Here is a 56,748-nt window from a genome sequence, read left to right on the forward strand (position 1 = left end):
GACTTCCTCGATGAGAACAGCGATTCGATCGCCGCGTTCCGTGCACGGCAGGAGAAGGCTTTCGCCATCGAACGCAAGGCCTGGGAGGACGCCGGCGAGTTCGACCGCGCGGAGAAGGCAGTCGCCGTCGCGCCGCCTTCCGAGGAAGTGGTGGTTCCCGCCGGCGGAACCCTGGTGAGCTCGCCGTTCGCGGCGAGCGTCTGGAAGGTGGACGTGGCACCTGGCGACAAAGTGGTGGCGGGCCAGCCGCTGGTCTCCATCGAAGCCATGAAAATGGAAACCGTGCTCACCGCACCCAGCGACGGGATTGTGCACCGGGTGCTGCCCAGCGCAGGGTCCCAGGTGGTGGCAGGCGAACCGCTGGTGGTCCTCGAAGCGGCGGAACTGAACGAAAAAGAGCTCGTTCTCGAAGGGAGCGCGGCATGAGCGGCATCGGCGGATCAGCCAGCGCCCGGGTGACGGCGGCTCTCGCCGCGATCGACGCCGTCGACCGTCCCGAAATCTGGATCCACGTCCGGGGCCGTGAGGACCTGCTGGCCGAGGCCGCCCGCATCGACGCCGACGCGGCGTCCGGCAGCGGACTTCCCCTGGCCGGGCTCCTGCTGGCGGTCAAGAACAACGTGGACGTCGCCGGAGTCAGCACGACGGCGGCGTGCCCCGGTTTCGGCTACGAGCCCGCCGAAGATGCCGTGGCAGTGGCGCGGCTGCGTGCCGCCGGCGCCCTGGTGCTGGGCTCAACGAACCTGGACCAGTTCGCCACCGGGCTCGTGGGAACCCGCAGCCCGTACGGCGCGGTCCGCGATGCGCGGCGGCCGGACCGGATCTCGGGCGGCTCCAGTTCAGGCTCTGCCGTGGCCGTGGCCCTGGGGCTTGTAGACATCGCCATCGGAACGGACACCGCCGGCTCCGGCCGGGTTCCGGCGGGGCTGCAGGGAATCGTGGGCATCAAGCCCACCCTTAACGTGGTGTCCACGGCGGGAATGGTGCCCGCTTGCCGGTCCTGGGACACCGCCACCATCCTGGCCCGCGACCTGGAGACCGCGGAACTGGCCATGGGGATCATGGCCGGAGAATCGCGGGCGTGGCCTGCAGACGTAAGGCTGGCGGCGCCGTCGCGGCCGCGGGTGGCCTACCCGGCGTCGCTCCCGGCGCTCCCGGAGGAATGGGCTGCCGAGTTTGGCGCACAGATCGAACGGCTGCGCTCCACCGGTGTGGACGCCGAGCCGATCGAACTGGACGTCTTCCTGCAGGCGGCCCGGCTGCTGTACGACGGCGCGCTCGTGGCCGAGCGCCACGCCGCCGTCGGGTCGTTCATTGAGGCCGCGGTGGCAGGTGACGAGTCCGGAAGCGGCACCGCCGCCGGGCTGGACCCGACGGTCACCGGCATCATCACTGCGGCAGGCCGCGTAGCCGCGCATCAGTACGTCAGCGACACAGCGGCGCTGGAGGAGCTGAGGCGCGAAGCCCTGTCCCGGCTCGAGGGGTTCGATGCCCTGATCGTGCCCACCACTCCCTTCCACCCGACATTGGCTGAGGTGGCCGCGGACCCGGTGGGGGTCAACTCGCGGATGGGTACGTACACCAACTTCTGCAACCTCTTCGATATGTGCGCCGTCGCAGTGCCTGCCGGCACCGTCGCGGACGCCGGAGGCGACGGTGTCGCGCAGTTCGGGCTCACCGTTGTGGGGAGGACGTTCGACGACGGCGTGGTGGCCGATATCGCCCGCAGGATCGAGGCGACGCCGGACCTCCCGTCACTGTTTGCGTCCGGGGCCGCACTTAGCCGTGCCGACGGGGAGCGGCTGCCGTGGCCCGTAGCCGCCGGCGCGCAGGCCGTGCCGCTCGTCGTGGTGGGCGCCCACCGCAAGGGGCAGCCGCTGGTGGACGAACTGGAACGGCGGGGCGCCTTCTGGGACGGTCCGGTTACCCTGGCAGCGCGGTACCGGATGGTGGCGCTGGACACTCAGCCGCCGAAGCCCGGCGTCGTTCGTTCCGACGACGGCGCGGAACTGGCCGCGGAACGGTGGCTGCTGTCCGAGGCCGCTCTGGGATCGTTCCTCGCGGAACTTCCGGAACCCATGCTGCTGGGATCGGTCCGGCTCACTGACGGGTCAACGGCCGTGGGTTTCGCTTGCGACGCTGAGGCGGCGTCCCGGGGCAGGGACATCACGCATTTCGGGGACTGGCTGGTGGCTCAAGATGCGGCCGAGCATTCCGCGGACACAGCCGGCCAGGGCATCTGGAGGCAGACCGGCGAGGCTTTGCTGACAGGTCTGCAGCGCGGCCGGGGGTAGTTCAGCCGCCCAGCACCACGTTGACCGGCGGCTCCCCCGCCAGCATCAGGTCGATCTGCCGCTGCAGCAGCCGGCCCATGCGCGGGCGCATCGCGGAGCTTGCTCCGCCGACGTGCGGGGTGATGATGACGCCGGGCGCGCCCCACAGCGGGTGCTGCGGCAGCGGCTCGGGGTCCGTGACGTCCAGCGCGGCGCGGATCCGTCCCGACGCAGTGTGGCGGACCAAGGCTTCGGTGTCCGCCACCGGCCCGCGGGCCACGTTGACCAGCAGCGCGCCGTCGGGCATTGCCGCCAGGAACGCGTCGTCGATCAGGTGCGTGGTGGCGTCGCTGAGCGGGACGCCGACCACCACAATGTCGTGCTCCGGCAGCAGTTGCGGCAGTTCGGCGATCCCGTGGATCACGCCGTTTTCATCGGTCCGCGGCCGGCTGGCCACCCTGGTGACGCTGGTTTCGAACGGGATGAGCCGCTGCTCAATCGCTTTGCCCACGCCGCCGTAGCCCACGATGAGAACGCGCCGGTCGGCCAGGCTGGCGGTGGGCCGGCCTTCCCAGATGCCTTCCTGCTGGTTGCGCATCAGCCGCGGAAACTCCCGCTGGCTGGCCAGGATCATGGCGAGGACCAGCTCCGCGGTGGAGGTTTCGTGCACGCCGGCCGCGTTGGCGAAGACCCGGCCGGCCGGGAGCGAGTCCGCCACGCCGTCGTACCCGATCGACTGGCTCTGCACCAGGGCGGTGTCCACGGCTTCAAGGTTCCGGAGGACGCCCGTTCCGCCCATGTACGGCGGGACCACGATGTCGATCTGCGCCTGCGGCGGTTCGCCCGAGAAGTCCCACTCCAGCACGGTGACCTCCGGGTGTGGCGTCAGGTATTCGCGAAGTACGGCATCGGGCAGGCTGACAGTGATCTTCCGGGTCATGATTCTCCAACAGCTCCGTCGGCTCGGGGCAGGCCGGTGCCGGTGCAGCGCGGCCTGCCGGGAGGGGTTCTTTTGCTGCCAGCCTAGTGGAGGGACAGGTCCAGGAGCGTTGCGGGGCACTTTGCGTCGGTGTAGCTTGGCCGGATGCTGAGCATTGGCTCGATCGTGATCCGCGTTGATGACCTCGAGGCCCAGATGGCCTTTTGGCAGGCCGCCCTGGGCTTCGAACCCCGGCATGAGCCCGAGGACGACTTCGTGATCCTGCAGCCGCCGGGCGGTGTGGGCACCTGCGTCTCGCTGGACCGCGTGCCGTCCTCGGTCCACATTCCGCCGCGCATCCACCTGGACCTCTACACCGAGGACCAGAGCGGCGAAGTGCAGCGGCTCCTGGGCCTGGGCGCCACCCGCGTTGAGTGGAGCAAAAGGCCCGCGGACGCGGACTACGTGATCATGGCCGATCCGGAGGGCAACCGCTTCTGCGTCATCGATACCGACGGCCGCGGCGCGAGCTGACCGGCGGATCCGACGGGGCCGCGGTCCGGAGCCACGACGCGAGGGCTCCGGAGCGGCAACCACCACACACAGAACCGCCCAAAAGCGCACACGAATCTGACAAATTCGTTGACACGCCCTGTCATCGCTGTTAGAAATGATCGGAAAGCGATTTCCGGCTCGCGCTTATCCACCACCGTCACTCCAGCGCGGCAGGCATTCAGTCGATTAATTGAAACGATACAAGAACGACAACCCGAATGAAGGTTCGCGACTTCGCGCCTTTAAAAGGAGACGGACGATGACGACCGAAGCAATACTCAACTGGCTCGACGGCGATGCTCCCGCGGAGCTCTCCGGCGGCACCACCTGGGGCATGCCCTTCGCCCGGGGTTCGCTGGCCGGCGTCGGCGGACTCTCCGTCTCGGACGCCGAAGGCCGGCCGGTCGCCTCGCAGGCCTGGCCGCTGGCAACGTGGCCGGACGGCTCGCTGAAGTGGGCCGGCGTTGCCCTGCCGGCCACCGACACGGCCTCCGCGCACTACCGGGTGACGTCCGGCGGCGGCGCCTCGCCGGAGGCCGGGCCATCACCGGAGGCTGCACCTGCCGAGGAGATCGCCGTGACGGAAACCGAGGACTCCATCACCATCTCCACCGGCACGCTGGACATGGTCATCAACCGAAGCGGCTCATCCCTGTTCACCACCCTCTCCCGCGGCGGCACCGTGGTGGCCCGCGATGGCAAACTGGTCAGCCTGCTCCAGGACGGTGTCCCGGACGGCCCCGGCAGCGTCAGCCGGGAGGCGTTCACCGGTGAGGTGACCGCCGTCGTGCTTGAACAAAGCGGTCCGGTTCGCGCTGTGGTGCGGCTGGAAGGCTCGCACCGCCCGGACAGCCACAGCGGTGACGGGCGCAACTGGCTGCCGTTCGTGGTCCGGTTCTACTTCCACGCCGGAGCCCGCAGCGTGCGGATGGTGCACTCCTTCATCTGGGACGGCGATGCCGAGCGTGACTTCCTGGCCGGCCTCGGCGTCCGGTTCACGGTGCCGCTCGAGGGCCAGCTGCACGACAGGCATGTGCGCATCGCCGGGGCCGACGGCGGTTTCCTCACCGAGGCGGTGCGCGGCCTGACGGGCCTGCGCCGCGACCCCGGCGAGGCCGTCCGCCGCGCCCAGATAGCGGGACAAGCAACGCCACCGCTGGCGGAGTGGAGCGAACTGGTGTCCAAGCGGCTGCACCTGATCCCGGCCTGGAACGACTACACCCTGACCCAGTTGAGCGCGGACGGCTTCGGGCTCCGCAAGCGGACCGGCGACGGCCACGGCTGGGTGGGAATTTCCGGCGGCACGCGGGCTGCGGGCTTCTGCTCACTCAGCACTCCCAGCGGCGGCTTTGGCATCGGCGTCCGCAACTTCTGGCAGTCCCACCCGGGCCAGCTGGACATCCGCGGCGCCGCCACCGCCGAGGCAGAGGTGACGGCGTGGCTGTACTCCCCCGAGGCCCAGCCCATGGATCTGCGGTTCTACCATGACGGACTGGGTCAGGACACGTTCGAGGAACAGCTCGAGGGCCTGGAAATCACCTACGAGGACTACGAACCGGGATTCGGCACTCCCCGCGGCATCGCCCGCACCCACGAGCTGACGCTGTTCGCGTACGACTCCACTCCGGACACCCGCGCCCTCGCCGCCGACGTGGAGGCCTCCTCCACGCCGCCCCTGCTGCAGGCCGCCCCGGAGTACCTGCACTCGGCCGGCGTGTTCGGCGACTGGTCCCCCGTGGACCGCAGCACGCCGGAGCGGGCCGGGCTGGAGGACAAGCTGGACTTCCTCTTCGACTTCTACACCGGCCAGGTGGAGCAGCGCCGCTGGTACGGGTTCTGGAACTACGGCGACGTGATGCACACCTACGACGCCGACCGGCACGTCTGGCGCTACGACGTGGGCGGGTACGCCTGGGACAACTCGGAGCTCTCCCCCGACCTGTGGCTCTGGTACATGTACCTGCGGTCCGGGCGGGCGGACGTGTTCCGTTTTGCCGAGGCCATGACCCGCCACACCGGCGAAGTGGACGTCTACCACCTGGGCGAGTGGCGCGGCCTGGGCTCCCGGCACAACGTCCAGCACTGGGGCTGCAGCGCCAAGCAGCTGCGGATCAGCACGCCCGCCTACCGCCGGTTCTATTACTACCTGACGGCCGACGAACGCACCGGCGACCTGCTCTCCGAACTCGTGGACAGCGACCAGAACTTCCTGGGCCTGGACCCCACCCGCAAGGTGCGCCCGGACATCGCCACGTACCGGCCGGACCGCAGCGCGCTGGCCGTGGGCCTGGGAACGGACTGGGGATCGCTGGCCGCCACCTGGCTGACCGACTGGGAACGCACCGGCAACCCGCGCTCACGGGACCGCCTGCTGGGCACGATGGCGGACATCGGCGCCCTGAAATACGGCTTCCTCACGGGCGAAGCGCTGTACGACCTGGATAAGGGAAGGTTCGACGCCGGCCGCGAAGTCATCAGCGTCTCGCACCTGAGCGCCGTGTTTGGGCTAGTGGAAATCTGCAGCGAACTGGTCAGCCTGGTGCCGGATGCCGCGTTTGAACGCGCGTGGCTGCAGTACTGCCGGCTGTTCCTGGCCCCGGAAGAGGAGCAGGCCGCCGAGGTGGGCTGGCCGCTGGACGGCATCCACCTGACCCAGGCCCACAGCCGGCTCTCCGCCTACGCGGCCGCGCGGCTGGGTGACGCTGAGCTGGCCGCACAGGCCTGGGACAGCTTCGCGGAGGGCGGCGAAAACCTCAACCACCAGGAGGCATTCACGCTGCGGAAAATCCAACCGCCGTACGTCCTGACTCCCGTGGACGAGGCCCTGACAGTGTCCACCAACGACGCCGCGCAGTTCGGCCTGGCGGTGATCCAGAACCTTGCCCTGATCGGCGGACACCTCCCGGCGCTCCAGCAGGTGCGCTAGGCGGCGGCCCAGGGCTGGGTTTCGGTCCGGATGCTCTCCCCTGATTCCACGGACTGCTGGATGGTGAGGGCAAGGTACTGGTCCTGGCAGGCTTCCGCGAGGCTGTACACCTCCGGACCGCCGTGAACGTGGTCGGCCATACCCCGCAGCAGCGCGGCGACGGAAAGTTCGTCGTCGGCGAGCCGGGCGGGCAGGAACGGGTTCCGGTAGAGCCAGTTCCCGCACTCCACCAGGCCGCGGAGAAACATGCCTTCGTGGTTGCCCGCCTGGCCGGCACCGATGCGCCTGATTTCGCTGCGCATGGGCGTGCGGAAGTCCTCCACATAGCGCAGGTCGGTGTCGCGGAGTTCACCGCGGTCGCCCCGGACCAGCACATGCGGCGAGCGGATCCAGGAGCGGTACTGATCCGTGGTGAAGTCGAAGACGCCCAGCCTGCCGCCGAAGTCCAGCCGCGCGGACACGTGGGCCTCGTCGATCAGCCGGTCTTCTTGCGGGTCCCCGGAGCGGTCGGGTCCGGCCTGCATCCGCGAGCGGAACTCGTGGGCGGTTACCTCGGCGTTTTCGAACCCGATCCCCAGCAGCCGCCTGAGGACGCTGACCCCGTGGTATCCGTGGCAGACCGAGGCAAAGGCCTCCGTGACGCTGCCCAGCCGGCCTGAGCGGGCGACTGCGATCTGCGCCGAGAGCAGCGGTTCCAAGTGGTATTGCTCGGCAACCTGGATCCGCGCCCCGTCCTCCACCAGCCGGTACAGGGACAGGAGCCCCGCGAGGTCCGGCGCCGGCGGGGTTTCCGTCAGCACGGGAAGACCGTGCGAGGCGGCATCAGAGATTACTCCGGGCGCCGCGCCGGCATTGACGGATACAACCGCGAAGTCGGGCGCGGCCTCGTCAAGGAGGGCCGCCAGGGTGGGATACGCCGGGACGCCCCACTCCGCCTCCACCGCTGCCCGGCTTTCCTCCCGCCGGGCCACCACGCCACAGACCCGGAAGAGGTGCGGAAGCGCCTGGGCCACACGGAGGAAGAAGCCTGCCCGGTACCCGCCGCCAATGACGGCAAAGTCCGTTGGCGGTGTGGCGTTCCCGCCGCCCGGAAAGGTGGCATGCTCTTCGCGAGAAAGCGGTTTCATGCGTTCAGTCTGCCCGTCCTGCGGCGGTCAAGCCAGCCCGTTCCGCAGGGCGGGACGACGGCGGCGCGCCAGTGCCGCTGTCGTCCGCTCAGTTCCCGCCGGCCGGGACGTCGCCTTCGGGTCAGTCGCCGCCTGCGGGGTCAGCCGCCGTCGGACTGTTCAACGGCTGAGGCGCCGTCCCCCGAGCCGGCGTCGGACCCGGCCACCACCACGATCGCGCCGACCAGCAGAGCCGCGTTGGCCCAAAATATCCCCAGCACGCCCAGCGGCGCTGCGGCGGCGCCCATCGCGACCGGCAGCGAGATCTGCGCGAACCGGTTGACGGTCAGCCGGAGGCCAAGGGCTGCCCCGTGGTGGGACGCGTGCGTCAGCGAGGTGACCCATGCCATGGTGAGGGGCTGGGGTATGCCCAGCCCCAGGCCGAGGCCCACCATCACGGCAACGGCGCCGTAAAGTCCGGTCAGGGGCAGGGCGAGCAGTCCCACGGCTGCCGCCGCAATGGAAACGATCAGCAGCGCTTTCCGCCCGAACCGGGCAATGAGCCGCATGAGCCCCAGCCTGCTGAGGACGGAGACGGCGGCCCGGAGTGCCAGCAGGAGTCCCACCGCGGTGGCGCTGATGTTTTGTTCCGTGGCCCAGACCGGCACAAAGGCGTACATCAGATCCACGGTGACCAGCACGGCACCGCTGACCGCGAGGGACCGCCACATTCCGGGAGTCTTCAGGACCCCGCCGATCTTTGCCGGCTGGCTGTTAACAGTGTGTCGTTTCCGGCGGAGTGCGCCGTCGGTGCGCCGCAGGAAGAAGTAGGCAGGGGCGCCGAGCATGGTGAAGCCGAGGCACACCAGCAGGCCCAGGTTGGTGTCCGGTGCAGCCCCGCCGCCGGCCCCGAGCGATGCGGCCACCGTCACGGCGGGTGGTCCGATCAGCTGGCCGATCGAGGCAGCCGCCGTCAGCGTCCCGAACGCGCCTTCCGTCGAGCCCTTGGCGCTCACGTGCGCCACGAACGTCTGCTGCCCCACCATCACCAGGAGGTTCCCTAAGCCGATGAACGCGCTTGCCACCAGGAGGAACGGCAGCCCCGGCACGGCAAAAAGCACGGCTGTGCCGGCTGCTGCAGAGATCAGGCCGATGAGCGCCATGCCGGTTCCGCCTCGACGATCGGAAATCCGGCCCGCCGGCAACGCCGCGAGGAGGGCGGGCAGGGCGAACGTGGAGGCGAGCAGCCCCAGGAACACGGGATCGGCGCCGAGGGCAAGGGCCCGGTAGCCGATCATCAAGCGGACGCCCACCCACGCAGCCTGCGAAAGGACGGCCTGGGCACTCAGTGCACTCCGCCATGCCATCGCGCTCACGCCGGAAGGGGGATTTCGGCCGTGCCGCCGAACAACCGGGTCAGGTCATCGATGCCGTCCCGGGCGGCCTTGTACCTGACAGGATCCAGGTGGAACACGGCCAGCTGGAGTGCATAGGCCAGTGCTACGGGAACCAGTTGGGTGCGGTACTCGGGGTCGTCACCCAGCCTGGCGGTGATGACGTGGTCCGGGCTGGGACGGAACCGGTACCCGGGCAGGTCGGTGATCACAATGCTTTTCCCTCCCCTGCGGGCAGCCTCGGAGTTCAGTGCGGCGAGCTGCCGGGGAGCCTCCCGCAGGGCAAAGGAAATCAGTGTGCTGTGTTCGTCAAAACTGACGAAGCGTTCCGCCAGGTCCTTGGGGGTCGGGCTCAGCGCCACCGCGGTAAGCCCGAGCCGCCTCAGGCGCCGCGCCAGCAGCTCGAGGGTGGACCTCTCGTCAGGGTTGGAGAACAGGTAGACAGTCCTCGTCGCGTGCAGTATCCGCGCGGCCGTTTCCAGGTCCGCCTGCGGCACGAACTGGGGCAACCGCTCCAGGGCCCTGATCTCATCGGCGATGAAGGCTGCGAGATCATGCCCGGACTCACCGCGCATGATTGTCCCGCCGGCCTGGAGCGCTTCCTCATCGCGTCGCATATCGCCGCGCAGCTCCGGATAGCCGCGGTATCCGAGTTTCTTCGCCAGCCGCACCACAGTGGACTCATGCGTCTTGGCGCGCTCGGCCACCTCGGCGGCCGTAATACCGGACATCCCGTCCCCCAGCAGCACGTTCATGACGCGCTCTTCCGACGTGCTGAGCCGGACCGTGCTGCTGGCTATTACCGCCTTGAAACCCATGCTTGTTACCGTCTCACGAACATGCAATCTTGCGCAAGACTGCATGTCCGGGGGGCACTACCGCGCCGCCGCCGGTGCGGTGACGGCTGACTCAGCACCGGCAGGCTCGACGGCGGCATCCGCCGCAGGTGCCCCACCCGCCGTCGTACTCTCCGCCGTCGCGCCTTCCTCCAATTCCCCTCGGAACGCGCGGAGCATGGCTTCCCGGTCGAACTGGCCTTCCCATTTGGCCACCACGAACGTGGCCACGCAGTTCCCCAGCAGATTCACGGAGACGCGCATGGAATCCATGAGGCGGTCGGCGCCCAGGAGCAGGGCCACGCCGGCCACCGGGAAGATGCCCAGGGCGGCCGCGGTGGCCGAGAGTGCCAGGAAGGCCGAGCCGGGGACGCCGGCCATGCCCTTGGAGGTCAGCATCAGGATGCCCAGGGCCGCGAGCTGCTGGCCCAGGTCGAGGTTGTGCCCGAAGGCCTGGGCCAGGAACAGCAGGGAGATGGACAGGTACAGCGCGGCGCCGTCCAGGTTAAAGGAGTAGCCGGTGGGCACCACCAGTCCCGTAGTGGCCCGGGAGCAGCCGGCGTTGGTCAGCTTGGTCATGATGCGCGGCAGCACCGACTCGGTGGACGCCGTGCCCAGCGCCAGCAGGAATTCCTCGCGGCTGTACTTGATGAACTGCCACAGCGGCACCCGCGGATACACCCAGGCCACCACGAACAGCAGCCCGATGAAAATAATGGCAGCGCCGTAGCAGGCCGCGATCAGTAGCGCGTAGGTGCTCAGCGAGCCGAGGCCGTACTGGCCGATGATGAACGCCATGGCGCCGAACGCACCCACCGGGGCTACGCGCATCACCCAGCCCATGATCTTGAAGAACAGCTCCAGGACCGTTTCCAGGAGCGTCACCACGGGCAGGCAGCGTTCCCTGCCCACCACTACGATGGCCGCGCCGAAGAATACGGAGAAGCAGAGCACCTGCAACAGGCTGTTGGAGGCGAAGGCGCCCACCACGCTGGTGGGAATGATGCCCAGCAGGAACGCGCCGGCATCCTTGGGCGGGGCCGTGCCGGTCTTGGCGTTGAGGGCGTCCTGGGACAGCGTGTTCGGGTCGATGTTCAGGCCGGCGCCGGGCTGGACTATGTTGCCCACCACCAGGCCGAACACCAGGGCGAAGAGCGTGGCGCCGGTGAAGTACAGCAGCGCCTTCACGCCCACCCGGCCCACGGCCTTGACGTCGCCCACGGCCGAAATGCCCGTGACAATCACCAGGAAGATCAGCGGGGCGATGATCATCTTGATCAGCTGGATGAAACCGTCGCCCAATGGCCGCAGGGCCGAGCCGAGGTCGGGCCAGAAATGGCCGATCCCGATGCCCAGGAACACGGCCACGACGATCTGGACGAAGAGCGACTTATAGAGCGGCTTCTTCAGCGGTGCGCTGCTTGCGTCGGGCACCAGGGGCGAGGGGAGGTTCATCAGGGCTGCCAATCAACGGGGAAAAGACGCGCTCGACGCCTTCAGGTCATAGGCAACGCTAGGGACCCCGTGTTTCGGGAATGCTAAATCCATACTGCGGAATTGTTTAACCGCAGAATGGAATCTGCTGGCGGTGCTGGCGGTGCCGCCCTACACCTGGTCATCCCAGGTGCCGGCGCCCTCGGCTGCATCCTCCGGTTTGCGTTCCGCGTCCGGCTCGCCGCTGCCGACGTACGACGCCGGAACGGTGCCTGCCGCCTGCGTCTGCTGCTCCTCGCGGATGTTCTTCGCCGTGCCGGCACCCGGATGGGGCTGCTGCTGGTCAACGGCGTCGGGATCGCCGGGGCCGATGAGGTTTGCGGGGTCGGTTGCGGCTTCCTGGGGGTCGGTCATGATGGCGCCTTTCGTTTATGGTTTGGGCTGGGTGTGGACGTCCGTTGTCAACGTCCGGTCGGCACTGCAAGCCTATGGTTCCACGTCGCGCAGTGGCGAGGTTTCCGGATGCGAAATATCCGGAATAAATCCGAGTTTCCCTAGTAAAAACGCGGGAAAAAAGGGGCGCAAGGGCACTGGCGCTTGGCGGAAAGCGGGCGCACGATTGTACTACCGGGCCACGAATTCACGTGAGAACAGCCCGGAGTCAAGCCCCCGCAGAGACCGGGTGTGCTGTTTGAAACCGGATGGAACTGGTTGCCGCTTCACAGGGGAGTGATATCGCGGCTGGCCAGTCCTGCCCGAAAATGATCACTCGCATCCTTATGTAGGAGCAAAAGAAATGTCCACAACTACCCCGACAAAATCCCGTCCCTTCGGAACCCGATTCGCATTGATTTCGGCTGTTTCGCTGGGTCTTATTGGCGGACCTGTTGCACTGGCTGTGCCGGCTGACGCATCGACGTCGCTGCGCGGTTGTACCGTGAACCCGTTGAAGCCAACGGACGCCGGCAGGAACGTCGCGGAATTTAAGATCAGGATCGATTGCAACGGCAACAAGACCGTGGATGTTCGCCAGAAGCGCTTTGAAAAAGACCGCCACGGGCGGGACGACAAGCTCGGCAACACCACTGAATGGAAGAAGCTGGAGTTCGATCGGCATGATGGCCGCATCACCCTCAGCAAGAAGGCCGATGTCGACAAGGACAAGGGCAAGGACCGCGTTTACCAGGAAGTCTCCTTCCGGGTGAAGAGCGGCAACAACTGGTCAGACTGGACCAAGTGGGAAAGGAGCGACGTCGCTACCATCCGCTGACCGATCCGTCGTCTGAACCTCACGGAGCCAGGGGCGCCATGCCCCTGGCTCTTCCATTCCAATTCGATCCGCTCCAATCAGAGGAGACACCGTGAGCAGAGGAGACGCCGTGAGCAGAGGAGACGCCGTGAGCAGTACGGTGGAAAAGCACATTGTGGTGAACGTGCCGGTCAGCGAGGCCTACACGCAATGGATCAAATTCGAGGACTTTCCACGCTTTATGGACGGAGTGCAGAGCGTCACCCGGCTCAGTGACGACCGCCTGAAATGGGTAGCCCGCATTGCAGGAGTCCACCGGGAATGGGAAGCCAAGATCCTGGAGCAGGTCCCCGACCGCCGGGTTGCCTGGGCGGCCACCGCGGGCGCCACCAACTCCGGTGCCGTGGACTTTAGCGACGCCGGAAGCGGCAGGACCTCGCTCAAGCTCACCCTGGAGTACCAGCCCGCGGGCGCTGTCGAGAAGGTGGGCAACCTGCTCCACATAGTGGGCCGCCAGGCGGAGCACGACCTCAAGAAGTTCAAGCAGTTCATCGAGCATGAAGGCCACGCGACAGGCGCCCGGCGCGCTCCGGTTCCCGACGCCGCCCAGGCCAGCGCGAACCCGGAGTACAACCGGTTCGCCCATCCCTTCGACCAGACCAACGGGCTGGTGGACTTCGAAGGTGAGTCCGACGAGACAGCCGAAGGTGAGAATTACAGCGCCGCCGAACGCCTGCGGGAACAGCACCGCCACGACGGCCATCTCCCGCCCATGGGAGGCGGCCTGGGCCAGCACTGACCCCGCGCAAAGCGCCGCCCGCATCGGGGAGATGCGGGCGGCGCCTTTGTTTCGTCGTCGGCCGTCCTAGTCGGCCGTCTTGTCGGTCGTGTTACTTGTCGGTTCCGACGTACGTGACGGACGGCATCGCCGGAGTTTCCATTCCCTCGCCAATGAAGAAGCTCGGGTGCGGGGGCTGGTTGTAGGCCACGTTTTCACGAGCCACGCCGGTGCGGTACATCGGATCGTGCATCAGGGTGCGGAGCCGCACGTCGGTGGGCGACGTGGTGGTGTAGATCCGCAGTTCGGTGCTGTCGGTGGACGGGAAGGCCAGCTCCTCGCGCCAGTCACCCAGCAGGTCAGCCTGCAGGGACGGGTTGCCCTTGGTGGTGTTGTTGCTCCGCGCACCCGTGGCGGTCAGGAGCCGGTCACTTGTCTCGGTCTCCCAGTTCCACTTGGAGATGGTGGGCACGCCGACGGACGTGGCGGCGTCATAATCGTGGTCCACGATTTCGCGCAGCAGGTCGCCGTCCCACCAGGCCAGGAAGTTCGCGGCCGGGATGTTCTCCGCAATCAGTTCACCCTTCGCGGACATCAGCTGCCCCACCGGCGAGTTCCAGGCGGCGCTGCCGCCGATGGCCCAGCCTTCAGCGCCGGCATAGCGGGGATCAATATCCCCCGCGGCGCCGCGCCCGGTGTCCTTGATGGCCGGAATGCTCCAGAGGACTTCACCCGTGGCTGCGTCACGGAAAGTGGCACCCCGGTTCCCGCTCTGGCTCATGCTTTCGTGGACGGCGAAGGTTTCCAGGCCGGGCCGTGACGGGTCCAGGTCGCCTGTGTGGATGGCGTCGCCGTGGCCCAGCTTGGTGTTGTAGAGCGGCTGGCCGTTGTCATCGATGGTCATGGAGCCGAAGACGAACTCGTCCTTGCCGTCCTGGTCCACGTCAGCCACGGACAGGTTGTGGTTGCCCTGGCCCTTGTATTCGGCGCCGGCGACGTCGGAATCGAACTTCCAGCGCTGTACCAGCTTGCCGTTCACAAGGTCATAGGTGACCAGGACTGTCCGGGTGTAGTAGCCGCGGCTGAACATCATGGAGGGGTGCTCGCCGTCCAGGTACGCCACTGCGCCGAGGAAACGGTCCACGCGGTTGCCGTAGCCGTCGCCCCACGCTGCCACCGAACCGCGCGGCGGGTCGTAGTTGACGGTGTCCATGATGGTTCCGCTGGCGCCGTTGAAGACGGTCAGGAATTCCGGGCCAGCGAGGACATACCCGGCGGTGTTGCGGTAGTCCGCGGACGGGTCGCCGATCACGGTGCCGGCACCGTCCGTAGTGCCGTCCGCGGTCTTCATCGACAACTCGGCCTTGCCGTCGCCGTCGAAATCGTAGGCCAGCAGCTGGGTGTAGTGGGCGCCCGCGCGGATGTTGTGGCCCATATCGATGCGCCACAGCCTGGTGCCGTCCATCTTGTAAGCGTCCACGTAGACGTTGCCGGTGTAGCCGGACTGCGAGTTGTCCTTGGCGTTGGACGGCGCCCACGTCTGGATGATTTCGTACTTGCCGTCCCCATCGAGGTCGGCCACGCTGGCGTCGTTGGCGGAGTAGGTATAGGGCTTGCCGTCCTTGGTGACGCCGGCGGCCGGCTTGTCCAGCTTGATGGCCAGGTAGTTCTGCGCCATCGGCGTGAACTCCTCGGTGAGCTGGTTCTGCCCGTCGCCGTTGCCCACTCCCTTGATGACGTACTTGGAGGAGGCGGTCCCCTCCGGATCGACGTACATGGTGGAGTTCCGGATGGGATCCACCGTGAGCTGCACGCCGTCGCGGATCACATGGAAGCCGATGCTGTCCCGGTCCAGGCCCAGCATCCGCCAGCTGAGCGTGACGCCCTGATCGGTGAGGACCGCCACGGGCGCACGGTCCAGGTTTTCCACCTGGCGTTTGAGTGCGGACTTGCCTGACTGGACCGGGAGCTGGGCCTTCTGGCCGGGGCTCGCCTGGGTTGGATCGGCCTGGGTCGGATCAGCCTGCGCCAGCGGGACGCCGGTGAAGGCGAGGGCGGCGGCTGCCAGGGTCGCAGCAGCAACCGGCGCCGCCTTACGGAACCGCCCTGCCTTGTTGGTAAGGGAACATTTCGCGGGGTATGCCAAAGAACATCTCCTTTGATGCTGACGGCAGCTGAGTCTGCCGCCAATGGGTTTTTGTATCGTTTCACTTTTTCTCCCGGCCCGGCCCCGTGAAGTTTTACGAGGGATTCGGGCGGGAAAGAAAGCGCTTTCCGCCCCTTAGGTTTATCAGGACGTGACTGGATCGGTCAAGGACTTGACGATGCAAAGTGGGAGAAAATGTTCCGTTTCGTTTGCTTGGCCGCCGGCGACGGCTGGAGCCAGTGACCGGCTCGGGCGCCGACGCACCGGACCTGCTCGACTAAGCAAGTCGGCTCGCGCGCAGTCAGATGTCCCCGGCTGCGGCCTCAAGCAGCGGAAGGGTCCGCAGCGGCATGACCTCCACCAGGGACATCGCCGTGCTGGTGCGCATGACGCCGTCAATGCTGAGCATCCTGTTGGTCAGTCGATGAAGGTCCGCCGGGTCACGCGCCGCCACTTTTGCGAGCAGGTCCGCGTCCCCGGTGGTCGCGTGCATCTCGATGATTTCCGGAATGACGCGGAGCGCAGCCACGGCCTCTTCACTTGCCCACTGGCTGATGGCAATGGAGATGAAGGCTATGAGGGGAAGGCCCAGGGCATCCGTGCGCACACGCTGGCTGAAGGGGCCCAGGCTGCCGTCGCCCAGCAGGCGCCGCAGCCGGGCGTGGACGGTATTCCGTGCGACGCCCAACTGCCGCGACAAGGACAGGACAGTTCCCTGGGGATCCTGGTCGAGGGCGAGAAGTATCCTGGCATCCAAAGAGTCAATGCGGTGCATATTGAGCATTTTGTCATACCGGTCTCATCTGGAGGCCGGATCTGTCCCGCCAACATGTGCTCTGTTGCGCATAGTGATTCCGGTGCCGAAAGATGCTTACATGACCAGCACCCTTCACCCGCCAGCGGAGCCAATCCTTCGCGACGCCGTCGCCAAGCTGCCCACCTACGTTGCCGGCCGGAGCGCCGAATCCGCTCTGACCGCTACCCTGGCATCGAACGAAAGTCATTTCACCCCGCTTCCTTCCGTAGTGGACGTGATAGCGGCTGAGGGCGCCCGGATCCACAAGTACCCCAGCATGGGCTCAGCCGAAGCGAGGGAAGCCATTGCCCGGCATTTTTCGGTGTCCGCCGAAGAAGTCGCCGTGGGGCCGGGAAGCTCAGGCGTGCTGCAGCAGATCATCGCGGCAGTCTGCGACCACGGCGACGAGGTGGTCTTCGCCTGGCGGTCCTTTGAGGCCTACCCCATCCTGATCAGCGTGGCCGGCGCCAGGCCGGTGGCGGTCCCGCTGCTGGCCAACGAACACCACGACCTCGCGGCGATGGCTGACGCCGTCACCGACCGGACGCGCATCGTCATCCTGTGCTCGCCCAACAATCCCACCGGCGTCTCGATCGGTTCCGCGGAGATGGAAGACTTCCTCGCCAAGGTCCCTCCGCATGTCCTGGTGGTGATCGACGAGGCATACATCGAATACCAGAGGAGCGCAGACGGCCTGGATTCCCTGGACCTCTTCCGCCGGTATCCGAACATCTGTATCCTGCGCACATTCTCCAAGGCTTACGGCCTTGCCGGCCTTCGCGTTGGATATGCCATTGCCAGGCCCGCCCTGGCCGAGGGGCTTCGCCGGACGGCAATCCCTTTCGGGGTCAACAGGATGGCCCAGCGGGCGGCGGTCGCGTCCCTGGCTGCCGAAACGGAAATCCGGACCCGCACCAACGCGGTGGCGGAGGAGCGCGGCCGGGTGATTTCGTCGCTTCGCGGCTTTGGCTGGCAGGTCCCCGACAGCGAGGCGAATTTCTACTGGCTCAGGGTGCCGGACCAGCTGCGGGAGCAGATCCTCGCTGCCCTGTCAGAAGCGGACATCCTGGCCAGGGGCTATCCGGGTGACGGGGTGCGCGTCAGCCTCGCTGACCGGGAAACCAACAACCGCGTGCTCGCGGTTCTTTCCGACCGCCGCCGGTTCGGTGCACAGTGACCACTCATACAGCCCCTGCCCCGCCGGCAAAGAACGCGGCCGCACCGGCCGCGCCGACACCGGCCGCAGTGAAGCACTCAGCCGCCGAGGACATCCTGGGAATACTCACGGGGACCTTTGCCGCGTCCCTGGGTTTGTTCCTCCTCAAATCCAGCGAGGCTGTTACCGGCGGGACGGCCGGCCTTGCGCTTCTGGTCAGCTATTCCATTCCGCTTCCATTCGGCGTGATCTTCATGGCTGTCAACCTGCCGTTCTTCGCGCTGGCCGTTTGGAAGAAGGGCTGGAACTTCGCCCTCAGGACAGTGGCCGCCGTCGCCGTCGTGTCGGTATTGTCGTCGGTGCATCCGGCCGCTCTCGGGGCGGTACAGATCGACCCCCTCTATGCCGTGTTCGGCGGAAACCTGCTGGCCGGCGTGGGCCTGCTCATCCTGTTCCGGCATAAGTCCAGCCTGGGCGGCTTCAACATCCTCGCCCTGGTCCTCCAGGAGCGCCTGAACTGGCGCGCCGGATACGTCCAGATGGTCCTGGACGTGGCGATAGTGCTGGCCGCCTTCGCCTTCGTCAGTCCGCTGATGGTCCTTTTGTCGGCGGCCGGGGCAATCCTCCTCAACTTTGTCCTTGCGCTGAACCATCGCCCGGGCCGGTACCTCGGCGAGTGATTAGTTAGACGGCGAAGGGCTCTCCGGGGACTCGGATTCGGTCGGAGTCACGGTGACTGTCGCCGTCGTCGTTTCCGTAACACTTGGCGTTGAGGTTCCGGTGACGGTCGACGTCGAGCTTCCGGTCGGCGTCGGGGTTGTCGTTCCGGAAGAACCGCCCTCCGCCTTGGCCAGGACTTCGTTGACCAGATCTTCCAGCTCTTTCTGGTCGGCGTCGCCTAGGTTGGCGCCGCCCTTGGTGGCCACCACCAGGAGGCGGCCCTGCGCCGCGGAAACCTGCATCAGCATGTCGGACGCGTTGCCGCCGCGGGTGCTGACGGTCGCGAAGGTCTCCTCGCCGTCGGTGTCGGCCTTCAACTCCTTGCTGGCCACGTCATAGCGCTGTCCCAGCACTGAGAGCGTGAATTTGGCGCACTGGTCCATCTTGCTGCTGACCTGATCGAGCAGGCCGGCGGCGTCGGGCCCTTCGCTTCCCGACTGGGCGGACAGCGTGCGCGGTTGCGAACCCTCAGAGAGGGCAATGGCCACGTCACCGCTCTCAACCTTGTCCAGCAGCCCGGCCGTGGCGATCCCCTTGCAGTCCTGCGGGTCGGTAGTGGCGGCGCTCATCAGCAGGTTTGCGATGTTGCTGCCTTGCTCCACCTGCTCCTTGGAGTAGAGCTTGAGCTCATTGCCGTCTTTGTCGGTCCTGCCCGAGATCAGGTTCCGGAGTTCGTCTTCGCTATAGACTTTGTCCTGCGCCGCGCTGGTTGTTGCGCTGGCACTCGGTGTGGGGCTTTGCCCTCCGCCGCCTGTACATCCGGCCAAGGCAAGCATCGCCGCGGCCGCAACGCCAAGAACTGGAAATTTCTTCATGGGAACCACCTCTTCAGATAGCAAGCATGCTTACGTTCCCTAGGGTACTCCTTTACGGGCGCCATGGACCTGGAGCCAATTCTTCCTACAATTTAAGTGGCGGAAATTGCGGCAACCAGTCGCATGGGCCGCACCACAAGGAGGACCGCAATGGGTTTGGGTGACAGGATCCACAACGCCGCGGAGCGACTTCACGGCAAGGGAAAGAAAGCCGCCGGCGAGGCCAGCGGCAACCGCCGGATGAGGGCCGAAGGCAAGGGCCAGGCGATCAGGGCCGACCTCAAACAGGCTGGCGAAAAATTCAGGCACGCCTTCAAGAGGCACTAAGAAACAAACCGGTGAAGCGGGCGGCTCCGACAGGAACCGCCCGCTTTTCGGCGTTCCGCCCATTGGCTGGTGGACAGGGTCTACGGGCGGCTTATGTCAGGCTCCTTCGGTGGCGGCAAGCGACATGGGGCCAACAACGGTAAGCGTGCTCTTGTTACCGGCAGACTCTTCGACCGCAGCCAAGACGCGCTGGATCTGGAGCCCGTCTTCGAACGACGGCGACGGCGCCTCGCCTTCGCGGATTGCAGCGAGGAAGTCGCGGATCTGGTGCGTGAAGGTGTGTTCCCAGCCGATCACGTGGCCTTGGGGCCACCAGGCAGCCAGGTACGGGTGCTCGGGTTCGTTGACCAGGATGCGCCGGAATCCCTGTTCCCGGACGGGGACGGTGGCGTCCAGGAAATTCAGTTCATTCAGGTTCTCGAGGTCAAACGTCAGCGACCCGCGTGAGCCGTAGATTTCGAGCGTGAGGGAATTCTTCCGGCCGGTGGCAACCCGGGATGCCTCGACCGAGGCGCTGATATTCCCCGTCATTCCAAGGGTGGCCCAGGCGGCGTCGTCCACCGTGACCTCTTCCAGACCCGCGGGACCGGGACGCTCGGCAACAAAAGTCCTCAGCGTTCCAGTCACCTCAGTGACAGTTTGACCGGTGAGGTGCTGAATCTGGTCGACGGCGTGGGAGGCGATGTCGCCCAGGGCGCCGGATCCGGCAGTTTCCTTCGTCAGCCGCCAGGTCATGGGGGCTTCGGCGTTGGAGAGCCAGTCCTGCAGGTAGGCGGCCCGGATGTGCCGGACAGTGCCGAGGCGGCCCTCCGCAATCAGCTCCCGGGCCAGCGCCAGCGCGGGGACGCGGCGGTAATTGAAGCCGATCATCGACTGCACGCCCCGGGAACGGGCCGCCGCAGCAGCCGCCGCCATTAGCTCAGCCTCACCCACAGTGTTGGCCAGCGGCTTTTCGACGAGGACGTGTTTGCCCGCCTCGAGCGCGGCCATGGCGATCTCCGCATGCATCCAGCCCGGGGCGCAGACGTCCACGATGTCGATGTCATCCCGTTCAATGACAGCGCGCCAGTCCGTGGCGGACTCGGCCCAGCCGTACTTCGCGGCGGCGGCCGCGACCTGCCCCGCGTCCCGGCCTACGAGCACTTTCTGCTCGAAGGCCGGGACATCGAAGAAACTGGCCACGTTCCGCCACGCATTCGAATGGGCCTTCCCCATGAAGGCATAGCCAATGGCGGCCACGCCGAGCGGGCGCGAAACTGGCGAGGAAGGCATTCGGTCGGACGGGTGTGCAGGGCTGGACATGTTCTCGTTCCTGATGGTTAGGAGGGTGGCTTGTGCGGATTCACGGAAGGAGGCGCCTAGGCCTCCTCGAACCAGCCCCGGGCAGGGTTGGAGACCTCAGGTGCCTCCCGGAACTGCTCCGGCTGGGCCACCCATCCAACGCCGTTGGCGATGACCTTCTGGATCTGCGGCTGGTGGTACACCGGGTACTCCTGGTCGCCGGGGCTGAAGTAGAAGATTCTGCCCTTTCCCCTGGAGAACGTCACGCCGGAGCGGAACACCTCGCCGCCTGCGAAGGAGCTGATGAAGATCAGGTCATCGGGCTCCGGAATGTCGAACAGTTCCCCGTACATTTCCTGCTCAGGGATGACGATGGGGCTTTCGATGCCGGCCGCGATCGGGTGTGAGGGCTTGACCGTCCACACGAGTTCGCGTTCGCCCTCGTTGCGCCATTTCAGTGAGCAGGTGGTGCCCAGCAGTCTGGTGAAGATCTTGGCAAAGTGCCCGGAGTGCAGCACCACCAGGCCCATGCCTCCCAGTACGTGGCGCTGCACGCGTTCCACCACTTCGTCGCTGACTTCGTGATGCGCTATGTGGCCCCACCACAGCAATACGTCGGTCTGTTCGAGAACTTCCTCGGAGAGTCCGTGCTCGGGGTCGGCCAGGGTGGCTGTGGAGATTTCGGAGTCCGGGTATGAGGCCCGGAGCCCGGCAGCAATGGCGCCGTGGATGCCTTCCGGGTACATCCCGGCCATGGTCTCCGGCTCGTTGCGGGCCTCGTGGACGGCCTCGTTCCAGACGACGATCTTCAATTTCTTATCGGACATATCAGAGCACCACTTCCCGGTGTTCGAGGGCGGACTTGTAGCAGGCATCGAGTACCAGGGCACGGCTCAGAGCAAGTGACCCGTCATGGCTTCCCCAGACGGTCTCCCCACCGCGCACGGCGGCAATGAAGTCGTCGACGACGGCCTGGTGCGCGCGGCCGGGTTCGGCCACCACCTCGAAGTCGGCGTTCTCGCCGTCCTTCTCCGCGAAGACCCGCACATCCGCCACGGGATTCTCGGAAGCGCCGACAGCGCGCAGTTCCGCTCCGCCGTCGGTGCCGTAAACGGTGAAGTCCATCAGGTCCCGCTCGTCACGGTAGCTGGCCCATCCGGCTTCCAGGATGAGGGTCCCGCCACCTTCCAGACGGATGAACGCGGACGCGAAGTCTTCCACCTCGAACTTGTGGCTTGACTTCATCGCGGTGTAGCGGGTGTTGCCACCCAGGCCGCGCGGGCCGAGTTCGGAATGGGTCGAGGCGGAGACCGCCAGGACTTTCGGTTCGCCCAGGAGGTGCAGGGCATAGTCCAGTACGTGGACGCCGATGTCTGCCAGCGGACCACCGCCGGCGAGTTCCGGGTTGGTGAACCAGCTTCCGAGCATCGGAATGCCTTGGCGGCGGAGCCAGGATGCCTTTGCGTAATACGGGCGGCCCAGGGTGCCGGCGTCGATCACTTCCTTGAGGGCCTGGATGTCACCGCGGCGGCGGTGGTTGAACGCGACGTCAAGGACCCGGCCGGCCTTGCGGGCAGCATCCACCATCGCCTGGCCCTCTGCGCCGTTGCGGGCCAACGGCTTTTCGCTCAGCACGTGCAATCCGCGTTCCAGGGCCGCAATGGAGATCGGGGCGTGCAGGAACGTGGGGACGGCGACGCTGACGGCGTCGAGGCCTTCAAGCTCGATCATGTCTTCCCAGCGGGCGAAGGCGTGAGGAATGCTGTATTCCTCCTTCATCCGGGCAAGGAGGTCTTGTTCCATGCCGGCGACGGCGACAATTTGGACGCCGTCGATATGGCTGTATGCCTTGAGGTGCTGCTGGCCGGCCCAACCGATGCCCACAACTCCCACCTTGAGGATTGCGGACGGGGCCTGCTGCTGAATGCTCACGTTGTTCCTGTTCTCTTTATGGTTCTCGTTGGAGTCTGTTGGGTGGGGCTGGATTCAGGGGCGGCGGGCTTAGCCTTTGACGGCGCCGGCCGTCATGCCCGAAACGATGCGCTTCTGGCACACGAGTACGAGGATGACCAGCGGGACCGTGATGATCACCGACGCCGCGCTGATGGTGCCCAGTGGTTGGTCGAACTCGCTGGTTCCGCTGAAGAACGCAATCGCTACCGGGACCGGACGGGCCTCCGGCGAGGTGGTCAGAGTGACGGCAAGGAGGAATTCGTTCCAGACCGAGATGAACACCAGGATCGCTGTCGTGGCAAGGCCCGGGACCGCCAAAGGCAGGATGACCTTGCGGAAGGCGGTGAACGGCGTGGCGCCATCCATGTACGCCGACTCCTCAAGCTCACGCGGGATCTCTTTGAAGAAGGAGGTCAGCGTGTAGATCGCCAGCGGCAACGCGAAAGTCAGCTTCGGGATGATGAGGCCAAGAAGCGTGTCGTACAGGCCGATTTCCCGCCAGATGGAGAACAACGGGGCCGCGATGGCGATGGCCGGGAAGGTGGTTACCGAAAGGATGAGCGTGAGGATCATCGCCTTGCGGCGCATCTTGAGCCTGGCCAACGCGTAGGCGGCGAAGGATGCGAATACCAGCGCCACCGTGGTGGTGACGACGGCGATGATCACCGAATTGCGCAAGGCCAGGAGGAACTCGGGGTTCTGGAATACCACCAGATAGTTCTCCAAGGTGGGCTGGCTCGGGAAGAGTTCACCTTTGGACAGGCTCGCTCCCTTCTTGAGCGAGGTGTTGACCAGCCAGTAGAACGGTATGAGCGAGAAGCCCATGACGGCAACGACGAAGACCCAGACGAGCGGGTGCAGCTTCGCTTCGCCGCGGAGCCGACGCTTCGGCGCCCTGGGGCGCGCGGCGGGTTCCGCCGTCGGGCGTTCCGCAGTCAGCGTGCTCATTGTTCCTCCTTGGCGGCTTCGCGGATGTTGCCGCCGGCGAAGCGGATGTAGATGACGGAGACCACCATGACGGTCAGGAAGGTCAGGATGGACAGCGCCGACCCTTCGCCCACCAGCCGGTTCTCGCGCAGTTGGGTGTAGGCCAGCATCGACATTGACTCTGTGCCGTTGGCGCCGCGGGTGAGCACGAACGGCAAGTCGAAGACGCGCAGGGCATCCATGGTGCGGAAGATCGCTGCAAGGACGATGGCGGGACGAAGGAGCGGCAGGGTGATGTGCACAAACGTCTGCCACTTGCTGGCACCGTCGAGTTCCGCCGCCTCATAGGTCTCAGCGGAGATGACCTGCAGGCCGGCCAGGATGATGAGTGCAGCGAACGGCGTGGTCTTCCAGACGTCGGCCAAGACGATCACGGCCATGGCGTATCCATGTTCTCCGAGCCAGACGACGTCGCCGCCGGGCAGCCCAAGGGCTGAGAGAACGTTGGTCACCAGACCCATGTTGGGCTGGAACATCGTCTGCCAGGTGATGGCACTGACGACAGTGACGATCGCGTACGGCAGCAGAACCACGGTGCGCAGGACTGCGCGGCCCTTGAACGCGAGGTTGAGAAGCAACGCCATGCCGGTTCCCAGCACCAGCTCCAGGGAGACCGAGAGGGCTGCGAAGAGGAACGTCTGGCCGAAGGCCGCCCACCATTCGGGGCTACTCAAAGCCGCGACGTAGTTCTCCAGGCCTACGAAGCGGGAGAGGCCGGCAGTGCGGACGCTGTACTGGTTCAGCGAGAGCCAGATCGCGTAGCCGATGGGCACAGCCGCCACCAGGGCCATGAGTGCCAGCGACGGGGCGGTCATGCGGACCGCGAGCCGCCGCTCTGCCTGGTCGCGGCCGTTCACGGTGCGACCAGGCGAAAGTGCCTTGGTTGCCATGGTCAGAAGCTCGCCTTGGCGGTGTTGATTTCCTCGGCCATGCTCTTTACGGCGTCCTCAGCGGAGGCAGTACCGGAAAGAACGGCATAGACGTTCTTATAGATCGCCTGGGAGATCTGCGGGTAGACCGGGGAGACCGGGCGGGGCTTGGCACCTTTGACAGATGCGAGCAGCTCGGTGGCGAACGGCATCTTCTGGAGAACCGCCGCATCAGAGTAGGCCGCTTCATTAACCGGGGCCTGGGAGTAGTCCATGGCCACGTGCTTCTGCCACTCCGGCGTGGTGGCAAAGTCGATGAACGCCACCGCCCCGGCCTGGTTCGTGGAGTGGGCCGAGATAGCCAGGTTCCAGCCACCCAGCACGCCGGACGCCTTGCCGCCTTCCCACGCCGGCAACGGCGCTACGCCAAAGCTGCCCGCCAGCGGTGTGGCATTGAGCAGGCGGTACACGTGCGGCCAGTTGCGCTGGTAGCCGAAGTTGCCGGACTCGTAGGCGAGGCGGGCGGGGTCTTCGTTGTACGTCAGGACGGCGCGGTCCGCCGAGCCATCCTTGAGGCCGTTGCTCATGAACTCGAGAACTTCGCGGGTTTCGGGGGAGTCGATCGTCACCTCGCCCTTGTCATTGAGCACTTCGCCGCCGGCGCTGTACAGCATTTCAAGGAAGTTCACCGTCAGGCCCTCGTACTGCTTCCCTTGGTAGACGTACCCGTTGCCGGGAGCCTTGGCTGCTTCTGCGTAAAGCTGCTGCCAGGTCTCGGGCTTTGCCACCTTGTCCTTCTGGTAGTACACCAATCCCGCGTTGGTGAAGAACGGCGAGGCCCAGTACTTGTCCTCGTACTTCGTGGTCTCCACCGTGGAAGGGATGAGCCGGTCTTTGCTGGACTCTACGAGCTTGGTCTGGTCCAGCAGCCAGCCTTGGGAGGCGAACTCGGAGGTCCAGATGACGTCCGTGAGGAAGATATCGCATTCCGTGGACTTGCCTTCGAGCCGCTGCACGGTCTGAGTGCGGGCTTCATCCGTGGTGGCTCCGATCTCGGTGTACCTGGCCGTGACCTTGCCGTTCGCCTTGGTGAACTGCTCAGCCGTGCCCTTGTAGATGCCGGAGGCGTCCTTGCCCCCGCAGACGTTGATGCTGCCGCTGGCATTGGCGCCCGACGCCGGATCGGCAGCCGCCGCATTTGCCGCACCCTGGGGTGCCGCGCCGCCGCCGCAACCGCTGATCAGGAGGCCCGCGGCCATGGCCGCGGCGGCGGCAATGATGATCCGCGGCCGCCGCGGGGAACCTGCGCGCAGTTCGGTCATGCGCGCAGAGCTCTGGGATGTTGCGGTGTCCTCCTGGAGCGGAGAAGCAGGTCGAATCAAGTCCACAAGTGGCTCCTTTGGGGGTCTGTGGGCAGTGGGAAGCTGAGTTGGGCGGCAGCGACGGAAACTGCCGCCCACCCATGGCTTCTTTGCCGGATGCTTCGTTGCATACAACTTTGGAATCGATTCCAAAGTTAGGAAAAATAGTGGCTTTTCGTCTGTGGAATCGATTCCAAAGTAGTGTGACAGGGACCACGTCAGGCTGTCAACCCTGCTTCTCAGCCCCTGGTGGAGTCCCGTATCACGAGTTCGTAAGGCAGGAAGGTTCGGCCGCGGCGATGTGCGCCCGGTACCGTCATCCGATCCAGGAGCTCCGCAAATGCCACCCGGCCCATTTCATAGGCCGGCTGCCGGACAGTGGTCAGTTCCGGGACGCACATTTCCGCCTGGGCCGAGTCATCAAAACCTGCCACGGCGATGTCGTCAGGCACCCGCAACCCGGCGTCGGTGAGCTCTCGGACGCACCCCGCCGCCACGATGTCGGTGCCGCAAAAAACTGCGTCAGGAAGATGCCCCGCCTCCAGCAGCTTCCGGGCCAGGGTGCGCCCGGAGTGGAAGCCGAAACTACCTTCCCCGAACAGCACTTGGTCCGGAGCCAAGCCCGCATCGGTGACAGCCTGCCGAAACCCCGCCTCGCGGAGTCGGCCAGAGCGGGCACCCCTGTGCCCGATCATGGCCAGCCTTCGGCCGCCAGTGTCAATCAGATGGCGCGTGATGTCGTACGCGGCCTGGCGGTCGTCGATGGACACGCCGAATGCCGCCTCGGCGTCGACGATCTCGCAGACCTGGACAACACTCAATTGTTCGGCCACCGCACCGACCTCTTCATCCGACATCGTCGGCGAAAACAGGACCAATCCGTCCACGGAGCCGTTCCGCAGCATGTCCACCAATTGCTGTTCGCGCTCCGGGTCTCCGGCCGTCGCCGCGATGAGGCTGACGTAGCCGGAGTCCGCCGCGGCGTCGCCCACACCCCGGAAGACTTCACTGATCACCAATGAGTCCAGGTTCTTGGCGAGGGCCAAGACCCGCATTGTCCGGTCCCGGCGAAGGTCCCGGGCCGAGGCAAGCGGCCGATAGCTCAGCTGGCGGATTGCCTCGTTGACCTTTTCCTTGCTCGACTCGCTGACAGCCGGACTTCCGTTCAGGACGCGGGACACCGTCCCTACAGACACTCCCGCTGTTCTGGCGACGTCCTGGACTGTCGCTCGCGCCATTCGATTGTCCTTCCGCGACCAGTGACGCTGGTCCTTGCCGCCACACCACTGCCGTGCCTCACCGGCGTTCCTCAGCATAGCCGCAGGGCGAGGCCCCCTTGACTCCCACCCCAGCCTTCCCTAAACTTTTCATAAAGCAGAATCTAAATTCCACAAAGCGGAAAGCGACGAGGCGAACCGGCCTCGACGCAAGGCACAGAGGAAGATAGATCAAAGCCCCTCCCCCGGAAGGACACCTACGATGACGTACACAGTGAACTGCTCTATCCTGCTGACCGAACTGCCGCTCCTGGAGCGCCCGGCCGCGGCGAAGGCCGCCGGCTTTGACGCCGTCGAATTCTGGTGGCCTTTCGAAACCTCCGTCCCCGCCGACGCCCAGGTCACCGAGTTCGCGAACGCCATCAAGGACGCCGGCGTGCAGCTCACCGGCCTGAACTTCAACGCCGGCAACATGCCCGGCGGCGACCGCGGCCTGGTCTCCTGGCCGGCACGCTCCACCGAATTCCAGGACAACATCGACGTCGTCGCCGGCATCGGCGAACGCCTCGGGTGCAAGGCGTTCAACGCCCTCTACGGCAACCGCGTTGACGGCGAATCCGCCGACAAGCAGGACGCCATCGGCGCCGAAAACCTCGCGGCGGCGGCAGCCGGCGTGGCCCGCATCGGCGGCACCGTCCTCCTGGAACCGGTCAGCGGCGCCCCCAGGTACCCGCTCCTCAAGGCCCAGGACGCCCTCAACGTCATTGCCCGGGTAAAGGAGGAATCCGGCGCTGAGAACATCAAGCTCCTCGCCGACTTCTACCACCTGGCCGTCAATGGAGACGACGTCGCCGCCGTCATCGAAAAGCACGCGAAGGACTTCGGCCACATCCAGATCGCCGACAACCCCGGCCGCGGGGCTCCCGGAACCGGTGAGCTTCCCCTCGGCGAGTGGATCGCCCGCAGCCGCGAACTCGGCTACGAGGGCTACATCGGACTCGAATACAAGGAACCGAAGGAAACGGCCTTCAGCTGGGCCATCCGCCAGCGCGTCTCGCAGTAATCCCCTAGCCCAACTAAGTAGCAGCAGATGTCGTTTAGAGCCCTCAAAACGACATCAACTGCGACCTAGTTGGGTCCGGATTCCCCCACACAGACTTTCAGAAAGAGAACCATCATGAGCAACGTTGCAGTTATCGGACTCGGAATCATGGGCCTGCCCATGGCCATCAACCTGGTCAAGGCCGGCCACACCGTCACCGGCTTCAACCGCAGCCAGGACAAGATCGACAAGCTTGTCTCCGAAGGCGGCAAGGGCGCCACGAGCATCGCGGACGCCGTCAAGGACGCCGACGTCGTCATCACCATGGTCCCCGACTCCCCCGACGTTGAAGGCGTAGTCAGCGGCAAGGACGGCGTCTTCGCCAACGCGAAGAAGGGCGCCCTCTGGATCGACGCATCCAGCATCCGCCCGGACGTCGCGGTCCGCCTCGCGGCAGACGCCAAGGCAGCCGGCATCCGCGCCCTCGACGCCCCGGTCTCCGGCGGCGAACAGGGTGCCATCGACGCCGCGCTCTCCATTATGGTGGGCGGCGAAACGGCCGACTTCGAGGCAGCGCAGGACGTCCTCAACGCCGTCGGCAAGACCATCGTCCACGTCGGTCCCGCAGGCTCGGGCCAGACCGTCAAGGCCGCCAACCAGCTGATCGTCGCCGTCAACATCGAGGTCCTCGGCGAGGCCATCGCCTTCCTCGAGGCCTACGGCGTGGACACCGACGCAGCCCTCAAGGTCCTCGGCGGCGGCCTCGCCGGTTCCAAGGTCCTCGACCAGAAGGGCCAGAAGATGTTGGACCGCAACTTCGACCCCGGCTTCCGTCTGGCCCTCCACCACAAGGACCTCGGCATCGTCACGTCCGCGGCCCGCGAAGCCAACGTGGCCCTCCCGCTCGGCGCCGTCGTCGCACAGCTCGTCGCCGCCACCGTCAACCAGGGCGACGGCGGACTCGACCACTCGGGCCTCTTCAAGCAGGTCCTCCAGCTCAGCGGCCGGAAGTAAACCCACCCTCCGCCCTCCCTCCCGAGTTTTTGTCCAGATAATCGGCCCAACTAGCCCTTTACCTCCCGGTATCTGGACAAAAACTCACTTCAGCACACCCAAAATCAGCCCGCAGAGGGCACCCCCAAGACTTCCCCTAGGAGTACACAATGACCAAGATGCGCACCGTAGATGCTGCCGTCGCGATCCTGGAAAAGGAGGGCGCCACCGAGGCGTTCGGCCTGCCAGGCGCGGCGATCAACCCCTTCTACTCGGCCATGCGTGCCCACGGCGGCATCCGCCACACGCTGGCCCGCCACGTTGAAGGCGCCAGCCACATGGCGGACGGCTACTCCCGCGCCGCCGACGGCAACATCGGCATCTGCATCGGCACCTCCGGCCCTGCCGGCACGGACATGATCACCGGCCTGTACGCAGCCTGGGCCGATTCCATCCCCATGCTCTGCATCACCGGCCAGGCCCCCGTTGCCAAGCTGCACAAGGAAGACTTCCAGGCCGTGGACATCGAGTCCATCGCCAAGCCCGTCACCAAGATGGCCATGACCATCCTGGAACCCGGCCAGGTACCCGGCGCCTTCCAGAAGGCCTTCCAGCTGATGCGCTCCGGCCGCCCCGGCCCGGTTTTGCTGGACCTGCCGATCGACGTGCAGATGGCCGAGATCGAATTCGACATCGACACCTACGAGCCCCTGCCCGTTGAGAAGCCCAAGGCCAGCCGCAAGCAGCTGGAAAAGGCCCTGGACATGCTGACCGCAGGCGAGCGCCCGCTGATCGTGGCCGGCGGCGGCATCATCAACGCCGGCGCCTCCGCGCAACTGGTGGAACTGGCCGAGATCCTGAACGTTCCCGTCATCCCCACCCTGATGGGCTGGGGCGCCATCTCCGACGACCACCCGCTGATGGCCGGCATGGTGGGCCTGCAGACCTCGCACCGCTACGGCAACGAGAACTACCTGCGCAGCGACTTCGTGATCGGCATCGGCAACCGCTGGGCCAACCGCCACACCGGCGGGCTGGAGACCTACACGGCCGGCCGCACGTTCGTGCACATCGACATCGAGCCCACGCAGATCGGCCGCGTGTTCTCCCCGGACTTCGGCATCGCGTCCGACGCCGGCGCCGCCCTGGAAGGCCTGGTTGAACTGGCACGCGAACGCCAGGCAGCCGGGTCCCTGCCGGACTACTCCGGCTGGGCCGCCGAATGCCAGGAGCGCAAAGCCACCCTGCACCGCAAGACGCACTTCGAGAACATCCCCATCAAGCCGCAGCGCGTGTACGAGGAGATGAACAAGTCGTTCGGCAAGGACACCACCTACGTGTCCACCATCGGCCTGTCCCAGATCGCCGGCGCCCAGATGCTGCACGTGTTCGGCCCGCGCAAGTGGATCAACGCCGGCCAGGCCGGCCCCCTGGGCTGGACCGCTCCGGCCGCCCTGGGCGTGGTCCGCGGCAAGCCGGACGAGACCGTTGTTGCCCTGTCCGGTGACTACGACTTCCAGTTCATGATCGAGGAACTGGCCGTGGGCGCGCAGTTCAACCTGCCGTACATCCACGTGGTGGTGAACAACTCCTACCTGGGCCTGATCCGCCAGTCCCAGCGCGGCTTCAACATGGAACAGAACGTGTCCCTGGCGTTCGAGAACATCAACAGCCCGGAGACAAACGGCTACGGCGTGGACCACGTCAAGGTGGCCGAGGGCCTGGGCTGCAAGGCCGTCCGCGTGGAGGACCCCAACGACCTGGGTGCCGCCTTCGACAAGGCCAAGGCGCTGGCCGGCGAGTTCAAGGTTCCCGTGGTGGTTGAAGTGATCCTGGAAAAGATCACCAACATCTCCATGGGCGTGGAAATCAACGCAGTGAACGAGTTCGAGGAACTGGCCGAGACCAGCGCCGACGCCCCCACTGCCATCCTGGCGATGCAGGCCTAATCATGCGGATCGTGATCGCACCGGACAAGTTCAAGGGCTCGCTGTCCGCCCCGGAGGTGGCCCGCCACCTGGATGCCGGGCTGCAGTCGGCAACCGGCCACAACCTTGACGTCCTCCGGATTCCGGTGGCCGACGGCGGCGAGGGCACCCTCGATGCCGCCGTCGGCTCCGGCTTTACCCGCCGGAGCGCCCTGGTCAGCGGTCCCACCGGGCAGCCGCTCCGGGCGGACTTTGCGGTCCGCGGCCGCGAGGCGGTCATCGAAATGGCCGCCGCGTCGGGCCTCGCTGTCCTCCCCGTTGAAAGCGGATCATCTGGCCGGCCGGATTCGGCCAGCGCCAGGGGCGCCACCAGCCTGGGCACCGGCGAACTGATTCGGGCCGCGCTCGACGCCGGATGCCGGCAGATCATTCTGGGCGTCGGCGGAAGCGCCAACACCGACGGCGGCGCCGGCGTCCTGCAGGGACTCGGCGCGCAGCTCCTCGACGCCGACGGCAACGAACTGCCGCCCGGCGGCGCGGCCCTCGCCAGGCTGGACCGGATCGACTTCTCCGGATTCGATTCCCGGCTGGACGAGGCGCGCTTCATCCTGGCCAGCGACGTGGACAACCCGCTGCTTGGAGCCGAAGGTGCACCGGCAATCTTCGGCCCGCAGAAGGGTGCCACCCCGGAGGACGTGGCAATCCTCGACGCCGCCCTGGCGCACTTTGTGGATGTGCTCTCCGCCGAAATAGGCCCCCGCGCGCTGAAGGCCGCGGACGCACCGGGCGCCGGAGCTGCGGGCGGCGTAGGCTACGCAGCCATCGCGGTCCTGGCCGCGACGCGCAGGCCCGGCATCGACGTCGTGCTTGAATTCACGGGGCTGGCCGAGCGGCTGGCCGGCGCCGACCTGGTGATCACCGGCGAAGGCAGCCTGGACGAACAGAGCCTGCTCGGCAAGACGCCCATGGGCGTGGCCCGAGCGGCGGCCCGGGCCGGTGTTCCGGTGGTGGCCGTCTGCGGACGGACCACGCTGACGCCGGAACAGCAGAAGGATTCCGGATTCCGGCAGGTCTACCCGCTGACCTCGCTGGAGGCCAAGGTAGAAATATGTATAGCCGAAGCAGGACCCCTGCTTGAACAATTGGGAAAGCACATCGGCGCGGAACTGGCGGACCTGACCCGGGCCGCCACCACCGCTGATTCCACCACGCCGACGACCAGCGCCCGCACTAAGGAGCCCCTCAATGTCTGAAGAAAGCTTTGACCTCGTTATCCGGGGGCAGCGCATCCTCACCACCGCCGGGATCGCGCCCCGTGAAGTAGGCGTGCGCGGCGGCAAGATCGTGGCCATCGAACCGCTCGGCAACGGCCTGACCGGCGCCGAAGTGATCGAGCTTGCCGACGACGAAACCCTGATCCCCGGCCTGGTGGACACCCACGTCCACGTCAACGAGCCCGGCCGCACCGAGTGGGAGGGCTTCGCCTCCGCCACCCGTGCCGCCGCCGCCGGCGGCGTCACCACCATCATCGACATGCCGTTGAACTCCATCCCGCCCACCACCACCGTGGAAGGCCTCAAGCTCAAGCGCGAGGTGGCCGAGGACCAGGCGTTCGTGGACGTCGGATTCTGGGGCGGCGCGGTGCCCGGCAACAAGGCGGACCTGCGCCCGCTGCACGACGAGGGCGTATTCGGCTTCAAGTGCTTCCTGCTGCACTCCGGCGTGGACGAGTTCCCGCACCTGGAGGCGGACGAGATGGAAGAGGACATGGCCGAGCTCAAGTCCTTCGACTCACTCATGATCGTCCATGCCGAGGACTCGCACGCCATTGACCGTGCACCGCATCCGGGCGGCGACCACTACTCCACCTTCCTGGCGTCCCGCCCCCGCGGCGCCGAGAACAAGGCCATCGCCGAGGTGATCGAGCGGGCCCGCTGGACCGGCGCCCGCGCCCACATCCTCCACCTCTCCTCCTCCGATGCACTGCCGATGATCGCCAGCGCCAAGCGCGACGGCGTGCACCTCACCGCGGAGACCTGCCCGCACTACCTCACGCTCATGGCCGAGGAAATCCCCGACGGCGCCACCGCCTACAAGTGCTGCCCGCCCATCCGCGAGGCCTCCAACCGCGAGCTGCTGTGGAAGGGCCTGGAGGACGGCACCATCGACTGCATCGTGTCCGACCACTCGCCGTCGACGCTTGACCTGAAGGACCTGGAAAACGGCGACTTCGCCGTGGCCTGGGGCGGCGTCTCCTCGCTGCAGCTGGGCCTGTCACTGATCTGGAGTGAGGCCCGGCACCGCGGCATCCCGCTGGAGCAGGTTGTTTCCTGGATGGCCGAGAAGCCGGCCGCCCTGGCACGCCTGTCCAACAAAGGCCAGCTGGCGCTCGGGTTTGACGCGGACTTCTCGGTCTTCGCCCCGGATGAAGCCTTCGTGGTGGATGTTTCCAAGCTCAAGCACAAGAACCCCATCACGCCCTACGACGGCAAGGCACTCTCCGGCGTAGTCCGGAAGACGTTCCTGCGCGGACATGAAATCGACGGCCAGACCCCCGGCGGCAAGCTCATCCGCCGCGGCGGCGTCTGAGGCACCACGCCATGGCTGTCCAGGTACATTCCCCGCGCGGCATATGTGCTGCGGGTCCGATGCTGGCAGGTCCGGGGCGGGCCGGTTCGGCGCAGCCGGGTCCGCAACCGGGTCCGCAGCTGAAGGCCCATGGCCTGGCCGTCTGGGTCACCCCGGACGGCGACCAGGGCATTGATGACGCCGTGATGGCGCGCGCCGCGGAACTGTTGCTGGCACGTGCCCTGAAGATTGCTCCGGAGGCGGAAGTCCACGTTTGGCCTGCCGCCGGAGCTGCAACGTCCGCTGCCGAGGCTGGCCTGCCGGGGGGACCGCACGGGCCAGCCGGCAGCGGAACCCGGGTGCCGTCGTCGTCCGTTCCGGAGGACTCCCCGGAGGACGACGACGGCGCAACTCCCCGCCCGCCGTCGGCCGGTCCCGCGAGCCTTGTGTCCGTGGACCTCGCCGCCAGCGAGGTCCGGCTGGACGGCAAGCAGGTGGCGCTCACCGGCGTCGAGTTCAAACTGCTGCGCTACCTCGTGGAAAACTGCTCGCGGACCGTCAGCCGGGAGGAACTGCGGCTGTTCCTGGAATCGTTCGATTCCCCCGCGGCGGCCTCGCGCTCCATCGATGTGTACGTGGGCCGGGTGCGGCGGAAGCTGCGCCGCGGCCGGCACGCGATCGCCACAGTGCGCGGCGGCGGCTACCAGTTCATCCCGGGCCCCCACACCAAAGTGCGCGGACCGGCGGAATACTGCATCTGAACCAGTGGTTGTGCAAGTACAGCCGTCTGGCGCACCCGTTGAGGACGCAGCTCTTTTGTCAGTAAACAGACTCCCGAAGGATCACCATGAGCCCCACCCTGACCACCAAGCTCCAGCCCGGAACCCAGGCACCGGACTTCACCCTGCCGGACGCCGAAGGCAAGCCGACGTCCCTGGCCGACTACCGCGGCAAGAACGTCATTGTGTACTTCTACCCGGAAGCCGCCACCCCCGGCTGCACCACCGAAGCCTGCGACTTCCGCGACAGCCTTGAGTCCCTGCAAGGCTCCGGCTACGAGGTCCTGGGCGTCTCCCCCGACGCCCCCGAAAAGCTGGCCCACTTCACCGGCGACTTCGCGCTGACCTTCCCGCTCCTAGCCGACGAGGACCACGCCGTGGCACTGGCCTACGGCGCCTGGGGCGAAAAGCTGCGCGACGGCGAAGTGACTGAAGGAATCGTCCGCTCCACCGTGGTGCTCGATCCCGAAGGCAAAGTGAAGCTGGCCCAGTACCAGGTCAAGGCCCAGGGCCACGTGGCGGCGCTGAAGGAAACCCTGGGCGTCTAAGGACGCTCTCTCACTACCGGCCTGCTTTAACCCGACGCTCTCACTTGGCGCAACAAAGGCCGGAATGCTCTCTCACGCCGTGAGAGAGCATTCCGGTTTTTTCTGTAACTAGTGAGAGTGTCCCTATGTTTTTTGTCAAGCTGCTGCGGGTGATTTTGCCTGGTAGAGGGAGCCGTCGCGGAGCATGGCGTAGAGGGTGTCGCAGCGGCGTCGGGCAAGGGCGATGAGGGCTTGGTTGTGGCGTTTGCCTTCGGCTCGTTTGCGGTCGTAGTAGGCGCGGGAGAGCGGGTCTTTGAGGGCTGCGAATGCGGAGAGGTAGAGGGTGCGTTTGAGGACTTTGTTGCCTCTTCGGGAGGCGCGGTCGCCTCGGATGGAGGACCCGGAGCGCCATGTCACCGGAGTCAGGCCGGCGTAGGAGGCCAGGTGCCCGGCGGTGGGGAAGTCTTTGCCGGCGACTTCGGTGAGGATCCGTGCTGCGGTCCTGATGCCGACGGCCGGCAAAGACATCAGGACCTGGTGAAGAGGGTGGGCCTCCACGAGGTCTTCGACCTGGGTGTAGACGGTGGCGCGGCCTTCGTGGATCCTGGCGAGCATGCCGGCCAGTTCAGGCAGGACGATGGTTGCGGCGTTCGTGCCGATAACGGTCACGCTCTGTTGGCCCAGGGCCTCGATGATGTCATCGGCGAGGCGTTCGCCCATCCGGGGCGCGAGCTTGGTCAGCCGGTTCCCGATCCGGCGCCGTCCGGCGTGGCGAAGCGCTTCGGGTGTGGGCCAGGTCCGCAGCAGATCCAGGACCGCGGGGTGGTCCAGCCGGGGTCCCAGGACGCGTTCGAGTGCCGGGTGGATCTGCGTCAGCAGGCCACGGATCCGGTTCGAGGTGGCGGTGGCCTGTTTGGCCAGGTCATCATCGAAACCGCAGAGCATGGTCAGCTCGGCGGTCTGCTCGTCTGCGAGCTGGACCGAGCGCAGAGTATGGGGCATGGTGCGGGCGGCGTCGGCGATGATAAACGCATCCCGCGCGTCCGTTTTTGCTTCCCCGGGGTGCAGGTCCGCGATCCGGCGCATCGCCAAACCCGGAAGGTAGCCGATCAGCGTCCCTGCGGCCTGGGCCACGGCAACCGGGAGCGCGCCGATCGTCGCGGGCTGGTCGACCACCACGAGGATTCGGCCGTGGTGTTCAAGCTCGGCCAGGATCTCCCGGATCCGGGTCTCGTCGTTGGGCAGGGCCCGGTCCAGCAACTTCTTCCCGGTCCGGTCCAAGGCAACAGCATGATGCTCGCCCTTGCCGACATCCAATCCGATGAACACTTCAACGTTTTCGTGGTTCCTGATCACCTGGCGCACCTCCCGGTCCTGGACACTGACTTTCGTGCCAGCCTGACCCTCGGTGTCAGAGCCCCGCACCCACGTTACGCACGACGTTCCCAAACTGTCCTGCCCCTATTAGCGGTCACCCTGCCACCCGCCCGGACCCCGGTGACAACACTCTCAGGATCATCCAACGACAGAGCGTGATAATCATGCCGGGGCCGGTCAGGCAAGCACACCCACATCCTGCAACAGAACTGGGCTACGAAAAAGGTAACGAGCGTCCGGGTGGTTGGAGACGCCGGTGGTTGGGTTAGAGTCGGCTAGAGGCGGGCCCGGTCGGATATCAGTGCTGACTGACGCACCTGCGCCGGGGTGAACCGGGCGCCGGCGTCGGGGAATCCGGGGACCTCAATCCGTGCGTGGCTGTGGACGTCGGTGACGGTGTCCCGGGTGTGCTGGGCGATCTTGGCCATCGTGGTCACCCACATCCCGTCCATGTCCTTGACCTGGCTGATCAGCTGTTCCAGGGCCACCGCCTTGGAGGGCCGGCCGGAGATGAACGGATGGTTGGTGAGCACGAAGCAGCTCCCGGCGGCGTGATGCGCTTCCGCTTCCAGCGTCCACATCTCCAGGACCTTGGCGGGGCTTTCGATGACGCCGCTGCCGGTAACTCCCGGATAGAAGGCGTACTGCTCCCAATCGTCCAGCGCCCAGTCGACCGGAATCTCCACCAGGTCCCTGGAGTCACCCTCGGCGACGCTGAAGCGGTACGGTGCGTCGCCGTCGAGCAGGCTGGAATCGTACAGGAAGCCGCGGTCCGCAAGGAGCGCCGGCGAGTGCCAGTTCAGCTCCCACCACGGGGCGCGGTAGCCGACCGGCCGCACGCCGGCTACCTTGGCCAGTGCCTCCAGCCCGCGGTCGATGTAGCGTGCCTCGGTGACGGCGTCGATGCCCTGCATGGGTTCGTGCAGGTAGCCGTGGTGGGCAATCTCGTGGCCGGCATCCACAATCCGGCGCACCACGTCGGGGTAGCTTTCAGCGGTGAATCCGGGGATGAAGAACGTGGCCTGGATGTCCTGGCGCTGCAGGATCTGAAGCAGCCGGGGCACAGCAACCTTCGGTCCGTATGACTGGTGGGTCATGAGCGACATCCGGCGCGTGCTGGTGGGATCGTGGGCGATGGTGCAGGACTCCGCGTCCACATCGAAGGTGAAGGACGCGGCCGCCCGGTACCCTTCGGGCCAGGTGATGGGGTGGGCGGAGTCCGGGAAGGCGGGGAATTCCATGGTCCGAATCCTTTCTACAGCGAAACTGCGGTTGACGGGCGGGCTGCGGCGTCCGGGACTGTGGTCTCCGGGGCGGTTACCCGGACCGGCTCAAAGGCGGCACCGGCCAGAAACTTGCGGTGGACCCGCGGGCCAAGAACCGCGTAGCACGCAGCGCTGCTGAGGCCGCCGGCGAGCCAGGACAGATCCCAGCCGCCCAGGGCCACGGCGATGGGGCCCTGCATTGCGGGGACAAGCCCGTACATAAACAGCCAGGTGGAGAAGATGCCGACGAGAAGGGACACGATGCCGGCCCAGTTGACGCAGGGAAGGCGCTTGGTGCCCACACCGTCGAACAGCCGTGCGGCTTCGCCGGGCCACTTCTTCTCGATCCAGAAGAAGTGCACCAGCATCACGCCGCCCCAAGCAGCCACCCATGCCACCAGGCCGATCAGCCAGGCGTCCAGCACGGCGGCGAAGTCCTCCTGGAAGATGAAGAAGATGACGGCGATCAGCGAGAAGACGCCGACGAAAAGGTTGAGCTTGCGGCGGCTGATGGTGATGTCGAGTGCCTGCGTCGCAACGGAGAAGGTGTAGATGTTCAGGATGTTCGTGGCGATGGGTCCGTGCAGGACCATCAGCAGCACCGGAAGTGCCAGGACTCCGAAGTTCTGGACGATGAGTTTGCCGGGATCGATCTCGCCGCTGTTCGTGGCGAGGCTGGCGCCCAGAATTCCGAGCCAGACGACGGGGATGAACTGGCCCAGGACCGAGGCGAGGTAGACCTTGCGCTTCGGAACTTCGGTGCTGACGAAGCGTGAGTAGTCGGCGGCGTAGGTGAACCAGGTGATGCCCCAGCCGATGCCGATGGCCGTCATGACGGCGCTCATCGCGGCGATCCGGTCCGAGCCTTCGAGGATGTTGCCGGCAGGGCCGGCGTAGGTCCAGTTGATCTTCATGCCGAACCAGGCGACGGCGGACATAACCGCCAGGATGATGATGGTGGGCGGGACGGTCCACTTTTCAAACGCCGCAATGGCCTTGTAGCCGAACCAGGCGATGGCTACCTGCGCAGCCATGATGGTGGTGGCGACGCCGATCTTCCAGGCGTAGTTGTGGGCGGTCGGGTCAACCCAGCCGAGGGTGCCGAACAGCGCCATGACCAGATCCAGGATGATCCAGGTGTTCACCGCGCACCACCCGATGACCAGTAGCGCCTGGATGGCGGCCGGCAGGTAGTTTCCGCGCCGGCCGAATGCCGCGCGGGCCAGCACCATGCCGGTGGCACCCGTCTTCTGGCCGAGCAGCACGAAGCAGCCGAACAGGAGCATGCCGATCAGGTTCCCCAAAACCAGAACGGTAACGGTGTCGGCAAAGCCAAGTCCGAGGTGGATGCCCAGGGCGCCGAGCACCCAGTTGATGGGCGCAAGGTTTGCCCCGGCCCAGATCCAGAACTGTCCGGAAACCTTCCGGGTCCGCTGTGACTCGGGGATGGGCTGGAGCCAGGCTTCGACGTCTTCGCCGGCTGCGGGCACGTGGCCGGCCGGGGCTGCAGTGGAGTTGTTTTGCATGTGGGGCCTCCGTGGGAGAAAGGGGATACAGCCAGAGTATGTGCCGCAGACCACACACAACAAGATACGATATGTACATCAAAAGACCCATTTGCGTGACGGAGCGTAATGCCAATAAAGCTCAGTGAAATCCTGAACCATGCCACCCTCACCGCCGCCGATCCCGTGATCCGCGCCGGTGCTGGCGCTGTGGCGGGTACGCAGCTGCGGTGGGTGCACTCCAGTGAAGTCTTGGACATTGCGCCGTTACTTAGCGGCGGTGAGCTGCTTCTTACAGGCGGCGATGCACTGGTTACTGCCTCGGATGCCCGCCGGGTTGAGTACGTTCGTCAGCTCTCAGAGCGCGGGGTCGGTGCGCTGGCAGTGGAAACGGGCCAGCGGCTCGCCTCACTGCCGTCGTCGATGATCCAGGCGGCCGAAACCGCCGGGCTTCCCCTTATTGAATTCCGCAAGGTGGTGCCGTTCGTGGGCATCATGCAGGCGATTAACTCGATGCTCGTCAGTGAATCGGTGGCCCATCTGCGCCGCGCTGATGAGGCCAGCCACGCCATGGCCGTTGAGCTGGCCCACGGGAGCAGCCTGGACCAGATCCTTGCCGTGCTGGCCGGAATCATTGATGCGACGCTGGAGCTCTCGTCCGTGTCCGGTGTGACGCTGGGCAACGCCGGCCCGGATGGCGCCGGGACACGTCCGGCGGGCAGCGCCGATTCCCAGCCGGCAGAGGTCCCCGAGTCCGGCACCGGCTCCTCCGCAGAGCCCGGACGCGCGGCAGGGCCGGGTGCCGACGGCACGCTGATCACCATTGATGTGCCGGTCCGTGGCGTGCCCTCCGCGAGGCTGCAGATCAACGTACCGGCCGGCGGCGACGTCAACCTGGCGCGCGTGGCCGGCGGGCGATGCGTGGACATCCTGTCGCTCGCGCTGCTGCAGCGGATGCCGCCAGGGCTGAAAGAAGTGGCCGGAACCGCGCTGCTACGGGCTGTAAGTTCCGGCAGCCAGCCGTGGCGGCTTCAGCAGCTCTCCCCCGCCGCCGGGATCCCGCCCTCTGCGACGGTGGTCGCCGTCGTCGTCCGGTCGTCCACCTCTCAGCAGCTGAGGGCAGCCATGGACAATATCCTCAAGCGCACGGCGCAGCAGAGCGCCAGCTATGTGGACAATGCCGAGCTCCTGGCGCTTGCTGCCCTCCCTTTTGACGGGGCGGCGGCCGCACGGGCCGGACTCGTGGCGGCCCTCAGGGAGCTCCCGGTTGAGGCGGGAACCATGACGGCGGTGGGTCCCCTGGCGGCAGGGATCGAACACGCGCCGTGGTCGCTGTCGGAGGCGAAGAGCGCCCTGGATCTCGCCGTCAATGGCTCGCTTCGGTCGGCGGCCCGGCCGGCATCGGACACCGAAGGCGTGGTGATCGACGTCGAAAACCTGGCGGTGGAGCGCCTGGCGGTGCAGCATTTGGACCCGGGCACGCGGCAGGATTTCGTCCGCCAGCAGCTGGGTCCCGTGCTGGATCACGACGCCCGGCGCAATTCCCAGCTGCTCGCAACGCTGGCCATCTGGCTGGACTCCGGCTGCAACACGGCGCAGGCCGCCAGGGAGCTGCACGTCGAGCGGCAGTCAATGCATCACCGGCTGCAGCGGATTTTTGAGTTGTGCGGCGGGGATCCGCGTGGGACCGGCCGGCTCGCTGCGCTGCACCTCGCCACCCGGCTGGCGGCGTTGTAGCACCCGTCACCGGGCCCAGCCACCAGGACGCTCTCTCACTTAACGCAAGAAAAACCGGGACGCTCTCACTTTCCCTAAGAAAGTGAGAGAGCGTCCCGGTCAAACCCACCGAAAGTGAGAGAGCGTCCTAGCGGAGCACCACGGTCCTGTTGCCGCGCAGGATGACCCGGCCCTCGCAGTGCCAGCGCACCGCGTTGGACAACGCCTTGCACTCGGTGTCGCGGCCGGCGGCCACCAGGTCTTCCGGGCCGTAGGTGTGGTCCACTTCCACCACCTGCTGGGCGATGATGGGTCCCTCGTCCAGCTCACCGTTGACGTAGTGCGCCGTGGCACCCACCGTTTTCACGCCGCGGGCATAGGCCTGGTGGTACGGCTTGGCGCCCTTGAAGCTGGGCAGGAACGAGTGGTGGATGTTGATGGCACGCCCGTCCAGCTTGCGGGTGAGGCCGTCGCTGAGGACCTGCATGTAGCGGGCCAGCACGACGAGTTCCACGTCGTACTCGTCCACCAGTTCCAGCAGCCGCGCCTCGGCCTCGGGCTTGGTGGCGGCCGTGACGGGCACGTGGAAGAACGGGATGCCGTGCCATTCCACCAGCGCCTGGTGGTCGGTGTGGTTGGACACCACGGCCACCACGTCCACCGGCAGCTCGCCGATCCTGGCGCGGAACAGCAGGTCGTTGAGGCAGTGCCCGAACTTGGACACCATGATCAGCACGCGGCGCTTGGAACCGTGCGGCTCCAGCCGCCAGGTCATCCCGAAGCGGTCGGCCACCGGGCCAAAAGCGGCCCGCAGGGTATCCGCGGTGGAGGCATCGCCGTCGGACGCAAAGTGCACCCGCATAAAGAAGTGCCCTTCGGAGCGTTCGCCGAACTGCTGGTTGTCGATGATGTCGCAGCCGTGTTCCAGCAGGAAGCCGGAGACGGCGTGGACGATGCCCGGCGACTCGTTGCAGTCGAGCGTCAAGACGTGCTCCACGGTGGTCGCGGGCTGGCCCGCGAGGGACGGAAGGGAAGAAGTTTCAGTCTCAATGGCAGTCATGGCTCAGCACTCGATCACATTCACGGCGAGGCCCCCGCGGGAGGTCTCCTTGTACTTGGTTTTCATGTCCGCTCCTGTCTCGCGCATGGTCTTAATGGCTTTATCCAGCGATACCTTGTGGCTGCCGTCGCCGTGGAGGGCAAGCCTGGCGGCGTTGATGGCCTTCACGCTGGCAATGGCGTTCCGTTCGATGCAGGGGATCTGCACCAGGCCGCCCACGGGGTCGCAGGTCAGCCCGAGGTTGTGTTCAATGCCTACCTCGGCGGCGTTTTCCACCTGTTCGGGCGTGCCGCCGAGCACCTCGCAGAGTCCGGCGGCCGCCATGGAGCAGGCCGAGCCCACTTCGCCCTGGCAGCCCACTTCGGCGCCGGAGATGGAGGCGTTGATCTTGAAAAGAATCCCGACGGCGGCCGCGGCCAGCAGGAAGCGGACCACACCGTCGTCGTCGGCTCCGGGAACAAACTTGACGTAGTAGTGCAGCACCGCCGGCACAATCCCGGCCGCGCCGTTGGTGGGGGCGGTGACGATCCGCCCGCCGGCGGCGTTTTCCTCGTTCACGGCCAGCGCGAAGAGGTTCACCCACTCCATGGCCCGGAGGGGGTCCGTCACGCCGGTGTCCGCGGTCAGGGTTTTGAATAACGACGGCGCCCGGCGCCTGACGTTCAGCCCGCCGGGAAGGATCCCTTCCGCGGCGCAGCCGTTGTCCACGCATTCGCGCATAACGGCCCAGAGTTTCAGCAGCTCGTCTCGGAGCTCCGCTTCGCTGCGCCACACGAGTTCGTTGGCGAGCATGACGTCGGAGATGGACATCCCTTCGCGGCGGCAGATCTCGAGGAGTTCGTCGGCCGTGGTGAAGGGGTACGGCAGCGGGGTGTCGTCCGCCACTACTTTGTCTCCTGCGTCGGCGTCGCCGTCAACCACGAAGCCGCCGCCAATGGAATAGAAGCTCCGTTCGCTGAGCACGGCACCGGTGTGGTCCAGCGCCCGGAACGTCATGCCGTTGGGGTGGGCGGGCAGGGACTTGCGGCGGTGCAGCACCACGTCCTCGTCCCAGTTGAAGTCCACCCGGTGGTCGCCGCCGATCCGGAGTTCGGCGTCGAGCGCGGCTGCCGCCACCTGGTCGTCCGCGGTGGAGGTGTCCACCGTTTCCGGGTCCAGGCCCTGGAGCCCGAGCACCACTGCCTTGTCGGAGCCGTGGCCCCTGCCGGTGGCGCCGAGCGATCCGAACAGTTCGGCCTGGACCCGCGCGGTGGCGCTCAGATGGCCGTCACCTTTGAGCCCGTCCGCGAACAGTTTCGCCGCCCGCATCGGGCCGACCGTGTGTGACGACGACGGCCCGATGCCAACGGAGAAGAGGTCCAGGGCGCTCAGCGCCATCAGGGCACCTCGGGGGAAGCGTATTCCCTCATGGCGTCCAGGAGCCACCGGCCCAGGAAGTCCGCAAACGAAGCCCGCGGGAAAAGCCGGAAGCTCTCGTCCCCGGTCTTCAGCAGGATCACCGGGATGTTGCCCACCTCGGTGGTGAGGGCCGTTCCCGGGGTGAAGCTGCGGGGGTGCAGGTCCAGGGCGCAGCCCTTCTCCAGGACGGCGCGGGCGCGCGGGCCGGAGAGTTCGAACGTGGTGCGGTTGGCGGAAAGGTCCACCACCTGGCCCGGGGCGTCGGCCAGGGCGGCCGTGAGGGATCCGATCAGGTCCCCGCCGAGGGAATCGTGGGCTTCCTCCGGCGCCACCACCAGGAACTCGGACGGCGCCAGCCAGAGGACACTGACGCTGTCCGTGCCGCTGACTTCGCCGCACCGTGCCGGCAGGCCGCCGGCGACGGCTGCGATCCGTGAGCCCTGTTCGGAGCGGGGGTCAACTCGGACCCCTGCCATGGTCTGGAACGGGCCCTCCTTCAGGACCACCGTGCCCTGGACGGAGCCGGTCTCCAGCGCGGCGGTCAGGTGGGAAGCCGGGCTGCGGCGGATGTCCCGGAGTCCATTGATGCCTTCGAGTGCTGCTGTGTTAGCCATCTTTGCGGGTCCCTTCGGGGTCAAAAAGTACGGTTTCTGCGACAACGACATCAACCAGCTGGTCGCCGGCTGCGGCCACGAGGGTCTCGCCGATGCGGTTGCGGCCATTCTTGATCAGGGCCAGGCCAAACGACCTGCCCAGTGCGGCGCTGTGGTAGCTCGAGGTCACGAAGCCCTGCATGGGGACGGGACCGTAGGCGGGGTTGACGGTGATGCCCTTCTCCACGAGCTGGGTGCCTTCCGGCAGCCGCAGCGTTCCGTCCACGGGAAGGACGCTGACCAGGTGCTTGCGGTCCTCGCGCTTGGCATCGGCCCGGGCGTAGGAACGCTTGCCGATGAACTCCTTGGCCTTGGAGACCACCCATTCCATTCCCGCATCCTGCGGGGTGACGGTGCCGTCGGTGTCCTGGCCGACGATGGGGTAGCCCTTTTCGGCGCGCAGCACGTGCATGGTTTCGGTGCCGTACGGGGTGATGTTGAATTCGGCCCCGGCGGCGGCCACGGCTTCCCAGGTGTTCAGCCCGTACCAGGACGGCACGTTGATTTCGTAGGCCAGTTCGCCGGAGAAGGAGATCCGGCAGATCCGGGCCTGCACGCCGGAGGCGAGGGTGGTTTCGCGGAACGTCATGAACGGGAAGGCTTCCGCCTCCAGCCCGCCGCCGGCGGCGAGTTCCGGTGCCAGCTTGGCGATCACCGCGCGGGATTTGGGCCCGACGACGGCAATGGTGCTCCACTGTTCGGTCACCGAGGTGCAGTGCACGTCCAGCTCAGGCCATTCGGTCTGCAGCCATTCCTCCAGCCAGTCCAGCACCTTCGCGGCACCGCCGGTGGTGGTGGTCATGAAGAACCGGTCCTCGTCGAGGCGCAGGGTCACGCCGTCGTCGAAAATCATGCCGTCCGCCATGCACATCACGCCGTAGCGGGCGGAACCCGGGGCGAGCTTCTTGAACGCGTTGGTGTAGATCCGGTTGAGGAACTCACCGGCGTCCTTGCCGCGGATTTCGATCTTGCCGAGAGTGGTGGCGTCCATGAAGCCCACGGATTCGCGGACGGCGGCGCACTCGCGCAGCACGGCGGTGTCCATGTCCTCCCCGGCCTGCGGGTAGTACCAGGGCCGCTTCCACTGCCCCACGTCCTCGAACAGGGCGCCCTGTGCCACGTGCCACGGGTGGATCGAGGTGACCCGGGCGGGGTCGAACAGTTCGCCGCGCTGGCGTCCGGCCAGTGCTGCGAAGGCCACGGGGGTGAACGGAGCGCGGTAGGTGGTGGTGCCGATGTCCCCAATGCCACGGGATGCTTCGCCGGCGGTGCGGAGTGCGGCGGCGATGACGCCGATGGCGTTGACGCCGGAGGTCTTGCCCTGGTCGTTGGCGGTGCTGATGGAGGTGTAGCGCTTGATGTGCTCCACGGACCGCATTCCGGCGCCGGTGGACCGCAGCACGTCAGCCACGGACTGGTCCCGCTGGAAGTCAACGAAGTGGTGGTGCCAGTCGTCGGGGGTGCCGGCCTGGCCCGGTACCAGCCACAGCTGGCGGGTGGGAGCGGATGCCTTCGGCTCGCCGATCACTGACGGCTTGGTTTCCGACGCGAAGCCGGCTGCGATGGCGGCTGCCGCACCGGCGGAGATGCCTTCGGCGAGGCAGTCCTCGAGCTCGAAGCTGCCGCGGCCGGAGCCGATGGTCTGCTGGTTCGGAACCACGGTGCTCGGCACGAAGGCCGCGAGCTCGTCGTCCCAGCGCAGCTTGCCCTGGCGCTGGGAGTGGAGGTGGACCAGCGGGCTCCAGCCGCCGGAGACTGCCAGCAGGTCGCAGGCGATCTCTTCGATGCCCGAGGTGAGTTCGCCGTCGTCGTTGATGCTGCGGACGGTCACGCCCTCCAGCCGGCCGTCGCCGGACTCGGAAGCGGCGGTGTTGGCCACCGCGCTGCCGATCAGCACCCGGGTGCCGGATTCGACGGCGGCGGCAGCCACCGGCGTGAGGCGGGGACGGGCGTCGACGACGGCGGCCACCTTGACGCCGGCGGCGCGGAGGTCCGAAGCCAGGGCGTAGGCGCTGTCGTTGGTGGTGCTGATGACGACGCGCTGCCCGGCGGCCACGGCGTAGCGGTTCAGGTAGCTGCGGACGGCCGAGGCGAGCATGATGCCCGGGCGGTCGTTGTTCTCGAACACCAGCGGGCGTTCGTGGGCGCCGGGAGCTACGACCACCTGATTGGCACGGATGTGCCAAATCCGCTGCCGGGACACGCCGGCGGCGGCAGGGCTGGACAGGTGGTCGGTGCGGTTCTGGACCGCGACGACATAGTTGGCATCGTAGGCACCGAAGGCCGTGGTGCGGTTGAGGACGGTGCATTCGGCGGCTGAGACGAGCTCGGCTTCCACGTCAGCCACCCATTCCAGGGCCGGCTTGCCTTCGATGGCCTCGGCGAGGTCAGGTGCGGTGGATCCGGACAGGAGCGTGCCGCCCAGCTCGGGCTGGTCGTCCAGCAGCATCACGCGGGCGCCGGTGCGGACGGCCTCGCGGGCCGCGGCCAGGCCGGCGGGGCCTCCGCCGATCACCAGAACGTCGGTGTGCACGAACTTCTTGTCGTACTCGGCACGGTCTTCCTCGGGGTCGAGGCGGCCCAGGCCGTTGAGCAGGTCAGCCTTCAGGCCGTCCACCAGGGTGACGGTGGTGGCGGGGAGCATGGACTCTGCCACGTGGCCCGGGAACCGTGCTTCGACCCGGACCAGCGCGTTGGATTCCTCCACGCCGGCAGACATGATGCCGCGGGGGCGGTCCTCGTAGAGGGAGTTGCCGGCGGCGATCCGGCCGTTGGCGAGCAGGGCCGAGGCGAGCGTGTCGCCGGGGTGGCCGGTGAATTCCTCGCCGTCCACGGTGAAACGCCAGGAAATGCTGCGGTCGATGCGTCCGCCGGCGGCGAGGCGGGCGTTCTGGGAAGTCACTTGGTTGCTCCTTCCGGGGCGGTGGTGCTCGGGGCGGTGCTCGTTGGAGCGATGCTGGTTGCAGAGGTGCTGGGCGCGGCGCTGCCGGTGGTGGTGCTGTCAGCGGCGGTGCTGGCAGTGCCGGACTCGGGCGCCGCCGGGACGGACACGTCAGGCCGCGGCGTGCCCATCGGGTAGACGGCCTGAATGTCGTAGGTGACGGTGTCGCGGAGCATGTTGAACCACTGGCGGCAGCCGGTGCTGTGAAGCCAGCGTTCGGCGAAGGTGCCCTTGGTGTTGTCGCGGTAGAACAGGAACTCGGCCCATTCGCGGTCGTTCATGTCGTTCGGGTTCTCCGGGTACGGCACGTGGGCCTGGCCGCCGTAGTGGAACTCGGTCTCGTCGCGCGAGCCGCAGTTGGGGCATGAGATAAGCAGCATGTGCGTCTTCTTTCTATGGGACGGCGGCTAGTGGGCGACGGCGGCTGCGCCGTGTTCGTCGATCAGGGCTCCGGTTTCGAAGCGTTCCAGCGCAAACGGCTTGTTCAGCTTGTGCGGGGCGCCCGTGGCGATGGTGTGTGCGAACGTGAGTCCGGCGGCAGGGGTGGCCTTGAAGCCGCCGGTGCCCCAACCACAGTTCACGAACATGTTCTCCACCGGGGTGGTGCCCACGATCGGCGAGGCATCCAGCGTGGTGTCCACGATGCCGCCCCAGGTCCGGAGCACGTGCGCCCGGGCAAAGATGGGGAACAGTTCGACGGCGGCTGCCATCTGGTTCTCGATCACGTGGAAGGAGCCGCGCTGGCCGTAGCCGTTATAGGAGTCGACGCCGGCGCCCATCACCAGTTCGCCCTTGTGGGCCTGGGAGACGTAGACGTGCACGTGGTTGGACATCACCACGGTGGGGTGGACCGGTTCGTGCAGTTCGGACACCAGGGCCTGGAGCGGGTGGGACTGGATGGGGAGCCGGAAGCCGGCCATTTCCGCCAGGACCGAGCTGTGGCCGGCAGCGCACAGGCCCACCTTTTCGGTGTTGATGGTGCCGCGGTTGGTCTTGACGCCCACCACGCGGTCGCCGTCCTTCACGAAGCCGGTGACTTCGCAGTTCTGGATGATGTCCACGCCCAGTTCGTCGCACTTGCGGGCGAAGGCCCAGGCCACGTGGTCGTGCTTGGCGATGCCGGCACGCGGCTGGTAGGTGGCGCCCATGACGGGGTAGCGGATGTTGTCGCTGATGTTCAGGATGGGGCAGAGTTCCTTGACCTGGTCCGGTTCCAGCCATTCAGCGTCCACTCCGTTGAGCTTGTTCGCTCCCACGCGGCGAATGCTTTCACGGACGTCGCCCAGGGTGTGGGCGAGGTTCATGACACCGCGCTGGCTGAACAGGAAGTCGTACTCGAGCTCCTCCGGCAGGATTTCCCAGAGCTTCAGGGCGTGCTCGTAGATGGCTGCGCTCTCGTCCCAGAGGTAGTTAGAACGGATGATGGTGGTGTTGCGGGCCATGTTGCCACCGGCCAGCCAGCCCTTCTCGAGGACGGCGATGTTGGTCAGCCCAAAGTTCTTGGCCAGGAAGTAGGCCGTGGCCAGGCCGTGCCCGCCGCCGCCCACAATCACGGCGTCGTAGGAGGACTTGGGTTCCGGGTTGCGCCAGAGGAAATCCGGGTGCTCCGGGAGCTGTTGCGTGCTCACTGGGCTGCTCCAATCATGTCTGATTCGAACGCGGCGATCTCGGCGCCGTCGTTCTGGGAAAGGTGGGGGTAGAGGGGGAACTGCTCGGCGAGGGCGGTCACCCGGGCGCGGAGTTCGACGGCGGTGCTGTCGCTCAGGGACGTTGTCCCGGCGGTGCCGTTGGCAGCCGCGGCGATGAGCGCCGTCGCGATAATGTCCGCCACTTCGGTGAATTCCACGGCGCCGAAGCCGCGGGTGGCGAGGGCGGGGGTTCCGATCCGGAGGCCGGAGGAAACCATCGGCGGGCGGGGATCGAACGGCACGGCGTTCCGGTTGACCGTGATGCCGATCCGGTGCAGGGCGTCTTCGGCCTGCTGTCCGTCGAGTTTAGAGTTCCGGAGGTCCACCAGGACCAGGTGCACGTCGGTGCCGCCGTTGACCACGGAGATGCCTGCCGCGGCGACGTCGTCGCGGAGGAGGCGTTCGGCCAGCAGCTTGGATCCCTCCAGGACGCGTTCCTGGCGTTCCTTGAATTCCGGGGTGCCGGCCAGCTTGAAGGCCACGGCCTTGGCTGCGATGACGTGCTCCAGCGGACCGCCCTGCTGTCCCGGGAACACGGCGCTGTTGATCTTGCGGGCGTATTCCTCCTTGGCAAGGATCACGCCGCCGCGCGGGCCGCCGAGGGTTTTGTGCGTAGTGGTGGTGACGACGTCGGCGTAGGGCACCGGGTTGGGGTGGAGCCCCGCGGCCACCAGGCCGGCGAAGTGGGCCATGTCCACCATCAGGTAGGCGCCCACCAGGTCGGCAATCCGGCGGAACTCCGCGAAGTCGAGCTGGCGGGAGTAGGCGGACCAGCCGGCGACGATCAGCCGCGGGCGGTGCTGCAGGGCCAGCGCCTCGACCTCGGCCATGTCGATCCGGAAGTCCGATTCACGCACATGGTACGGGACCACGTTGTACAGCTTGCCGGAGAAGTTGATCCGCATGCCGTGGGTGAGGTGCCCGCCGTGGGCCAGGTCCAGGCCCATGATGGTGTCGCCCGGGTTCAGCAGCGCGAACATTGCGGCGGCGTTGGCCTGGGCGCCGGAGTGCGGCTGGACGTTCGCGAACTCGGCGCCGAACAGCGCCTTCACCCGGTCGATGGCCAGCTGCTCGATCACGTCAACGTGCTCGCAGCCGCCGTAGTAGCGCTTCCCCGGGTAGCCCTCGGCGTACTTGTTGGTCAGCACCGAGCCCTGCGCCTCCATGACTGCGGACGGGGCGAAATTCTCCGAGGCGATCATTTCCAGCGTCGACTGCTGGCGGCCCAGCTCACTGGCGATGGCCTGCTGGACCTCGGGATCGACTGCGGAAAGTCGCTCGTTCAACTGCTCAACCACGGATGCTCCTTTGAAATACCACTATTGCTATGACTGATATATCAGTGTGAGGTCAATGGTATGATTGGGATCACATGGGAGTCAATAGCCGGTGGCAAAGTGGCACTAAGCTTCCGGTTGGGACCGGACCACTGAGTGGTGAAGACCAGTGGTGAAGGAATGAGTAGCGAAGAACGGAGCGGCACCTTGAATGCACTTCCTGCCCTGCCACCCGCCGAGGACGAAGTACTGTCCCAGGCGGAGGCCGCGTACCGGCAGCTGCGCGACAAACTGATCATGCTGGAGATCAGGCCGGGCGAGCCCATCAATGACGGGCAGCTGGCGGCCGAGCTCGGGTTTGGCCGCACCCCCGTGCGCGAAGCCATTAAGCGGCTTGAGGTGGACCACCTGGTGGTGTCCTATCCGCGCCGGGGAACTTTTGCCACCACCGTGGACTTCACGGAACTGGCCGACGTCTCAGAGGTCCGGGAGCTGCTGGAGCCGCTGGCGGCGCGAAGTGCCGCAACCAGGGCAAATGCCGCCATGCGCCGCGAACTGCTGGACGTCGCCACGATCATCGCGGAGCTTGATCCGAGCCCGGCTGAGTCCCGCGAGCTGATGAAGTATGACCTGACGGTGCACCGGCTGATCTACAAAGCGGCAGCCAACCCGCACCTGGAAGACACCCTGATCCGCTACGACAATCTGGCCACCCGCATCTGGTGCCTGGTCCTGGACAAGGTGCCCTCGGTGAGCGGCCACATCACCGAGCACGTGGAACTGCTCAAGGCGGTGGCCGCCGGGGACGCCGACAAAGCCGGCGAGCTGGCCCTGCACCACGTCACAAGCTTCGAAGAGACCATCCGCAAGGTTCTCTAGGCAGCCGCCAACCGGAACGCGCTCTCTCACTTTTCGCATTAAAAGCCGAAACGCTCTCTCACGGGTGAGAGAGCGCTTCGTATAAAGCGCAGGAAGTGAGAGTGAGAGCGTTTAGTGGCCGCCTCCGCCGATCACCCCGGCTTCCACGGCCTTGGTGACGGCGTCGGCCTCGGCCTGCGTCAGCTTGCCGTCGGTGACAGCCTGGTCAAGCCGGGTCTTGAGCTCTGCCGCCCGCTCGGCCTGGCCTGCCGCCCGGATTTCCTCCAGGGCTGCGGTGACCTTGGATTCCTCGACGCCGAGCGACTCAGCCAGAGACTTGGCCATCGCCGCGTCCATGGCGGAGCGGTCCGGCCTGGTGCCCTCCGCCGGCTGGGTGCCGTCGCCAGGCTTGTTGGCATCCCGGAACGCCTTGAGGGCGTCGGTCACTTTGGCCTCGTCCACGCCAAGTTTCGTGGCGAGGTCCGCAGCGATCTGGCCGCGGTCGCCGCCCTTGTGCCCTCCGCGCATTCCGTTGTCGGTCCCTGCGGAACCGGTTGCGGGCGCCGTGCCCTCGGCCGATGCGCTGGCACTCGGGGTGGGGGTTTCGGCCGCGGAGGCCATCCCGGTGACTCCCAGTCCGGCGCCGAGCGCCAGTGCCCCGGCCGAAAGGCCAAGCGTGATTCTCTTCATGCGTGACATCTGATGTCTCCTCGATCCGCCGTATGAACGGCTCTTTGGGTAGAACGGCCGGTGTGCACCGTCCTTCACTCAAAGATGCAGCGCCAAGGTAAGGCGCGGCTGTTCGGATCCTGTCGGCAAGCTGTGAATGCGCGCCGGGAGCCCAGGCCGTTCGTCGAGGTCGTTCGTCAACGGCGTCCGGAGACGGCGTCCGGAAAGGGAAGGTCAGCCGTTCTTCTTCCAGCTCTTGGGCCACCGCATGTTCAGCAGCAGCAAACCCAGCAGGAGCGAGTCCAGCGTCATGATTGCGGCCATGAGGTAGGCCCAGCCGATCATCATGCGTTGTTCACCGCCAACCTGCGGGACGGAGTCGTGGCGGGCATCAATGGTCGCATGACAATCTCCTGACGTGGATCCCCCCAGTCAATCGATAGTCCATCAAGTGTGGCATGGCCTCCGTCCGGACGGAACGGCCCGCACTACTCGAATCCTGCCCCTGTAATACACCGCAGTGCGCGCGGATTACTCGCTAGATGATCGCCGCCCGCAGCTGCTTGGCGGCGAGCGCGGGATCATCCGCACCGTAGATGGAGCCTCCGACGACGGCGACGTCCGCACCCGCGCGCTGTACGGCTTCAATGGTGGAGAGGTTCACCCCGCCGGCCACGGAAAACGGCACCCTGGCTTCCTCCCCTGCGCTGAGCAGCACGTTCAGGTTGTAGCCCGGCTTGGCCTGCTCATCGAGGCCGGCGTGGAACTCGATGAACTTGGCGCCGAGCGCGCGGGCTTCCTTGGCGCGGGTAACTTTGTCCGCGACGCCGATCAGGTCAACAACGATGCCCTTGTTGTGGGCCTTCGCTGCCTTGACCGCGCCGGCAATGGTGGAGTCGTCGGCGCTGCCGAGGACGGACACCAGGTCCGCGCCGGCGCTGAAGGCGATCTCGGCTTCCAGCTCACCGGCGTCCATGGTCTTCATGTCCGCGAACACAACCTTGTCCGGGTGGGCGGTCTTGACGGCGGTCACGGCGGACAACCCGGCGTTCTTCACCAGCGGGGTGCCGAGCTCGATGATGTCAACGTATTCGGCAACCTTGCCGGCGAGCTCGAGGGCTGCTTCGACGGTCAGGACGTCCATGGCGACTTGCAGTTTCACGTGATGTCTCTTTTCTGGTTGAGGGTTGGGGCGGGTTTGGGTGGTGTTGGTTCTGCTCAGGTGGGTCTACTCGAGGTTCGCGTGGCGCTGCCACAGGTCCTCGGCAGCGGCCGCGTCCTCGTCCCAGAGGCTTTGGAAGACGGCTTCGGTGGTGGTCAACAGCACCTGTTCAAAGAGGCTGCCCGAATACTGCCGTGACACGGCCGAGCCGTGGTCCGTCTTCCGGGCGGCCGGGATACGTACGACGGCGGCGGCAACTCCCGCGAGCGGGGAACCAGCGTCGGTGGTGTAGACGGCGACCCGCGCGCCCTGGCGGGCCGCGGTTTCCGCCGCCTTGACGACTCCGGCGGTGGTGCCGGAACCGGAGGCCGCGAGCAGCAGATCCCCTGCGCTGATGGCCGGCGTGGTGGTCTCACCGACCACGTGCACCGTCAGTCCCAGGTGCATCAGCCGCATGGCCGCCATCTTCAGGACCAGGCCGCTGCGGCCGGCGCCGGTCACGAAGATCCTGCCGGCCAGCCGGAGCTCTGTCACGAGCGCCGCCACCTGCGCCGGGTCTACGCGCCCGGACACTTCCCTGATTTCATCCAGGACCAGGACCCGGTTGCGGCTGAAGGCCCGGGACGTATCGGCCAGGGCTGCCGGATCGGTTTCCGCGATGACGCTCATGGGCTGGTTCCTCCTTTACGAAAATTGCTACCTCTCCATCCTCGACCGCCTGATGGGTGGGCCAAACGCCATGATCGAACGGTCATTACTACCCAAAGGGATAGGCAGATGCCCGCGGCGCCGTAAACTGGGCGGGTGGAAGCCGCCGATACCGTCCTGCTCGAAGCCATCGCCGCCCTGTCCACCGCCCCGCTGGCCACCATTGCCCAGCGGCTGCGGGAGGCCACGCTCCCCTATCTGGGAAGCAGCGCCCTGGTCATCTTCACCGAGGACTGCACGGGCCGGCCGCAGAAGAAAGCCGGCGACGAGTCGATCATCAGCCGGGTCTCCATCGCCGAACTGGACCACATCCGGGCATCGCTCTCGGCTGCACGTGGACAGTCGGCGGGTGACGCGGGGTCGGACGGCCACTGGCAGGGCGAAGCAGTGCTCGGCGGCGAGGCGCACGCGGTCCTTGCGATGTCTTCCCCCAGCAATGCGCTGCTGGTCCTCGCCGACCCGCTACCCGTTCAGGACCCGGACCGCCGCGAAACAGCGGATCGCATGCTCCGCTACCTGTGGACGCTGGCAGCGGAGCGGATCAGGGAAAAGGTGGCGGACGCGCCGCCGTCGTACCTCATCGAATCCCGCGCGGCCTCGGCCGAACGGGTAAGGGTGACAGCGGAACTGGTGGACCACCACTCCACCACGCTCGAAACCCTCCTCGCCGCGCTACGATCGCCCGCACTCAGCGACGACGCCGCGCGGAAGTCCGCCACCGACGTCGCCGCCAGGGCATTGGTGGGGCTCCGCACCCTCAACGACCGCACCACCGAACTCGTGGAGGAACCGGTGGCCACCGCGTTCCAGCGGCTGCGCGAGGACCTGAAACCGCTCATGAACTTCAGCGGCATCGACGTCCAGTTCATCGAGCCGCCCGTCAACGGCCGCGCCCTGCCGGGCGAAGTGGCGCACGCGGCCCGCGCGATCGTCCGCGGGCTGGTCCTTGCCATGGTGGACCAGGCGGGAGTGCGGCGGATCCGGACGCAGTGGGACTGCGACGGCGAGAACCTCCTGGTCAACGTCCGCGACGACGGGCCCGGCGAGCTCTCTGCGGCCGCACCCGCCATGGCCCGCCTCGCCCAGCGGGTGGAAGCCCTCAACGGCGGCATGTCCGTGGATATGATGCCCGGCTGGGGCGCCGACGTCGCCATCTCACTCCCCCTTGATCCCCCGGCCCGCACCCTGCCCGACGTCACCGACTGGAAGCTCGGGGAGCGCGAACTCGAGGTGCTCCAACTGCTGGCCGCCGGACAGCGGAACCGGGCCATCGCCGCGAAACTGCACATCAGCGAGAACACCGTGAAGTTCCACCTCCGCAACATCTACCGGAAAGTGGGCGCCACCTCCCGCACCGAAGCAATCGCCATGGCGCACAGCAACGGCGTGCGCTAGGCCTGGGACCGTACATCAGGATCAGCAGCGAAAGGACTCCGCGGCATGGCAATCGAGGTTCGTCCGGCGACCCGGTTCGAGGACGTAAGGACGATGGTGGGCCCCAAGCGCCCCGACGCGACCGTGTGCTGGTGCCTGAGCTACCGCATCCCCTCCAAACAGAACCTGGCGTTGCGCGGCCCCGAGCGCGGGGAACTGGTCAGGCAGCTGACGGCGCAGGACCCGCCGCCCGGGGTACTCGCGTACGACGGCGACGAAGTGGTGGGCTGGGCGGCCGTCCATCCGCGCGCCGACACCAGCTTTGCCCGCACCCGCAAGATCCCGCATGTGGACGACCTCGCCGTGTGGTCGGTGTGGTGCATCCGGGTGCGGCCCGGTCACCGCGGCGAAGGAATCTCCCACCACCTGCTCAAAGGTGCCATCGACTTCGCCCGCAGCCATGGCGCCCCGGCCATTGAGGGTTACCCGGTGGACAACCAAGGCAGGAAGGTGGACCTCACCATGGCCTACGTTGGCACACGAACGCTGTTCGAGCAGGCCGGGTTCACTATGGCCGCCGGCACGGACTCCGTGCTCAACGGCTTTCCCCGCGTGCTGATGCGCCTGCACCTGCCGTGACGTCAGGGCCCTTAACGCAATGCCGGTTTCCGCACGCATCTCGGCATAGGATCGAAAGTGTGGAACTAACCGAGAGGACGCTCTAAGCGGCCTTGTGGCGGGAAAGCAAGCCGCAGAAACTACTTGAGGGTATGGATCATGGCTTCGAAGAACGACCCCGAATCCGACGTCGACGCGGAGGCGGGCCAGCACGGCGGCGTCCAGTCAGTGGACCGCGCCCTTGCGGTCCTGGAGATCCTGGCCAGGGACGGCCATGCGGGCGTGAGCGAAATCGCTGAAGAGATGGGCATCCACAAGTCCACCGTGTCCCGGCTGCTGGGCTCGCTGGTGAGCCGCGAAATGGTCCACCAGAACAGCGAGCGCGGAAAGTACCAGCTGGGCTTCGGCATCCTGAGGCTGGCGAGCTCCATCCCCGGACGGCTCAGCCTGGTCCGGGAGGCCCGGCCCGTACTGGAAGCGTTGGCCGAGGAATTCAAGGAGACCGTGAACCTGGCCGTCCTGCGCTCCAACTACGCCGTCAACGTGGACCAGGCCATGGGCCCGTCAACGCTGGCCACCTACGACTGGGTGGGCAGCCTGACGCCGCTCCATGCGACCTCGAGCGGGAAAGTCCTCCTGGCGGCGCTGTCCGCGGACGAACGGGACCGCATCCTGAAGGACACCGGGCTTCCGGCCCGCACGCCGCGGACCATCACCAACCGCGCCAAGCTGGAGAACCAGCTGATCGACGTCGCCCGCGACGGCTACGGCGTGGTCCGCGAAGAGTTCGAAATCGGCCTCAATTCGATGTCCGTGCCGGTGTACAACCACATGGGTGCGGTGATCGGCGCGGTCAGCATCTCCGGGCCTGCCTTCCGTTTTGATCCCGAAAAGGCGCCGGGAGTCCTTGAGGCCCTGAAAGAGGCGGGACTGCAGATCAGCGCAAGAATGGGCTACACCCGCCGCTAAGGCATCAGGTCCAGGACGCCCCACGCCGGCAGCGCTCAGGGGTCCACTTCGGGCCGGGCGGTGAGGATCCGATTGGCATTGACCTGCAGGATGCCGAGCGACTCCTGGATCAGGGGTGAGGCGATGCTGCCCCTGCGCACCGCGGCGACAATGCGGCGAGTGGGTTTCGCCCTACCGGTGATGCGTAGCCGAACCACGTTTTCGGCACCATGCAAAGGCGCCAGCCGGGGCAGCAGGCCGACGCCCAGCCCCGCACCCACGAACGCGATCTGGGTTTCCCATTCAACGGCCTCATGGGCAATCCGCGGTGTCACCCCGACTGCCGTGAACGCCGCGGTGAACAGGGAATGGTAGGTGGAACCGACGGCCTCCGTTATCCATGGTTCCGATGCCAGTTCTTCAAGCGTCGCTGTTTCCCGTGATGCCAGCGGATGGTCACCGGGAATGATGACGTCCAGCGGATCGTCGAGCAGAACTCTCTGCTCGAAGCGCGGATCGTCCTCACCATAACTGTCGGACTGCATGGCGACAATGACTGCAAGGTCGATTCGTTCCGCAATCAACAAGTCGAAGCA

51 protein-coding genes (2 of these 51 only partly in view) are annotated in these 56,748 nt (G+C 66.6%); 21 read left to right on the plus strand and 30 right to left on the minus strand.

The annotated features are described in order from the left end of the window. A protein-coding gene (gene uca / locus AC1MDG_RS18765) for an urea carboxylase (protein WP_479805954.1) crosses the window boundary here: on the plus strand, positions 1 to 426 show its end. Its footprint begins 3,234 nt before the window's first position; only the last 426 of its 3,660 coding nucleotides appear in the window; its start codon lies off the left edge, out of view; it ends in the stop codon at positions 424 to 426. Further along, positions 423 to 2,294 carry an allophanate hydrolase gene (atzF, locus tag AC1MDG_RS18770; protein ID WP_479805956.1) on the plus strand — a complete coding sequence of 624 codons (1,872 nt, stop codon included), beginning with the start codon at positions 423 to 425 and terminating at the stop codon, positions 2,292 to 2,294. Before uca ends, atzF begins: the two co-directional genes overlap by 4 nt. 1 nt (position 2,295) lies before the next feature. Here the strand turns inward: atzF and AC1MDG_RS18775 are convergent, their stop codons facing one another. After that, the gene (locus AC1MDG_RS18775) at positions 2,296 to 3,213 is read right to left on the minus strand and encodes a 2-hydroxyacid dehydrogenase (RefSeq protein ID WP_479805958.1); all 918 of its coding nucleotides are present in this window, start codon (positions 3,211 to 3,213) and stop codon (positions 2,296 to 2,298) included. 144 nt (positions 3,214 to 3,357) lie between these two features. On the opposite strand from AC1MDG_RS18775, the gene AC1MDG_RS18780 reads away from it, so the two are divergent. Together AC1MDG_RS18780 and AC1MDG_RS18785 are read left to right on the plus strand one after the other, a co-directional pair. After that, positions 3,358 to 3,726 carry a VOC family protein gene (locus AC1MDG_RS18780; RefSeq protein ID WP_479805960.1) on the plus strand — a complete coding sequence of 123 codons (369 nt, stop codon included), beginning with the start codon at positions 3,358 to 3,360 and terminating at the stop codon, positions 3,724 to 3,726. Positions 3,727 to 4,006: 280 nt separating this feature from the next. Continuing rightward, the gene (locus AC1MDG_RS18785; protein ID WP_479805962.1) at positions 4,007 to 6,673 is read left to right on the plus strand and encodes an exo-rhamnogalacturonan lyase family protein; all 2,667 of its coding nucleotides are present in this window, start codon (positions 4,007 to 4,009) and stop codon (positions 6,671 to 6,673) included. Here AC1MDG_RS18785 and AC1MDG_RS18790 read toward each other — a convergent pair. The 5 genes from AC1MDG_RS18790 to AC1MDG_RS18810 form a co-directional block, all read right to left on the minus strand. Further along, positions 6,670 to 7,800: a Gfo/Idh/MocA family protein gene (locus AC1MDG_RS18790; protein WP_479805964.1), complete on the minus strand. Its 1,131-nt coding sequence runs from the start codon at positions 7,798 to 7,800 to the stop codon at positions 6,670 to 6,672. The two genes, AC1MDG_RS18785 and AC1MDG_RS18790, sit on opposite strands and share 4 nt — an antisense overlap. Positions 7,801 to 7,940: 140 nt before the next feature. Beyond that, positions 7,941 to 9,146: an MFS transporter gene (locus AC1MDG_RS18795; RefSeq protein WP_479809139.1), complete on the minus strand. Its 1,206-nt coding sequence runs from the start codon at positions 9,144 to 9,146 to the stop codon at positions 7,941 to 7,943. A gap of 5 nt (positions 9,147 to 9,151) precedes the next feature. Continuing rightward, a complete protein-coding gene (locus AC1MDG_RS18800; protein WP_479805966.1) occupies positions 9,152 to 9,991 on the minus strand; it encodes a MurR/RpiR family transcriptional regulator in 840 nt (279 codons plus the stop codon). 57 nt (positions 9,992 to 10,048) lie between these two features. Then, entirely contained in the window at positions 10,049 to 11,464 is a 1,416-nt protein-coding gene (locus AC1MDG_RS18805) for a cation:dicarboxylate symporter family transporter (RefSeq protein ID WP_479805968.1), read from the minus strand. Positions 11,465 to 11,614: 150 nt separating this feature from the next. After that, a complete protein-coding gene (locus AC1MDG_RS18810; protein WP_479805970.1) occupies positions 11,615 to 11,857 on the minus strand; it encodes a hypothetical protein in 243 nt (80 codons plus the stop codon). Positions 11,858 to 12,239: 382 nt separating this feature from the next. Between AC1MDG_RS18810 and AC1MDG_RS18815 the strand changes: the two genes are divergently transcribed. After that, the gene (locus tag AC1MDG_RS18815) at positions 12,240 to 12,713 is read left to right on the plus strand and encodes a hypothetical protein (protein WP_479805972.1); all 474 of its coding nucleotides are present in this window, start codon (positions 12,240 to 12,242) and stop codon (positions 12,711 to 12,713) included. 127 nt (positions 12,714 to 12,840) lie between these two features. Beyond that, entirely contained in the window at positions 12,841 to 13,491 is a 651-nt protein-coding gene (locus AC1MDG_RS18820) for an SRPBCC family protein (protein WP_479809140.1), read from the plus strand. Between the two features lie 91 nt (positions 13,492 to 13,582). Here AC1MDG_RS18820 and AC1MDG_RS18825 read toward each other — a convergent pair whose 3' ends face one another. Both AC1MDG_RS18825 and AC1MDG_RS18830 read right to left on the minus strand, forming a co-directional pair. Beyond that, the gene (locus AC1MDG_RS18825; protein WP_479805974.1) at positions 13,583 to 15,616 is read right to left on the minus strand and encodes a rhamnogalacturonan lyase; all 2,034 of its coding nucleotides are present in this window, start codon (positions 15,614 to 15,616) and stop codon (positions 13,583 to 13,585) included. Positions 15,617 to 15,917: 301 nt separating this feature from the next. Beyond that, positions 15,918 to 16,400: an Lrp/AsnC family transcriptional regulator gene (locus tag AC1MDG_RS18830; RefSeq protein ID WP_479805976.1), complete on the minus strand. Its 483-nt coding sequence runs from the start codon at positions 16,398 to 16,400 to the stop codon at positions 15,918 to 15,920. A gap of 91 nt (positions 16,401 to 16,491) precedes the next feature. Between AC1MDG_RS18830 and AC1MDG_RS18835 the strand changes: the two genes are divergently transcribed. Both AC1MDG_RS18835 and AC1MDG_RS18840 read left to right on the plus strand, forming a co-directional pair. Continuing rightward, positions 16,492 to 17,589 (plus strand): histidinol-phosphate transaminase, encoded by a 1,098-nt coding sequence (locus AC1MDG_RS18835; protein ID WP_479805978.1) that lies wholly within the window; start codon positions 16,492 to 16,494, stop codon positions 17,587 to 17,589. Further along, positions 17,586 to 18,248, plus strand: coding sequence for a YitT family protein (locus AC1MDG_RS18840; protein WP_479805980.1), 663 nt, complete (start codon positions 17,586 to 17,588; stop codon positions 18,246 to 18,248). The genes AC1MDG_RS18835 and AC1MDG_RS18840 overlap by 4 nt, the downstream gene beginning before the upstream one ends. Here the strand turns inward: AC1MDG_RS18840 and AC1MDG_RS18845 are convergent, their stop codons facing one another. Then, complete coding sequence (locus AC1MDG_RS18845; protein WP_479805982.1) at positions 18,249 to 19,103, minus strand: hypothetical protein; 855 nt, start codon at positions 19,101 to 19,103, stop codon at positions 18,249 to 18,251. Between the two features lie 150 nt (positions 19,104 to 19,253). Between AC1MDG_RS18845 and AC1MDG_RS18850 the strand changes: the two genes are divergently transcribed. Next, positions 19,254 to 19,430 (plus strand): CsbD family protein, encoded by a 177-nt coding sequence (locus AC1MDG_RS18850; protein ID WP_043484461.1) that lies wholly within the window; start codon positions 19,254 to 19,256, stop codon positions 19,428 to 19,430. 96 nt (positions 19,431 to 19,526) lie between these two features. On the opposite strand, the gene AC1MDG_RS18855 is transcribed toward AC1MDG_RS18850, so the two are convergent. The 7 genes from AC1MDG_RS18855 to AC1MDG_RS18885 all read right to left on the minus strand — a co-directional run bounded on the left by AC1MDG_RS18855 (position 19,527) and on the right by AC1MDG_RS18885 (position 27,119). After that, positions 19,527 to 20,732: a Gfo/Idh/MocA family protein gene (locus AC1MDG_RS18855; RefSeq protein ID WP_479805984.1), complete on the minus strand. Its 1,206-nt coding sequence runs from the start codon at positions 20,730 to 20,732 to the stop codon at positions 19,527 to 19,529. 56 nt (positions 20,733 to 20,788) lie between these two features. After that, positions 20,789 to 21,538 carry a ThuA domain-containing protein gene (locus AC1MDG_RS18860; protein WP_479805986.1) on the minus strand — a complete coding sequence of 250 codons (750 nt, stop codon included), beginning with the start codon at positions 21,536 to 21,538 and terminating at the stop codon, positions 20,789 to 20,791. Between the two features lies 1 nt (position 21,539). Then, positions 21,540 to 22,643, minus strand: coding sequence for a Gfo/Idh/MocA family protein (locus AC1MDG_RS18865; RefSeq protein ID WP_479805988.1), 1,104 nt, complete (start codon positions 22,641 to 22,643; stop codon positions 21,540 to 21,542). 69 nt (positions 22,644 to 22,712) lie between these two features. Further along, entirely contained in the window at positions 22,713 to 23,612 is a 900-nt protein-coding gene (locus AC1MDG_RS18870) for a carbohydrate ABC transporter permease (RefSeq protein ID WP_479805989.1), read from the minus strand. After that, positions 23,609 to 24,541: a carbohydrate ABC transporter permease gene (locus AC1MDG_RS18875; RefSeq protein ID WP_479805991.1), complete on the minus strand. Its 933-nt coding sequence runs from the start codon at positions 24,539 to 24,541 to the stop codon at positions 23,609 to 23,611. The genes AC1MDG_RS18870 and AC1MDG_RS18875 overlap by 4 nt, the downstream gene beginning before the upstream one ends. A gap of 2 nt (positions 24,542 to 24,543) precedes the next feature. Beyond that, a complete protein-coding gene (locus AC1MDG_RS18880; protein WP_479809141.1) occupies positions 24,544 to 25,842 on the minus strand; it encodes an ABC transporter substrate-binding protein in 1,299 nt (432 codons plus the stop codon). Positions 25,843 to 26,120: 278 nt separating this feature from the next. Continuing rightward, entirely contained in the window at positions 26,121 to 27,119 is a 999-nt protein-coding gene (locus AC1MDG_RS18885; RefSeq protein WP_479805993.1) for a LacI family DNA-binding transcriptional regulator, read from the minus strand. Positions 27,120 to 27,360: 241 nt separating this feature from the next. On the opposite strand from AC1MDG_RS18885, the gene AC1MDG_RS18890 reads away from it, so the two are divergent. From AC1MDG_RS18890 to bcp, 7 genes are all read left to right on the plus strand, one after another. Further along, positions 27,361 to 28,161 carry a hydroxypyruvate isomerase family protein gene (locus AC1MDG_RS18890; RefSeq protein ID WP_479805995.1) on the plus strand — a complete coding sequence of 267 codons (801 nt, stop codon included), beginning with the start codon at positions 27,361 to 27,363 and terminating at the stop codon, positions 28,159 to 28,161. Between the two features lie 114 nt (positions 28,162 to 28,275). Further along, positions 28,276 to 29,154 carry a 2-hydroxy-3-oxopropionate reductase gene (locus AC1MDG_RS18895; protein ID WP_479805997.1) on the plus strand — a complete coding sequence of 293 codons (879 nt, stop codon included), beginning with the start codon at positions 28,276 to 28,278 and terminating at the stop codon, positions 29,152 to 29,154. A 149-nt stretch (positions 29,155 to 29,303) separates the two neighbouring features. Continuing rightward, positions 29,304 to 31,082 (plus strand): glyoxylate carboligase, encoded by a 1,779-nt coding sequence (gene gcl / locus AC1MDG_RS18900; protein ID WP_479805999.1) that lies wholly within the window; start codon positions 29,304 to 29,306, stop codon positions 31,080 to 31,082. A gap of 2 nt (positions 31,083 to 31,084) precedes the next feature. Beyond that, the gene (locus AC1MDG_RS18905; protein ID WP_479806001.1) at positions 31,085 to 32,314 is read left to right on the plus strand and encodes a glycerate kinase; all 1,230 of its coding nucleotides are present in this window, start codon (positions 31,085 to 31,087) and stop codon (positions 32,312 to 32,314) included. Next, positions 32,307 to 33,650: an allantoinase AllB gene (allB, locus tag AC1MDG_RS18910; protein WP_479806003.1), complete on the plus strand. Its 1,344-nt coding sequence runs from the start codon at positions 32,307 to 32,309 to the stop codon at positions 33,648 to 33,650. The genes AC1MDG_RS18905 and allB overlap by 8 nt, the downstream gene beginning before the upstream one ends. 11 nt (positions 33,651 to 33,661) lie before the next feature. After that, entirely contained in the window at positions 33,662 to 34,390 is a 729-nt protein-coding gene (locus AC1MDG_RS18915) for a winged helix-turn-helix domain-containing protein (protein WP_479806005.1), read from the plus strand. 86 nt (positions 34,391 to 34,476) lie between these two features. Continuing rightward, positions 34,477 to 34,956: a thioredoxin-dependent thiol peroxidase gene (bcp, locus tag AC1MDG_RS18920; protein ID WP_043484486.1), complete on the plus strand. Its 480-nt coding sequence runs from the start codon at positions 34,477 to 34,479 to the stop codon at positions 34,954 to 34,956. Between the two features lie 135 nt (positions 34,957 to 35,091). On the opposite strand, the gene AC1MDG_RS18925 is transcribed toward bcp, so the two are convergent. The 3 genes from AC1MDG_RS18925 to AC1MDG_RS18935 all read right to left on the minus strand — a co-directional run bounded on the left by AC1MDG_RS18925 (position 35,092) and on the right by AC1MDG_RS18935 (position 39,103). Further along, a complete protein-coding gene (locus AC1MDG_RS18925) occupies positions 35,092 to 36,300 on the minus strand; it encodes an IS110 family RNA-guided transposase (protein ID WP_479805105.1) in 1,209 nt (402 codons plus the stop codon). A gap of 287 nt (positions 36,301 to 36,587) precedes the next feature. Continuing rightward, positions 36,588 to 37,553: a polysaccharide deacetylase family protein gene (locus tag AC1MDG_RS18930; protein WP_479806008.1), complete on the minus strand. Its 966-nt coding sequence runs from the start codon at positions 37,551 to 37,553 to the stop codon at positions 36,588 to 36,590. 14 nt (positions 37,554 to 37,567) lie between these two features. Continuing rightward, a complete protein-coding gene (locus tag AC1MDG_RS18935) occupies positions 37,568 to 39,103 on the minus strand; it encodes a purine-cytosine permease family protein (protein WP_479806010.1) in 1,536 nt (511 codons plus the stop codon). A gap of 108 nt (positions 39,104 to 39,211) precedes the next feature. Here AC1MDG_RS18935 and AC1MDG_RS18940 point away from each other — a divergent pair, with 108 nt between their 5' ends. Further along, a complete protein-coding gene (locus AC1MDG_RS18940) occupies positions 39,212 to 40,819 on the plus strand; it encodes a PucR family transcriptional regulator (RefSeq protein WP_479806012.1) in 1,608 nt (535 codons plus the stop codon). Positions 40,820 to 40,946: 127 nt separating this feature from the next. Here AC1MDG_RS18940 and purU read toward each other — a convergent pair whose 3' ends face one another. From purU to glyA, 7 genes are read right to left on the minus strand one after another with little or no spacing between them, the layout of a single operon-like run. Further along, positions 40,947 to 41,858, minus strand: coding sequence for a formyltetrahydrofolate deformylase (gene purU / locus AC1MDG_RS18945; protein WP_479806013.1), 912 nt, complete (start codon positions 41,856 to 41,858; stop codon positions 40,947 to 40,949). Positions 41,859 to 41,861: 3 nt separating this feature from the next. Beyond that, on the minus strand, positions 41,862 to 43,235 hold the full coding sequence (locus AC1MDG_RS18950) for an L-serine ammonia-lyase (protein ID WP_479806015.1): 1,374 nt from the start codon (positions 43,233 to 43,235) through the stop codon (positions 41,862 to 41,864). Then, positions 43,235 to 43,870: a sarcosine oxidase subunit gamma gene (locus tag AC1MDG_RS18955; protein WP_479806017.1), complete on the minus strand. Its 636-nt coding sequence runs from the start codon at positions 43,868 to 43,870 to the stop codon at positions 43,235 to 43,237. The genes AC1MDG_RS18950 and AC1MDG_RS18955 overlap by 1 nt, the downstream gene beginning before the upstream one ends. Continuing rightward, positions 43,863 to 46,811, minus strand: a complete 2,949-nt coding sequence (locus AC1MDG_RS18960; RefSeq protein WP_479806019.1) for a sarcosine oxidase subunit alpha family protein — start codon at positions 46,809 to 46,811, stop codon at positions 43,863 to 43,865. The genes AC1MDG_RS18955 and AC1MDG_RS18960 overlap by 8 nt, the downstream gene beginning before the upstream one ends. Beyond that, positions 46,808 to 47,230 (minus strand): sarcosine oxidase subunit delta, encoded by a 423-nt coding sequence (locus AC1MDG_RS18965; RefSeq protein ID WP_479806021.1) that lies wholly within the window; start codon positions 47,228 to 47,230, stop codon positions 46,808 to 46,810. The genes AC1MDG_RS18960 and AC1MDG_RS18965 overlap by 4 nt, the downstream gene beginning before the upstream one ends. 27 nt (positions 47,231 to 47,257) lie before the next feature. Beyond that, positions 47,258 to 48,478: a sarcosine oxidase subunit beta family protein gene (locus AC1MDG_RS18970; protein WP_479806023.1), complete on the minus strand. Its 1,221-nt coding sequence runs from the start codon at positions 48,476 to 48,478 to the stop codon at positions 47,258 to 47,260. Then, positions 48,475 to 49,836, minus strand: a complete 1,362-nt coding sequence (gene glyA / locus AC1MDG_RS18975) for a serine hydroxymethyltransferase (RefSeq protein WP_479806025.1) — start codon at positions 49,834 to 49,836, stop codon at positions 48,475 to 48,477. The genes AC1MDG_RS18970 and glyA overlap by 4 nt, the downstream gene beginning before the upstream one ends. Positions 49,837 to 50,022: 186 nt before the next feature. On the opposite strand from glyA, the gene AC1MDG_RS18980 reads away from it, so the two are divergent. Then, a complete protein-coding gene (locus AC1MDG_RS18980) occupies positions 50,023 to 50,694 on the plus strand; it encodes a GntR family transcriptional regulator (RefSeq protein WP_043484508.1) in 672 nt (223 codons plus the stop codon). Positions 50,695 to 50,805: 111 nt separating this feature from the next. Here the strand turns inward: AC1MDG_RS18980 and AC1MDG_RS18985 are convergent, their stop codons facing one another. From AC1MDG_RS18985 to hxlB, 3 genes are all read right to left on the minus strand, one after another. Next, a complete protein-coding gene (locus AC1MDG_RS18985) occupies positions 50,806 to 51,372 on the minus strand; it encodes a hypothetical protein (RefSeq protein ID WP_479806027.1) in 567 nt (188 codons plus the stop codon). Positions 51,373 to 51,880: 508 nt separating this feature from the next. Continuing rightward, on the minus strand, positions 51,881 to 52,504 hold the full coding sequence (hxlA, locus tag AC1MDG_RS18990; protein ID WP_479806029.1) for a 3-hexulose-6-phosphate synthase: 624 nt from the start codon (positions 52,502 to 52,504) through the stop codon (positions 51,881 to 51,883). 66 nt (positions 52,505 to 52,570) lie between these two features. Beyond that, entirely contained in the window at positions 52,571 to 53,173 is a 603-nt protein-coding gene (gene hxlB, locus AC1MDG_RS18995) for a 6-phospho-3-hexuloisomerase (protein WP_479806031.1), read from the minus strand. A gap of 135 nt (positions 53,174 to 53,308) precedes the next feature. On the opposite strand from hxlB, the gene AC1MDG_RS19000 reads away from it, so the two are divergent. The 3 genes from AC1MDG_RS19000 (at position 53,309) to AC1MDG_RS19010 (ending at position 56,173) form a co-directional block, all read left to right on the plus strand. Next, complete coding sequence (locus tag AC1MDG_RS19000) at positions 53,309 to 54,607, plus strand: helix-turn-helix transcriptional regulator (RefSeq protein ID WP_479806033.1); 1,299 nt, start codon at positions 53,309 to 53,311, stop codon at positions 54,605 to 54,607. Positions 54,608 to 54,652: 45 nt separating this feature from the next. Further along, complete coding sequence (locus AC1MDG_RS19005; protein ID WP_479806034.1) at positions 54,653 to 55,225, plus strand: GNAT family N-acetyltransferase; 573 nt, start codon at positions 54,653 to 54,655, stop codon at positions 55,223 to 55,225. 138 nt (positions 55,226 to 55,363) lie between these two features. Beyond that, complete coding sequence (locus AC1MDG_RS19010) at positions 55,364 to 56,173, plus strand: IclR family transcriptional regulator (RefSeq protein ID WP_479806036.1); 810 nt, start codon at positions 55,364 to 55,366, stop codon at positions 56,171 to 56,173. 35 nt (positions 56,174 to 56,208) lie between these two features. Here the strand turns inward: AC1MDG_RS19010 and AC1MDG_RS19015 are convergent, their stop codons facing one another. Continuing rightward, positions 56,209 to 56,748, minus strand: the 3' portion of a protein-coding gene (locus tag AC1MDG_RS19015) for a LysR family transcriptional regulator (protein WP_209752099.1). The gene runs 393 nt beyond the window's last position; 540 of the gene's 933 nt are visible here — the last part of the coding sequence; its start codon lies off the right edge, out of view — the gene reads right to left on this strand; it ends in the stop codon at positions 56,209 to 56,211.

The organism is Arthrobacter sp. AIWTK1 (assembly GCF_056680535.1).

Excerpts from the sequence above, each read along its gene's own strand:
- atzF (WP_479805956.1), top strand. The coding sequence starts at position 423 with ATGAGCGGCATCGGCGGATCAGCCAGCGCCCGGGTGACGGCGGCTCTC.
- AC1MDG_RS18775 (WP_479805958.1), bottom strand. The coding sequence starts at position 3,213 with ATGACCCGGAAGATCACTGTCAGCCTGCCCGATGCCGTACTTCGCGAA.
- AC1MDG_RS18780 (WP_479805960.1), top strand. The coding sequence starts at position 3,358 with ATGCTGAGCATTGGCTCGATCGTGATCCGCGTTGATGACCTCGAGGCC.
- AC1MDG_RS18785 (WP_479805962.1), top strand. The coding sequence starts at position 4,007 with ATGACGACCGAAGCAATACTCAACTGGCTCGACGGCGATGCTCCCGCG.
- AC1MDG_RS18790 (WP_479805964.1), bottom strand. The coding sequence starts at position 7,800 with ATGAAACCGCTTTCTCGCGAAGAGCATGCCACCTTTCCGGGCGGCGGG.
- AC1MDG_RS18795 (WP_479809139.1), bottom strand. The coding sequence starts at position 9,146 with ATGGCATGGCGGAGTGCACTGAGTGCCCAGGCCGTCCTTTCGCAGGCT.
- AC1MDG_RS18800 (WP_479805966.1), bottom strand. The coding sequence starts at position 9,991 with ATGGGTTTCAAGGCGGTAATAGCCAGCAGCACGGTCCGGCTCAGCACG.
- AC1MDG_RS18805 (WP_479805968.1), bottom strand. The coding sequence starts at position 11,464 with ATGAACCTCCCCTCGCCCCTGGTGCCCGACGCAAGCAGCGCACCGCTG.
- AC1MDG_RS18810 (WP_479805970.1), bottom strand. The coding sequence starts at position 11,857 with ATGACCGACCCCCAGGAAGCCGCAACCGACCCCGCAAACCTCATCGGC.
- AC1MDG_RS18815 (WP_479805972.1), top strand. The coding sequence starts at position 12,240 with ATGTCCACAACTACCCCGACAAAATCCCGTCCCTTCGGAACCCGATTC.
- AC1MDG_RS18830 (WP_479805976.1), bottom strand. The coding sequence starts at position 16,400 with ATGCTCAATATGCACCGCATTGACTCTTTGGATGCCAGGATACTTCTC.
- AC1MDG_RS18835 (WP_479805978.1), top strand. The coding sequence starts at position 16,492 with ATGACCAGCACCCTTCACCCGCCAGCGGAGCCAATCCTTCGCGACGCC.
- AC1MDG_RS18845 (WP_479805982.1), bottom strand. The coding sequence starts at position 19,103 with ATGAAGAAATTTCCAGTTCTTGGCGTTGCGGCCGCGGCGATGCTTGCC.
- AC1MDG_RS18850 (WP_043484461.1), top strand. The coding sequence starts at position 19,254 with ATGGGTTTGGGTGACAGGATCCACAACGCCGCGGAGCGACTTCACGGC.
- AC1MDG_RS18855 (WP_479805984.1), bottom strand. The coding sequence starts at position 20,732 with ATGTCCAGCCCTGCACACCCGTCCGACCGAATGCCTTCCTCGCCAGTT.
- AC1MDG_RS18860 (WP_479805986.1), bottom strand. The coding sequence starts at position 21,538 with ATGTCCGATAAGAAATTGAAGATCGTCGTCTGGAACGAGGCCGTCCAC.
- AC1MDG_RS18870 (WP_479805989.1), bottom strand. The coding sequence starts at position 23,612 with ATGAGCACGCTGACTGCGGAACGCCCGACGGCGGAACCCGCCGCGCGC.
- AC1MDG_RS18875 (WP_479805991.1), bottom strand. The coding sequence starts at position 24,541 with ATGGCAACCAAGGCACTTTCGCCTGGTCGCACCGTGAACGGCCGCGAC.
- AC1MDG_RS18880 (WP_479809141.1), bottom strand. The coding sequence starts at position 25,842 with ATGACCGAACTGCGCGCAGGTTCCCCGCGGCGGCCGCGGATCATCATT.
- AC1MDG_RS18885 (WP_479805993.1), bottom strand. The coding sequence starts at position 27,119 with ATGGCGCGAGCGACAGTCCAGGACGTCGCCAGAACAGCGGGAGTGTCT.
- AC1MDG_RS18890 (WP_479805995.1), top strand. The coding sequence starts at position 27,361 with ATGACGTACACAGTGAACTGCTCTATCCTGCTGACCGAACTGCCGCTC.
- AC1MDG_RS18895 (WP_479805997.1), top strand. The coding sequence starts at position 28,276 with ATGAGCAACGTTGCAGTTATCGGACTCGGAATCATGGGCCTGCCCATG.
- gcl (WP_479805999.1), top strand. The coding sequence starts at position 29,304 with ATGACCAAGATGCGCACCGTAGATGCTGCCGTCGCGATCCTGGAAAAG.
- AC1MDG_RS18905 (WP_479806001.1), top strand. The coding sequence starts at position 31,085 with ATGCGGATCGTGATCGCACCGGACAAGTTCAAGGGCTCGCTGTCCGCC.
- allB (WP_479806003.1), top strand. The coding sequence starts at position 32,307 with ATGTCTGAAGAAAGCTTTGACCTCGTTATCCGGGGGCAGCGCATCCTC.
- AC1MDG_RS18915 (WP_479806005.1), top strand. The coding sequence starts at position 33,662 with ATGGCTGTCCAGGTACATTCCCCGCGCGGCATATGTGCTGCGGGTCCG.
- bcp (WP_043484486.1), top strand. The coding sequence starts at position 34,477 with ATGAGCCCCACCCTGACCACCAAGCTCCAGCCCGGAACCCAGGCACCG.
- AC1MDG_RS18930 (WP_479806008.1), bottom strand. The coding sequence starts at position 37,553 with ATGGAATTCCCCGCCTTCCCGGACTCCGCCCACCCCATCACCTGGCCC.
- AC1MDG_RS18935 (WP_479806010.1), bottom strand. The coding sequence starts at position 39,103 with ATGCAAAACAACTCCACTGCAGCCCCGGCCGGCCACGTGCCCGCAGCC.
- AC1MDG_RS18940 (WP_479806012.1), top strand. The coding sequence starts at position 39,212 with ATGCCAATAAAGCTCAGTGAAATCCTGAACCATGCCACCCTCACCGCC.
- purU (WP_479806013.1), bottom strand. The coding sequence starts at position 41,858 with ATGACTGCCATTGAGACTGAAACTTCTTCCCTTCCGTCCCTCGCGGGC.
- AC1MDG_RS18950 (WP_479806015.1), bottom strand. The coding sequence starts at position 43,235 with ATGGCGCTGAGCGCCCTGGACCTCTTCTCCGTTGGCATCGGGCCGTCG.
- AC1MDG_RS18955 (WP_479806017.1), bottom strand. The coding sequence starts at position 43,870 with ATGGCTAACACAGCAGCACTCGAAGGCATCAATGGACTCCGGGACATC.
- AC1MDG_RS18965 (WP_479806021.1), bottom strand. The coding sequence starts at position 47,230 with ATGCTGCTTATCTCATGCCCCAACTGCGGCTCGCGCGACGAGACCGAG.
- AC1MDG_RS18985 (WP_479806027.1), bottom strand. The coding sequence starts at position 51,372 with ATGTCACGCATGAAGAGAATCACGCTTGGCCTTTCGGCCGGGGCACTG.
- hxlB (WP_479806031.1), bottom strand. The coding sequence starts at position 53,173 with ATGAGCGTCATCGCGGAAACCGATCCGGCAGCCCTGGCCGATACGTCC.
- AC1MDG_RS19005 (WP_479806034.1), top strand. The coding sequence starts at position 54,653 with ATGGCAATCGAGGTTCGTCCGGCGACCCGGTTCGAGGACGTAAGGACG.
- AC1MDG_RS19010 (WP_479806036.1), top strand. The coding sequence starts at position 55,364 with ATGGCTTCGAAGAACGACCCCGAATCCGACGTCGACGCGGAGGCGGGC.